At 63.3% G+C, this 51,072-nt stretch carries 48 protein-coding genes, 2 tRNA genes and 3 pseudogenes; 31 read left to right on the top strand and 22 right to left on the bottom strand.

Annotation, left to right across the window (positions count from 1 at the left end):
• The 5 genes from QB898_RS09560 to QB898_RS09580 all read left to right on the top strand — a co-directional run.
• A partial coding sequence (locus QB898_RS09560; protein ID WP_279524768.1) for a hypothetical protein occupies positions 1 to 648 on the top strand: 648 nt, incomplete at its 5' end.
• On the top strand, positions 649 to 1,107 hold the full coding sequence (locus QB898_RS09565) for a hypothetical protein (protein WP_279524769.1): 459 nt from the start codon (positions 649 to 651) through the stop codon (positions 1,105 to 1,107).
• Positions 1,108 to 1,465: 358 nt separating this feature from the next.
• Positions 1,466 to 1,891, top strand: coding sequence for a hypothetical protein (locus tag QB898_RS09570; RefSeq protein WP_279524770.1), 426 nt, complete (start codon positions 1,466 to 1,468; stop codon positions 1,889 to 1,891).
• 12 nt (positions 1,892 to 1,903) lie between these two features.
• A complete protein-coding gene (locus QB898_RS09575) occupies positions 1,904 to 2,293 on the top strand; it encodes a hypothetical protein (protein WP_279524771.1) in 390 nt (129 codons plus the stop codon).
• Positions 2,294 to 2,810: 517 nt separating this feature from the next.
• The gene (locus QB898_RS09580; RefSeq protein WP_279524772.1) at positions 2,811 to 4,064 is read left to right on the top strand and encodes an MFS transporter; all 1,254 of its coding nucleotides are present in this window, start codon (positions 2,811 to 2,813) and stop codon (positions 4,062 to 4,064) included.
• Positions 4,065 to 4,289: 225 nt separating this feature from the next.
• On the opposite strand, the gene hpnD is transcribed toward QB898_RS09580, so the two are convergent.
• On the bottom strand, positions 4,290 to 5,168 hold the full coding sequence (hpnD, locus tag QB898_RS09585; RefSeq protein WP_279524773.1) for a presqualene diphosphate synthase HpnD: 879 nt from the start codon (positions 5,166 to 5,168) through the stop codon (positions 4,290 to 4,292).
• Between the two features lie 135 nt (positions 5,169 to 5,303).
• On the opposite strand from hpnD, the gene pssA reads away from it, so the two are divergent.
• Together pssA and QB898_RS09595 are read left to right on the top strand one after the other, a co-directional pair.
• Complete coding sequence (pssA, locus tag QB898_RS09590) at positions 5,304 to 6,230, top strand: CDP-diacylglycerol--serine O-phosphatidyltransferase (protein WP_279524774.1); 927 nt, start codon at positions 5,304 to 5,306, stop codon at positions 6,228 to 6,230.
• 58 nt (positions 6,231 to 6,288) lie between these two features.
• Positions 6,289 to 6,765: a VOC family protein gene (locus tag QB898_RS09595; RefSeq protein ID WP_050714422.1), complete on the top strand. Its 477-nt coding sequence runs from the start codon at positions 6,289 to 6,291 to the stop codon at positions 6,763 to 6,765.
• Between the two features lie 171 nt (positions 6,766 to 6,936).
• Here the strand turns inward: QB898_RS09595 and QB898_RS09600 are convergent, their stop codons facing one another.
• Complete coding sequence (locus QB898_RS09600) at positions 6,937 to 7,488, bottom strand: hypothetical protein (protein ID WP_050716324.1); 552 nt, start codon at positions 7,486 to 7,488, stop codon at positions 6,937 to 6,939.
• Between the two features lie 304 nt (positions 7,489 to 7,792).
• Here QB898_RS09600 and QB898_RS09605 point away from each other — a divergent pair, with 304 nt between their 5' ends.
• From QB898_RS09605 to QB898_RS09630, 6 genes are all read left to right on the top strand, one after another.
• A complete protein-coding gene (locus tag QB898_RS09605) occupies positions 7,793 to 8,491 on the top strand; it encodes an RnfABCDGE type electron transport complex subunit B (protein WP_279524775.1) in 699 nt (232 codons plus the stop codon).
• Positions 8,492 to 8,526: 35 nt separating this feature from the next.
• On the top strand, positions 8,527 to 8,763 hold the full coding sequence (locus tag QB898_RS09610; protein ID WP_279524776.1) for a DUF3460 family protein: 237 nt from the start codon (positions 8,527 to 8,529) through the stop codon (positions 8,761 to 8,763).
• Between the two features lie 170 nt (positions 8,764 to 8,933).
• Entirely contained in the window at positions 8,934 to 9,752 is an 819-nt protein-coding gene (locus QB898_RS09615; RefSeq protein ID WP_279524804.1) for a segregation and condensation protein A, read from the top strand.
• Positions 9,753 to 9,907: 155 nt separating this feature from the next.
• Positions 9,908 to 10,498 carry an NUDIX hydrolase gene (locus QB898_RS09620; RefSeq protein WP_428982789.1) on the top strand — a complete coding sequence of 197 codons (591 nt, stop codon included), beginning with the start codon at positions 9,908 to 9,910 and terminating at the stop codon, positions 10,496 to 10,498.
• Positions 10,495 to 11,337: a leucyl/phenylalanyl-tRNA--protein transferase gene (aat, locus tag QB898_RS09625; protein WP_279524778.1), complete on the top strand. Its 843-nt coding sequence runs from the start codon at positions 10,495 to 10,497 to the stop codon at positions 11,335 to 11,337. The genes QB898_RS09620 and aat overlap by 4 nt, the downstream gene beginning before the upstream one ends.
• Positions 11,325 to 12,101: an arginyltransferase gene (locus QB898_RS09630; RefSeq protein ID WP_279524779.1), complete on the top strand. Its 777-nt coding sequence runs from the start codon at positions 11,325 to 11,327 to the stop codon at positions 12,099 to 12,101. The genes aat and QB898_RS09630 overlap by 13 nt, the downstream gene beginning before the upstream one ends.
• A 477-nt stretch (positions 12,102 to 12,578) precedes the next feature.
• Here QB898_RS09630 and purH read toward each other — a convergent pair whose 3' ends face one another.
• From purH to QB898_RS09660, 6 genes are all read right to left on the bottom strand, one after another.
• On the bottom strand, positions 12,579 to 14,216 hold the full coding sequence (purH, locus tag QB898_RS09635) for a bifunctional phosphoribosylaminoimidazolecarboxamide formyltransferase/IMP cyclohydrolase (protein WP_279524780.1): 1,638 nt from the start codon (positions 14,214 to 14,216) through the stop codon (positions 12,579 to 12,581).
• A 267-nt stretch (positions 14,217 to 14,483) separates the two neighbouring features.
• Entirely contained in the window at positions 14,484 to 14,717 is a 234-nt protein-coding gene (locus QB898_RS09640) for a helix-turn-helix domain-containing protein (RefSeq protein ID WP_279524781.1), read from the bottom strand.
• Positions 14,718 to 14,791: 74 nt separating this feature from the next.
• Positions 14,792 to 15,817: a tRNA dihydrouridine synthase DusB gene (dusB, locus tag QB898_RS09645; protein ID WP_050714429.1), complete on the bottom strand. Its 1,026-nt coding sequence runs from the start codon at positions 15,815 to 15,817 to the stop codon at positions 14,792 to 14,794.
• A 294-nt stretch (positions 15,818 to 16,111) separates the two neighbouring features.
• Positions 16,112 to 16,405: a hypothetical protein gene (locus tag QB898_RS09650; RefSeq protein WP_279524782.1), complete on the bottom strand. Its 294-nt coding sequence runs from the start codon at positions 16,403 to 16,405 to the stop codon at positions 16,112 to 16,114.
• Position 16,406: 1 nt separating this feature from the next.
• Positions 16,407 to 16,778, bottom strand: coding sequence for a hypothetical protein (locus tag QB898_RS09655; RefSeq protein WP_279524783.1), 372 nt, complete (start codon positions 16,776 to 16,778; stop codon positions 16,407 to 16,409).
• Between the two features lie 232 nt (positions 16,779 to 17,010).
• On the bottom strand, positions 17,011 to 23,025 hold the full coding sequence (locus QB898_RS09660) for an alpha-2-macroglobulin family protein (RefSeq protein ID WP_279524784.1): 6,015 nt from the start codon (positions 23,023 to 23,025) through the stop codon (positions 17,011 to 17,013).
• Positions 23,026 to 23,411: 386 nt separating this feature from the next.
• Between QB898_RS09660 and ptsP the strand changes: the two genes are divergently transcribed.
• From ptsP to QB898_RS09695, 7 genes are all read left to right on the top strand, one after another.
• Positions 23,412 to 25,964: a phosphoenolpyruvate--protein phosphotransferase gene (gene ptsP / locus QB898_RS09665; protein WP_279524785.1), complete on the top strand. Its 2,553-nt coding sequence runs from the start codon at positions 23,412 to 23,414 to the stop codon at positions 25,962 to 25,964.
• Positions 25,965 to 26,021: 57 nt separating this feature from the next.
• Positions 26,022 to 27,452, top strand: a complete 1,431-nt coding sequence (locus QB898_RS09670) for a phospholipid carrier-dependent glycosyltransferase (protein WP_279524786.1) — start codon at positions 26,022 to 26,024, stop codon at positions 27,450 to 27,452.
• Between the two features lie 17 nt (positions 27,453 to 27,469).
• On the top strand, positions 27,470 to 27,601 hold the full coding sequence (locus QB898_RS09675) for a hypothetical protein (RefSeq protein WP_279524787.1): 132 nt from the start codon (positions 27,470 to 27,472) through the stop codon (positions 27,599 to 27,601).
• A gap of 40 nt (positions 27,602 to 27,641) precedes the next feature.
• Positions 27,642 to 28,604: a 1-phosphofructokinase gene (pfkB, locus tag QB898_RS09680; protein WP_428982790.1), complete on the top strand. Its 963-nt coding sequence runs from the start codon at positions 27,642 to 27,644 to the stop codon at positions 28,602 to 28,604.
• A gap of 66 nt (positions 28,605 to 28,670) precedes the next feature.
• Entirely contained in the window at positions 28,671 to 29,138 is a 468-nt protein-coding gene (locus QB898_RS09685) for an SMI1/KNR4 family protein (protein WP_102284139.1), read from the top strand.
• A gap of 23 nt (positions 29,139 to 29,161) precedes the next feature.
• Positions 29,162 to 30,973 carry a fructose-specific PTS transporter subunit EIIC gene (locus QB898_RS09690; RefSeq protein ID WP_279524788.1) on the top strand — a complete coding sequence of 604 codons (1,812 nt, stop codon included), beginning with the start codon at positions 29,162 to 29,164 and terminating at the stop codon, positions 30,971 to 30,973.
• A gap of 192 nt (positions 30,974 to 31,165) precedes the next feature.
• Positions 31,166 to 31,480: a hypothetical protein gene (locus QB898_RS09695; RefSeq protein WP_279524789.1), complete on the top strand. Its 315-nt coding sequence runs from the start codon at positions 31,166 to 31,168 to the stop codon at positions 31,478 to 31,480.
• Positions 31,481 to 31,631: 151 nt separating this feature from the next.
• Here the strand turns inward: QB898_RS09695 and QB898_RS13450 are convergent.
• A pseudogene (locus tag QB898_RS13450) lies at positions 31,632 to 31,906 on the bottom strand (IS5/IS1182 family transposase); the annotation flags it as partial.
• A gap of 360 nt (positions 31,907 to 32,266) precedes the next feature.
• Here QB898_RS13450 and QB898_RS09710 point away from each other — a divergent pair.
• Positions 32,267 to 32,563, top strand: coding sequence for a hypothetical protein (locus tag QB898_RS09710; protein WP_279524791.1), 297 nt, complete (start codon positions 32,267 to 32,269; stop codon positions 32,561 to 32,563).
• Here QB898_RS09710 and orn read toward each other — a convergent pair.
• The gene (gene orn, locus QB898_RS09715) at positions 32,550 to 33,131 is read right to left on the bottom strand and encodes an oligoribonuclease (protein WP_279524792.1); all 582 of its coding nucleotides are present in this window, start codon (positions 33,129 to 33,131) and stop codon (positions 32,550 to 32,552) included. The genes QB898_RS09710 and orn overlap by 14 nt on opposite strands.
• 110 nt (positions 33,132 to 33,241) lie before the next feature.
• On the opposite strand from orn, the gene QB898_RS09720 reads away from it, so the two are divergent.
• From QB898_RS09720 to QB898_RS09740, 4 genes are all read left to right on the top strand, one after another.
• Positions 33,242 to 33,403 carry a hypothetical protein gene (locus QB898_RS09720; protein ID WP_279524793.1) on the top strand — a complete coding sequence of 54 codons (162 nt, stop codon included), beginning with the start codon at positions 33,242 to 33,244 and terminating at the stop codon, positions 33,401 to 33,403.
• An 861-nt stretch (positions 33,404 to 34,264) separates the two neighbouring features.
• Positions 34,265 to 35,755 carry a glycoside hydrolase family protein gene (locus QB898_RS09730; protein WP_279524794.1) on the top strand — a complete coding sequence of 497 codons (1,491 nt, stop codon included), beginning with the start codon at positions 34,265 to 34,267 and terminating at the stop codon, positions 35,753 to 35,755.
• Between the two features lie 187 nt (positions 35,756 to 35,942).
• The gene (locus QB898_RS09735; protein WP_146006981.1) at positions 35,943 to 36,371 is read left to right on the top strand and encodes a hypothetical protein; all 429 of its coding nucleotides are present in this window, start codon (positions 35,943 to 35,945) and stop codon (positions 36,369 to 36,371) included.
• Complete coding sequence (locus QB898_RS09740) at positions 36,368 to 36,877, top strand: hypothetical protein (RefSeq protein ID WP_279524795.1); 510 nt, start codon at positions 36,368 to 36,370, stop codon at positions 36,875 to 36,877. Before QB898_RS09735 ends, QB898_RS09740 begins: the two co-directional genes overlap by 4 nt.
• A gap of 11 nt (positions 36,878 to 36,888) precedes the next feature.
• Here the strand turns inward: QB898_RS09740 and QB898_RS09745 are convergent.
• The 6 genes and pseudogenes from QB898_RS09745 to QB898_RS09770 all read right to left on the bottom strand — a co-directional run.
• Positions 36,889 to 37,248: pseudogene (locus QB898_RS09745) on the bottom strand (transposase); the annotation flags it as partial.
• Between the two features lie 293 nt (positions 37,249 to 37,541).
• On the bottom strand, positions 37,542 to 39,302 hold the full coding sequence (gene recJ / locus QB898_RS09750; protein WP_279524806.1) for a single-stranded-DNA-specific exonuclease RecJ: 1,761 nt from the start codon (positions 39,300 to 39,302) through the stop codon (positions 37,542 to 37,544).
• 20 nt (positions 39,303 to 39,322) lie between these two features.
• Positions 39,323 to 40,591 carry a tetratricopeptide repeat protein gene (locus QB898_RS09755; protein WP_279524796.1) on the bottom strand — a complete coding sequence of 423 codons (1,269 nt, stop codon included), beginning with the start codon at positions 40,589 to 40,591 and terminating at the stop codon, positions 39,323 to 39,325.
• Positions 40,592 to 40,954: 363 nt separating this feature from the next.
• Positions 40,955 to 42,070: an ABC transporter substrate-binding protein gene (locus QB898_RS09760; protein ID WP_279524797.1), complete on the bottom strand. Its 1,116-nt coding sequence runs from the start codon at positions 42,068 to 42,070 to the stop codon at positions 40,955 to 40,957.
• A 269-nt stretch (positions 42,071 to 42,339) separates the two neighbouring features.
• Positions 42,340 to 43,065, bottom strand: coding sequence for an ABC transporter ATP-binding protein (locus QB898_RS09765; protein WP_279524798.1), 726 nt, complete (start codon positions 43,063 to 43,065; stop codon positions 42,340 to 42,342).
• Positions 43,062 to 43,865: an ABC transporter ATP-binding protein gene (locus QB898_RS09770; protein WP_279524799.1), complete on the bottom strand. Its 804-nt coding sequence runs from the start codon at positions 43,863 to 43,865 to the stop codon at positions 43,062 to 43,064. The genes QB898_RS09765 and QB898_RS09770 overlap by 4 nt, the downstream gene beginning before the upstream one ends.
• A 240-nt stretch (positions 43,866 to 44,105) precedes the next feature.
• Here QB898_RS09770 and QB898_RS09775 point away from each other — a divergent pair, with 240 nt between their 5' ends.
• Positions 44,106 to 44,252 (top strand): hypothetical protein, encoded by a 147-nt coding sequence (locus tag QB898_RS09775; RefSeq protein ID WP_279524800.1) that lies wholly within the window; start codon positions 44,106 to 44,108, stop codon positions 44,250 to 44,252.
• Positions 44,253 to 44,558: 306 nt separating this feature from the next.
• Here QB898_RS09775 and QB898_RS09780 read toward each other — a convergent pair whose 3' ends face one another.
• Positions 44,559 to 45,638 carry an alkene reductase gene (locus QB898_RS09780; protein WP_346429807.1) on the bottom strand — a complete coding sequence of 360 codons (1,080 nt, stop codon included), beginning with the start codon at positions 45,636 to 45,638 and terminating at the stop codon, positions 44,559 to 44,561.
• Between the two features lie 268 nt (positions 45,639 to 45,906).
• Between QB898_RS09780 and QB898_RS09785 the strand changes: the two genes are divergently transcribed.
• A complete protein-coding gene (locus QB898_RS09785; RefSeq protein ID WP_279524801.1) occupies positions 45,907 to 46,839 on the top strand; it encodes a LysR family transcriptional regulator in 933 nt (310 codons plus the stop codon).
• Between the two features lie 159 nt (positions 46,840 to 46,998).
• Here the strand turns inward: QB898_RS09785 and QB898_RS09790 are convergent, their stop codons facing one another.
• Positions 46,999 to 47,529 (bottom strand): MaoC/PaaZ C-terminal domain-containing protein, encoded by a 531-nt coding sequence (locus QB898_RS09790; RefSeq protein WP_102284127.1) that lies wholly within the window; start codon positions 47,527 to 47,529, stop codon positions 46,999 to 47,001.
• Positions 47,530 to 47,646: 117 nt separating this feature from the next.
• Here QB898_RS09790 and QB898_RS09795 point away from each other — a divergent pair.
• Positions 47,647 to 47,722: transfer RNA gene (locus tag QB898_RS09795), tRNA-Ala, on the top strand.
• Positions 47,723 to 47,953: 231 nt separating this feature from the next.
• Here the strand turns inward: QB898_RS09795 and QB898_RS09800 are convergent.
• The 4 genes from QB898_RS09800 to trxB form a co-directional block, all read right to left on the bottom strand.
• Positions 47,954 to 48,041 (bottom strand) — tRNA-Ser (locus QB898_RS09800).
• Positions 48,042 to 48,061: 20 nt separating this feature from the next.
• A complete protein-coding gene (gene rpmG, locus QB898_RS09805) occupies positions 48,062 to 48,232 on the bottom strand; it encodes a 50S ribosomal protein L33 (RefSeq protein WP_050714450.1) in 171 nt (56 codons plus the stop codon).
• A gap of 31 nt (positions 48,233 to 48,263) precedes the next feature.
• A complete protein-coding gene (rpmB, locus tag QB898_RS09810; RefSeq protein WP_279524802.1) occupies positions 48,264 to 48,497 on the bottom strand; it encodes a 50S ribosomal protein L28 in 234 nt (77 codons plus the stop codon).
• A gap of 189 nt (positions 48,498 to 48,686) precedes the next feature.
• Entirely contained in the window at positions 48,687 to 49,637 is a 951-nt protein-coding gene (trxB, locus tag QB898_RS09815; RefSeq protein WP_279524803.1) for a thioredoxin-disulfide reductase, read from the bottom strand.
• A 331-nt stretch (positions 49,638 to 49,968) separates the two neighbouring features.
• Between trxB and QB898_RS09820 the strand changes: the two genes are divergently transcribed.
• The 3 genes and pseudogenes from QB898_RS09820 to QB898_RS09825 all read left to right on the top strand — a co-directional run.
• Entirely contained in the window at positions 49,969 to 50,634 is a 666-nt protein-coding gene (locus tag QB898_RS09820; RefSeq protein ID WP_050714452.1) for a Crp/Fnr family transcriptional regulator, read from the top strand.
• A gap of 46 nt (positions 50,635 to 50,680) precedes the next feature.
• Positions 50,681 to 50,743 (top strand): annotated as a pseudogene (locus QB898_RS13455) (hypothetical protein); the annotation flags it as partial.
• A 153-nt stretch (positions 50,744 to 50,896) separates the two neighbouring features.
• The coding region (locus tag QB898_RS09825) for a transposase (protein WP_279524808.1) at positions 50,897 to 51,072 on the top strand (176 nt) is incomplete at its 3' end.

Genomic DNA, 51,072 nt, shown 5'->3' on the forward strand with positions numbered 1-51,072 from the left:
CATGAGAAAAGCATCAACAAGCACGGATGGAAGGGGTTTGGGTATATTGTTATTGATCCGGAGACGGGGGCCGGGGCTTATTTGATTGAGGGGAGCGGAAATGGTGGAGAACAGATAGATGCTGCAATTGCTAAGGCATTGAATATTAATCAGCTTGCTCCAGACAGAATCAAACAATCAATAATGACTTATAATTTAGGCATGCTTAATCGTGTATTAAGTATGGTTGAACATGCCGCCCTCACGGTTAGTGCTTGGCTGAAATGCAATAGCGAGCTGATTATCAATATACTTGTGCTAGCAATTATCTTGGCGCTAATTGTTGCTGTGATACGAAATGCCCCAGCCCTTGCTCCTGCTGCAGTTATAGTAGTTGCACTGACATCAAAGCCAGCCATGGCTGCCAGTTCTAGGACAAGTTGTTTTATAGATTGCACAAAAGCAACGCCTCAAATCCTAAAGATTACCATGCCAGAACCGATATTGGGCAGAGAGCATGAATTCAAGGCTGAATATGGAGCCACTCCTGTTAGCAGATTCGATATATGCAGCTGCAAGGATGGAGGCATCGTGATATGGGAGGTGCAAAAATGTGGCAGCATTCCCGTTGGAGCAATACCAATAATAACAGATTTCAGGTGCAAATAAATGTCGTTTGAATGTGAGATATTGTGTGGCGCCTTTGATTTTGACGAAGGTGCCTTTCTGAAAAGTCAAGCAGTTTCCATGAGAGATTTTTCTATTGAAAAAGGGAGAATTTATAGATGGGCCAATGGCAGAGTTCCGCTCGAGAAGCCCGAATATCATAAAATAAAGTTTAAAAAACTAAGACACAAGACAACTAATGAGTCTACCGAGAAACAAATCGTTTACATGTATCAGAATTTCATATTGTCTCAAACAGCAATCCAAGATTATATTGACAGGCATGCAGCAACAATAGATCTATTTTTCAAATGTTCAAAGGGAGATCTGTTTAGAAAATTCTTGATTGTTCAGGAGGCGGATGAACCAGCAGGTTTCTTTCTTAATGCAGCCATAATAGAGAGATTGGCCAGTTGCGGCTTATCTGTCGACATCGCTCTAAATCCTTCTCCCAATGCATGAATTAATATCCACAGGAAGCGAGTCAGTATTGCAATAATTTTGGAGGCACAACATTTAATACCCTGCCTGGAGAAGTTATTAAAGGAGAAATTGGTGTCGGTGCAACCATTGCACAAGCTGAACAAGGTATGGGAAGATTACTGGCGAGAGCGGCAGTAGCGCCTTGGATTCCAAACAAGTTTTTACCTGGCCTAGCATCAATGAGTGCTCAGACATTGTCCAAGTTGCAACAATTACGTCCTTATGGAGTGAGTAAGATCGGAAATATCGATGCGGTTTCGTCGCAACAAATGTATAAAAAGACATGCTTTCGCATTGATGTCGATAATCTTTATGGAACGAATTTCAAGCAACAATCATGTCTAAACATACTACTCAGATTGAGAAAATAAAAAGGCTGCATGGAAAAAGAAAGGAGCAGGCTATATTTTATCTATGGGAGCATCTGCGGGATGAACCTCTTGATAGCAACGACATTTCATACATAAGAAATAATATTTTATCATTGTATCCGAGCCTAAATTTTGACCAAAAACACGCTGCTCTCCAGGTTTTATTAAGACTTCATTGCGCTGACAGCGTTGTTGAAAGTTTGGTTTTTGATTATTTAGGTCAAGTCTATGAAAAATATACTGGAATAGCTTTTCTTATGTCAAACTATCTTTACGTTATGAATGGTTTTAGACAAGAAAATGGGACTATTGATATTGGCCCCTGGGAACTGGACAAAACTTTTGCGAAAGTGCGTAAAAGGCTGAAAGAAGGCAATTCACCTTATCTTTGAAATATTGCCGCCTTGCCACTCAAAGAAGGTTTGCCTGCTGATGACTTCAATCATGCCACCATGAACAGCAGTGCGAGAAAAAGGCTTCGCCTCATTTCGTTGCGGGAGAATGATCCCGCAATCAAGGCCGGATTCACCAAGACTGTCAATGCTGCATCGCCAGCCTCTTGCAGCATCAAAAGCAAGAGCAAATTCAGCCCTATCAAAAATCTATTTGCCGCAGTAAGTACGGGGACTTCATGCTATCAATCAAGGAGCAAATCAGGCTGCTTCTTTGAACCTTGTTTACCTTGCGCCTGTTACGCGTCCGGCATGCTGGATTCAACAGTGCCTGGTGTAATTCAACATGGTTTAGCCAGTTTGAGTATTGTTAAATTTATTCTGCTATTGGGCGTGCAATGATCTTCCACTTGCAGCTTCCATATGGATTCATGTTATTTCATGATTCCATGGAGATTCCATTCGTCCGTTTTTAAATGGCGGGGGGTGATTGTTGCGGACAATTTGCTTGCTTATTATGAATGCGGGTTGGGTTTCGTGCGGCAGAGAGAAAACTTGTTTTCCTGTGCCGTTCGCCAGTTTTATCTGCTGCATAGCTGCTTCCAGCGGTCGTGAATAAAATCAGGAAGATGCGTAATTCAATGAATGGATCGCATATCAAGACAACTAAGACCCCGGGAAAAGCCCGCCGCGCAGCAGCATGGCTGTGCGCTGCGCTTATGGGCTGTGAGTTGGTTCACCAAGGCATGCGCGAAACCAGGTGAGGGCGCCGGGGCCGTTGGCAAGGCCTGTTTTCAGAAAATGAATGGCCCGTGTGGTCTGGTAGGGTTAGAGGTTGCGGTTATCGTTTTAGGCATGAATGGGAGCGATGCCGCTTGGCCAGGCGCTTTCGTCTGAGACTGTTTTTTCAGGAGATGTCATGAGCAGTATTTCCCTTGTATCTGGTCCTGCGGCGGCGCCCGTGTCGCGCAACCGCCTGTTGCTGACTTCCGGCCTGGGCTGGATGTTTGACGCGCTGGACGTGGGGCTGCTGGCCTTTGTGCTGGCTGCCTTGCAGGCTGCCTGGGGGCTGAGCCGCGCGGAGATGGGCTGGCTGGGCGCGGTCAATTCCATAGGCATGGCCGTGGGCGCGGTGGCGTTCGGGCTGATGGCTGACCGCGTGGGGCGCAAGCGCGTGTTCATCGCCACGCTGCTGCTGTTTGCTGCGGCCAGCGGCTTGTCGGCGCTATGCGTGTCGCTGGCGGCGCTGATGGCGTTGCGCTTTTTCATTGGCATGGGGCTGGGCGGCGAGTTGCCGGTGGCAGCCACTTATGTGGCCGAGCGTGTGCCTGCCCATGAGCGCGGCCGCGTGGTGGTTTTGCTGGAAAGCTTCTGGGCCGCAGGCTGGCTGCTGGCGGCGCTGATCGCCTATTTCGTGATGCCCCTGTTCGCGGCTGACATGGGCTGGCGCGTGGCCTTGCTGCTGGGGGCGCTGCCTGCTTTTTATGCGCTGTACCTGCGCCGCAAGCTGCCAGCGGACGCGCCAGCTGGCGCCGCCCAGCGCTTGCCGTGGCTGCGGCGCTTGGCGGCCTTGTGGTCGGCGCCGCATCGCCGCGCCACGCTCATGCTGTGGGTGCTGTGGTTCACGGTGGTGCTGTCGTACTACGGCATGTTCCTGTGGCTGCCCAGCGTGATGGTGAGCAAGGGTTTTGAGCTCATTCAGAGCTTTGAATACGTGTTGCTGATGACGCTGGCGCAGTTGCCAGGCTATTTCAGCGCGGCCTGGCTGATTGAGCGCATGGGCCGCAAGTTCGTGCTGGTGGGCTACCTGATGGGCACAGCGGGCAGCGCCTGGGCTTTTGGCAACGCTGGCTACGATGCGACGCTGCTGTTTTCAGGCGCGATGCTGTCTTTCTTCAACCTGGGCGCGTGGGGCGCTTTGTATGCCTACACGCCTGAGAACTATCCCGCCGCCATTCGCGCCAGCGGCGCAGGCGCAGCGGCAGCCGTTGGCCGCATGGGCGGCGTGCTGGGGCCGCTGGCCATTCCCGTGCTGGGCGGCTGGGGCTGGAGCACAAGCGCCATCTTCACGTTCTTCGCCCTCACCATTGCCACCGGCGCGCTGGCCGTGGCTTTTCTGGGGCGTGAGACGCAGGGGCTGACGCTGGATGCGCCTGAAGGCCAGCAGCCCTGAGAGCCAGTCCCCAAAATCATCCCGGAAGCCTGACCATGCGCCGAATGCAAGCGATCTTCACGAATGCTTCGGCTGAAGAGGGCCGTGACCTCGTAGCCCTGGCTCAGTCTTCTCGATTGACTCAGCCAAGCAAAGGCTCTCTCCTCAATTCAGCGTTTGAGCAATACCTTGAAGATGTGTTGCTGGCAGCGCTTGATCTCCTGCATGTTCCATCCGAACATGCTCTCAGAACCGCCCCAGCGCCTGCATCTTCCAGGCCAGCCAGAGCTTGCGCAGGGGCGTGAGGCTGATGCGCTGGTGCAGCACCTGGAAGTTTTCGGCCTGCACTTCATCCAGCAAGGTGCGGTAGATGCTGGCCATCATCAGGCCGGGCTTTTGGGCGCGGCGGTCGGCGTCGGGCAGCAGGGCCAGGGCCTCGTCGTAGCAGCGGCGGGCGCGGTCGGCCTGAAATTGCATGAGCGCCACAAAACGCGGCGAGTGCGCGCGGTTGGTGATTTCGTGCGCTTTCACATCGAACTGCTGAAGCTCATTGATGGGCAGGTAGATGCGGCCGCGCATGGCGTCGTCGCCCACGTCGCGGATGATGTTGGTCAGTTGCAGCGCCAGGCCCAGCTTGTGCGCGTAGGCGGTGGTGGCCTCTTGCGTCTGGCCGAAGATGCGGGCGGCCACTTCGCCCACCACCCCCGCCACCAGGTGGCAGTAGCGCTCCAGCGCCGGAAAGTCCAGATAGCGCGTTTGCGTCAAATCCATCTCGCAGCCTTCGATCACGGCCAGCAGGTGGCGGCTTTCGATGCCGTAGGCGGCGGCGTGGGGCATGAGCGCCTGCATGGCCGGGTGCGTGGCCTGGCCCGCGAAGGCGCGCGCCACTTCGCCGCGCCACCAGGCCAGCTTGCTGGCGGCCACGCCCGCGTCGCTGACTTCATCCACCACGTCATCGACTTCGCGGCAGAAGGCGTAGAACGCGGTGATGGCCGCACGCCGGGGCGGCGGCAGAAACAAAAAGGCGTAATAGAAGCTGCTGCCAGAGGCGGCGGCCTTTTGCTGAACGTACTCTTGCGGGGTGCTCATGGGCGGCGGCTCGTGGGAAGGGGCGGATTCTTGCATTCGGCGCCAGTCCTTTTGGCGAAGGCGGTTTTCCGCTCGCTACACTGGCTGGCTTGCCGGGTGGGCAGCCAGCGCGGGCGTTCGCGCTGGCGCAGGCCTGCCTGGCGAGATTCCCAGAGACAAGGCCGCCCCAGCATGCAAGACTCGCAAACGCCTGAAAACCGCCCGCGTTCCCCCGCGCCTTTTCCGGCGTCTCCGCCAGCGCCCAGCCCGGCGCCTGCCGCACCAGCGGGCGTGCGCCGCCTGCGCAAGGGCATCTACATCGTGCCCAACTCCATCACGCTGGCGGCGCTGTTTTGCGGCTTTTACGCCATCGTCATGGCCATCAACGGACGCTTTGACTACGCCACCACCAGCATCTTCGCCGCCATGATTCTGGACGGCATGGATGGGCGCGCCGCCCGCATGATGCACGCGCAAAGCGCCTTTGGCGAGCAAATGGATTCGCTGTGCGACATGGTCAGCTTCGGCGTGGCTCCTGCGCTGGTGGCCTACGAATGGGCGCTGCGCCCGCTGGGGCGCTGGGGCTGGATCGCCGCCTTCGTGTACTGCGCGTGCGCGGCGCTGCGGCTGGCGCGCTTTAACGTCAATACGGCGGTGGTGGACAAGCGCTATTTCCAGGGCCTGCCCTCGCCCGCCGCCGCCGCGCTGGTGGGCGGCTTCATCTGGCTGACCAGCGCCATGCTGCTGGCGCACAAGGATGTGCCCATCTTCCGCAGCCTGTTCACCCTGCTGGGCGGCGCGCCGCTGGAGCGCGGCGATCTCTCCTGGACGCTCTTTGGCATCACCTTGCTGGCAGGGCTGACCATGGTGACCAACATTCCCTACTACAGCTTCAAGGATCTGGGCGGACGCCGCAGCATGCCTTTCGTGATGCTGGTGCTGGTGGCGCTGCTGCTGGCCGTCATCAGCATCGAACCGGCCACCATGCTGTTTTTGCTCTTCGTCGGCTACGCGCTCTCGGGCTATCTGATTTACGCCTGGCGCAAAGCCACAGGGCAGCACGCCAGCATCGTGAGCACCTCGACCGAAGAACCGGACGAACAGGGCCTGCATCGCTGACGCCCCCTTTTTTCCGCGCTGCGGCGCGCCACTCAAGCCACTTCAAGGAGACAAACACATGACCTCGCCACGCCCCTTCAAGGTTCTGGGCATTCAGCAAATCGCCATTGGCGGCCCCAGCAAGCAGCGCCTGCAACAACTGTGGGTGCACATGCTGGGCCTGCAAGTCACAGGCACGTTCAAAAGCGAGCGCGAGAACGTGGATGAAGACATCTGCGCCATGGGCAGCGGCCCCTTCAAGGTGGAAGTTGATCTGATGCAGCCGCTGGACGAGCATAAAAAGCCCGCCGTTCATGCCACCCCGCTCAACCACGTGGGGCTGTGGATTGACGACTTGCCCAAGGCCGTGGAATGGCTCACGGCGCAAGGCGTGCGCTTTGCGCCCGGCGGCATCCGCAAAGGCGCGGCGGGCTACGACATCACCTTTTTGCACCCCAAGGCCAGCGAGGAATTTCCCATTGCCGGCGAAGGCGTGCTGATCGAGCTGGTTCAGGCCCCGCCCGAAGTGGTGGCAGCGTTTGCCAAGCTGGCCTGAACGGCGTTTTCAGGCCAGCGCCGCGCCTGCCCGTTCAACTTAAAAACAGGAGCAAATACAGCAGGGTGAAAAAGCCGTTTCGCGCAGTCTTCACTAGGACATCACGCTCCTGAAACAAGAGCGCCAATCACCCCTGCTGGATCTGTCTTCGGCCCTGTTTGGGGCGTGTTTTCAGAAGCTGTAATTGAGCTGGAACATCAGGGCGGATTTGCCCAGCACATTCACCTGGGCGCCAATGTGCGGGGTGAAGTTGTAGCCCACCGCCGGAATGATGGTGACAGCCCAGCCGCTGGAAGTGTTCAGCGGAATCTTGCGGTGAAAGGGCTTTTTGTAGCCGTGCAGCACGCCGCCCGTGAGCTTGAAAAACACGCCGGGCGCGGCGCGCAGGGGCGTGAAGCGCCAGCCGTAGTACAGATATTGGCTGGGCTGGCCAAATGAATTGCTGAACAGGGCCAGCCCTGCCACGCTGCGGCCCGCCAGCCGTTTTTCAGCCTGCACCAGCCAGACGTAGGAGTGTTTGACGTCTGGCTCGAATTCGTGCTTTTTCTTCGCTTCCGAAAAATGGTAGGTGTAAGGGGCGTAGCCGAAAGTCCAGCCCGAAAAAATGGAATCGGAATGGGAGTCGGGGGCGGCTTCAGGAGCGGCGGAGGCGGCCAGCGCCAGGGCGGGCGCGGCCAGCCACAGCCCCAAGGCCGCCTGCGCGAATTTCGATTTGAGGTTCATTGCCAGTTTCATCGGCCAGCTTTTCGTGTTTGAAGGCTCTTTCAGGCCAGCCGCAATCGTGAAAAGCGGGGGATTATCCACGGCGCTTCGCTGCGCGCGCGGCATGAAAAAGCGCCAAATTGCATCCATGAATGGCCATTCGTGAATAGGCGCATTCGTGCATGCCATGCGCAATACCCGCAATCATTTCATGCAGCCCGCGCGAAAACCCTGCAAGACCGGCGCCTGTGTGGCCGCAGGCAAAATCCGCCATCCGGAAACCGCCACGGAAACTTCCGCGCCCCTTCCCACGAACGCTCGCCTGATGCCTACGCCCGCCGAACTTGCCGCTGCCGTGCTCGACGCCCTGCCGCAAACGCAGTGCCGCCGCTGCGGCTATGACGATTGCGCGGCCTACGCCCGCGCCATTGCCCATGAGGGCGCGCCCATCAACCAGTGTCCGCCGGGCGGGCAGGAAGGCATCGTGCGGCTGGCGGCGCTCACGGGGCGGCCCGCCGTGCCGCTCAACCCTGAAAACGGCAGCGAAGCGCCGCGCCAGGTGGCGGTGATTGATGAAGACTGGTGCATCGGCTGCACGCTGTGCGTGAAAGCCTGCCCGGTGGACTGCATCGTGGGCGGCAGCAAACGCATGCACACCGTGATCGAGGCCGACTGCACCGGCTGCGGCCTGTGCGTGAGCGCCTGCCCGGTGGACTGCATTGCCATGCAGGATGTAACGGCCCCGCTCACGGGCTGGCAGGCCTGGTCGCCCGCGCAGGCGGCGAAGGCGCGCGCCGAATACGCCGCCACGCAGGCGCGCCGCCAGCGCGGCGCACAGGCGCAGGCCAGCCGGCTCCAGGCCCAGTCGCCTGAAGGGTTGGCTGTTTCGCCGCCAGCATCGCCCGCGTCCGCATCGCCCTTGTCTCCATCGCCTTCAACCGCATCGCCCGATGCCCGCCGCGCCATCATTGAAGCGGCCATGGCGCGCGCCCGGGCTGCTGCGGCCGCTACGGCCCTGAAATAATCCTTTCTTTTCCCACGTTCCGAAACGCCTGAAACATGCCGATCGCCAACTTCTTCCGCCGCCCGCACTACACGTCAGACGCCACGCAGTTCCTGAACGAACTCAAGGCCCAGCGCCCCTGGCTGGATGCCGCCCAGCAACAGGGCCGCGCCTTGTTGTGGGACAAGGAGATTGACCGCCAGCAGCAGGCCGATATGCGCGCGGGCCGCGTGGCCCAGCCCAGCTACGTGTACTACCCGATGGGCGATTTCGGCAAAAGCAGGCAAGGCTGAAATAGCGGGCGATTTGCGCGTCCTGGGCTGTTCTCAAGCCGGAGGCCCTGACGCCATGCCAGCTCGCGCCGCTCCTTTCATATTGAAAAAGCCCGCTGGCCCCCGTGAAATGGGCGCGAGCCGCTATCAAAACCGCAGCAACCACCGCCGCCGTGCAGCCTGCCGACACCTTGCCTGAAACGCACGCGCGGCCCGCCCCGCCGGAGGCAGACGCCAGCCTGGCCGTGGCGCGCCTTTATGGCGAGCCGCTGCTCGCGCTGCCGCAAGACCTGTACATCCCGCCAGACGCGCTGGAAGTCTTTCTCGAAGCCTTTGAAGGCCCGCTTGACCTGCTGCTCTACCTCATACGGCGGCAGAACTTCAACATTCTTGACATCCCGATGGCCGCCGTCACGCGGCAATACCTGGGCTACGTGGAAGAAATCCGCAACCGCAATCTGGAGCTGGCCGCCGAATACCTGCTCATGGCCGCCACGCTCATCGAAATCAAGTCGCGCATGCTGCTGCCGCCCGTGAAAACGGCAGATGACCAAGAGCCTGAAGACCCGCGCGCCGCGCTGGTGCGCCGCCTGCTTGAATACGAGCGCATCAAGCTCGCCGCCGCGCGGCTGGGCGAGGTGGCGCAGCGCGACTTCATCACCGCCCAAATCCACGTGGAGCAGGCGCTGGCTCCGGACTTCGCGCAGGTGGACCTGGCTGACTTGCAGCAGGCCTGGCGCGCCATCCTGCGCCGCGCGCGCCTGGTGCAAAGCCACCGCATCACCCGCGAAGAACTCAGCGTGCGCGAGCACATGAGCCTGGTGCTCAAAAAGCTGCAAGGCCGGCGCTTTGCCCCGTTTGAAGAACTGTTTGACCTCACGCGCGGCGCTCCCGTGCTTGTGGTCACCTTCATCGCCTTGCTGGAACTGGCCAAAGAGGCGCTGGTGGAAATCACGCAAGCCGAAGCCTACGCGCCCATTTACGTGCGCCTGGCATTCACGCCCGCCTGAAAACCTGCTCACGAAGTCCATTCGTGATTGTGAAAAGAGCGGATCCGGGCGACCTGCTGCGTTGCAAATCTTCGCTGAGCCACACCAGGCAGACTCTGAACAGCCTCTCAGCCCTGGTTCCAGAGCAGCATGTCAGACCGGGGCGCAAAGGCACAATGCGGCTCATGCCCGCTTCTGCCATTCATTACTGCCGCCGCTGTGGCGCGCCGACCGCCAGGCGCCTGCCGGATGATGGCGACACGCGCCAGCGCGATGTGTGCACGGCCTGCGGTCTGGTGCATTACCAGAACCCGCTGCTGGTGGTGGGCACGCTGCCTTTCGCGCCAGATGGGCGCGTGCTGCTGTGCCAGCGCGATATAGAGCCGCGCAAAGGGCTGTGGACGCTGCCGGCAGGGTTCATGGAGCTGGGCGAGACGCTGCGCGGCGGCGCGCTGCGAGAAACCAGCGAGGAAGCCGCGCTGGAGGCAGGGCGGCATGTGCGCCCGGGGGCGCTGTTTTCCGTGATCAGCGTGCCGCAAGTGGGGCAGGTGCATGTGTTTTACCTGGCCCCGCTGCTGGAGGAATGCCTGCGGCAGGGCCTGCCCGGCGGCTTCGGGCATGAAACGCGGCAAACGCGCCTGTTTGCCGAAAGCCAGGCGCCCTGGCCGCAGCTGGCCTTTGAGACGGTGCGGCTGACGTTGCAGCATTTTTTTGACGACTGGCGCGCGGGCTGCTTGGGCGTGCATGAGCAGGAGCTGCCGTCATGAGCGGGCCGGGCGCTGAAAGCGCGCGCAGCCTGCCGCCGCTGGCGGCGCTCAAGCCGGGCGATGCGTTTCCGCCGCTGGAAGCGGCCTGGCCCGCCGACTCGCCCTCGCCGGGGCTGCTGGCGGTGGGCGGCGCGCTGGATGCGGCGACACTGCGGCGCGCTTACGCGGCGGCCATCTTTCCGTGGTTCGCGCCGGGCGAGCCGCTGCTGTGGTGGAGTCCGCAGCCGCGCATGGCGCTGGCCGTGGAGCGCTTCCGGCTGCACCGCTCGCTGAAGCAGGCCCTCAAGCGATTTCTGGCCGCGCCAGCCTGCGAAGTGCGGTTTGACAGCGCCTTCGGCCGGGTCATCCGCGCCTGTGCGGCCGTGCCGCGCCCGGGGCAGTCGGGCACATGGATCACGCCGCAAATGGTGGCTGCCTACGAAGAGCTGCACGCGCAGCAGCTGGCGCACAGCGTGGAGGTGTGGGCCGAAGGCCGCCTGCTGGCGGGGCTGTATCTGGTGGCGCTGGGGCGGGCGGTGTTTGGCGAATCCATGTTCACCCGGGTCACGGACGGCTCCAAGATCGCGCTGGCGGCGCTGGTGGCCTTTTGCCGCACCCACGCGCTGCCGCTGATTGACTGCCAGCAAAACACGCGGCATCTGGCCTCGCTGGGCGCTGCGCCCATGCCGCGCGCGGACTTCGCGGCGCAAGTGGCGCTTTTGGCGGCGCAGCCCGGCCCCGCCTGGCGCTTTTCGCCCTCATGCTGGAGCGCGCTGGGTCTGAACAGTGCAAACAGCGGCACAAACAGCGGCACAAACAGCGGCAAAGACGATGGCAGGAAGACGCCGTGGCGCACCTGAAAGAGCTGCCGTTTCAGGCCATCCGCTTTTACGTCACTGCGCCGTATCCGTGCGGCTACCTGCCCGATCAAATGGCGCGCTCGCAAGTGGCCACGCCCAGCCATCTGGTGCAGGGCGAGGCTTATTCGGAGCTGGTGCAGCTGGGCTTTCGCCGCAGCGGCCTGTTCGCCTACCGCCCGCACTGCGACCAGTGCCAGGCCTGCAAGCCCTTGCGCGTGCGCGTGGCTGATTTTTCGCCCAGCCGCAGCCAGCGCCGCGCCCAGCAGCGGCACGCCAGCTTGCGCGCGCGGGTGCTGCAGCCGGGCTTCGTGCCGGAGCACTACGCGCTGTACCGGCGCTACCAGGCCAGCCGCCACACGGGCGGCGGCATGGATGTGGATGACGCGCAGCAATACACGCAATTTCTGCTGCACAGCCACGTGAACACGCGGCTGGTGGAGTTTCGCGAGGGCGGCGGGCCAGGCGAGGGCGAGCCGGATGGGCCGCAGACTGGAGCGCTGCGCATGGTGTCGGTGGTGGATGTGCTCAAGGACGGGCTTTCAGCCGTCTATACCTTCTACGAGCCTGACACGCCCCACGCCAGCTATGGCACCTATGGCGTGCTCTGGCAAATCGCCCAGGCCCACACGCTGGGCCTGCCCTACGTGTATCTGGGCTACTGGATCGCCCAGAACCGCAAGATGGCCTACAAAACGCAGTTTCGCCCTTGCGAAATCCTGACGCAGGGGCGCTGGCAGGAAGCGCCTGCGGTGGCAGCGGGCTAGCGCTGCGCCAGGGAATGCGGGCCTTCCGCTTTGCTTTGGCACCTGATAACGCCGCCGTGGCAGAGGGCCGGCCGCCCCGTTTCCCATCCTGGCCCGCTCCTGCCTTCAATCTGCCGCAGTCCGCTCATGAGTGGCAAAAGGCCAGAGCATGCAGGGCGGCAGACGGTGTTTTTGCTCTCATGTCAATAGCACGACGTCCTAGTGGAATGGGCGCGAGTGCCGTTTTCATACCCCCTGAATCCGCTCCTGTTTTTAGTAACAACCTCGGCGCTGGCGAACGGCAGAAGGCGCATCTGGCCGTGCGCCTGGTCTTGAGAGGCCCCTCACGGCCAGACTTTGAACAGGCTCTGAGGGGCTGCCGCGCATCGGCCGGGCCGTTGCCCGTTCGACTGCCCGGCAGAGAGTCGCCACGCTCGCAACGCCGCAGGCCGCCCGAGTCCGCGCTTTTCGCCCCACGGGCGGATTTGAAACCCGCTTTCAATGCCTGAAGTGGCGCACGCCGGTGAAGACCATGGCGATGCCGCGTTCGTTGGCGGCGGCGATGACTTCGGCGTCGCGGATGGAGCCGCCGGGCTGGATGACGCAGGCCGCGCCGGCGTCGGCCAGCACGTCCAGGCCGTCGCGGAACGGGAAGAAGGCGTCGCTGGCGGCTGCCGCGCCGGTCAGGCTCAGGCCGGCGTTTTGCGCCTTGATGCTGGCGATGCGGGCCGAGTCCAGGCGGCTCATCTGGCCTGCGCCGACGCCGACGGTCATGCCATCTTTGCAGAAGACGATGGCGTTGCTTTTGACGTATTGGGCCACTTGCCAGGCAAAGAGCAGGTCTTGCATTTGCTGCGGCGTGGGGCGTTTTTCGGTGACGACTTGAAGGTCGGTTTCTTGCAGCCGGTGCTGGTCGGCCGTCTGGATGAGCAGGCCGGAGCCGACGCGCTTGTATTCCAGCGCGCGGGCGGCAGGGGCTGCATGGGCCGTATCGGCGGGCAGTTCGATTTGCAGCAGGCGCACGTTGGGTTTGGCGGCGAAGACGGCCAGGGCTTCGGGCGTGAAGGCGGGGGCCATGAGCACTTCGACGAATTGCCGGGCTGCGTGTTCGGCGGCGGGGCCGTCCAGCGGGCGGTTGAAGGCGATGATGCCGCCGAAGGCGCTGGTGGGGTCGGTTTGCAGGGCTTTGGCGTACGCCTGGCCCGCGCTCGGAGCCACGGCCACGCCGCAGGGGTTGGCGTGTTTGACGATGACGCAGGCCGCTTGCGTGAACTGGCGCACGCATTCCCAGGCGGCGTCGGCGTCGGCGATGTTGTTGTAGGACAGCTCTTTGCCCTGAAGCTGGCGCGCGGTGGCGAGCGTGCCGGGGGCGGGGTGCAGGTCGCGGTAGAAGGCGGCCTGCTGGTGCGGGTTTTCGCCGTAGCGCAGGTCTTGCAGTTTGATGAAGACGGGGTTGGCCTGCGCGGGGAAGGGGGCGCGGACGGGGGCGCTTTGGGCAAATGGGGCAGAGCCGCTTTCGCCTTGGCCTTGGCTGGCGTCAAAGTCCACGCTGGAGAGCCATTCGCTGATGGCCGCGTCGTACTGGGCCACGCGGTTGAAGGCGGCCACGGAGAGGGCAAAGCGCGTTTTGGCGCTGAGCTGGCCGCCGCTGGCGCGCAGCTCTTGCAGCACGGCGGCGTATTGGCTGGCGTGGGTGAGCACGGCCACGTCTTGCCAGTTCTTGGCGGCGCTGCGCACCATGGCGGGGCCGCCGATGTCGATGTTTTCAATGGCCTCGGCCAGCGTGCAGCCGGGGCGGGCCACGGTGGCCTCGAAGGGGTAGAGGTTGATGACGGCCAGGTCAATTGCGCCGATGCCGTGCGCTTGCAGCGCGGCCATGTGCGCGGGCGTGTCGCGCCGGGCCAGCAGGCCGCCGTGTATGGCGGGGTGCAGGGTTTTCACGCGGCCATCGAGCATTTCGGGAAAGCGCGTGACTTCGGCCACTTCGGTCACGGGCAGGCCCGCGTCTTTGAGCAGCTTGGCGGTGCCGCCGGTGGACAGCAGACGAAAGCCCAGCGCGGCCAGCGCTGCGGCGAATTCGGCGATGCCGGTTTTGTCGGATACGGAAATCAGGGCGTTTCGGGCAGTGGTGTTCATGGCAGTGGGGTGGGATGAAAACGAAGGGCGGCCAGGTATTGGACGGGTTCAGAAAAGAGAGCAAATAAAAGGGGCAGAAAAAGGCGTTCGCGCAGATTCCAGTAGGACCTCATGCTATGAATCAAGGAGCGAAAAAAGCCTTTCCAGACCGCCTGATGAATCGCCTGATGAATCGCCTGATGAATGCGCCAGCGAATGCGCGGACGAGCGCGCGAACCAACTCGCGCGGGCAGGCCCGGCCCCGGCAGGCAGCGCGGGCGGGCCGCCTCAAAGCAGCTTGTGCTCCAGCAGCTTTTTGCGCAGCGTGTTGCGGTTCAGCCCCAGCCACTGGGCGGCGCGGCTTTGGTTGTTGTTGGCGCGGCGCATGACCACTTCCAGCAGGGGCGATTCCACGCTTTTGATCAGCATGTCATACATGTTGTGCGGCTCCACGCCATGCAAGTCCTGGAAATAGGCTTCCAGGCTCTCGCGCACGCAGGCATCAAGATGGGTTTGGCTCATGGGTGTGATGGAAATGACAGAAAAAATGAAAAAAGCGCCGCAGCGGCCAGCCAGCCCGCTGCGGCCTGCCGCCCTCAGGCCACCTGGCTCCTGATGGGCGCTTCGCCTGGCAGGCGCTCGTGGCGCTCGGCCAGCAGCATCAGAAAGTCGGCCACCGCCTGCCACTGCCGCAAGGCGCTGGCCTCGGGCATGAGCGACTGCACAAAGGCATCGCCCCCCGGCAGGCCGCCCAGCATGCGCTGCAAATGCTTGCGCGCCGAACGCGCGCCCGCCGCCTCGCCATACAGCGCGTAGTGCGCGTGCAGGTGATCCAGCAGCGCGCTGCGCACTTCCAGCGTGAGCGGCGCGGCCAGCTGGCGGCCCGTGGCCAGGTAGTGCGCCACCTGCCGCAGCAGCCAGGGCGCGCGCCAGGCGGCGCGCCCCAGCATCACCGCGTCGGCCCGCGTGGCAGCGAGCACGGCGGCGGCCTTTTCGGGCGAATCAATGTCGCCATTGGCCACCACCGGCACGCGCACGGCGGCCTTGACGGCGGCAATGGTTTCGTACTCCGCCTCGCCCGCGTAGCCCTGCTCGCGCGTGCGGCCATGCACCGTGATCATCTGCACGCCTGCGCCCTCGGCGGCGCGCGCCAGCGAAACGGCGTTGCGCTGCGCCGCGCTCCAGCCCGTGCGCATCTTCAGCGTGACCGGCACGCCCTGCGGCGCGCAAGCGGCCACCACGGCCTCGATGATGCGCAGCGCCAGCGCCTCGTTCTGCATCAGTGCGCTGCCCGACCACTGGCTGCACACCTTGCGCGCCGGGCAGCCCATGTTGATGTCAATCACCTGCGCGCCGCGCGCCACGTTCCAGGCCGCGCTCTCGGCCATGGCCGCCGCATCAGCCCCCACGATTTGCACCGCAAAGGGGCCAGGCTCGCCCTCATGGCGGCCGCGCAGGCGGCTCTTGGCCGTGCCGCGCAAATCAGGCCGCGCCGCCACCATCTCCGCCACCGCGTAGCCCGCCCCGAAGCGGCGGCAAAGCTGGCGGAAAGGCCGGTCGGTCACCCCCGCCATCGGCGCCACGAACACGGCATTGGGCAGCGCGTGCGGCCCAATGCGCATGGCCGTCGGCAATGGCGAAAAGTGTGAAAAAGTTGTCATGGCAACAAAGAGCAAGCGCGGGATTCTAGCTGCCGCAAAAAAAGGCATCCGGTGAGAACCTGTTTACGCCCGCTCTTGAACAACCCCTGCCAGCAGGCGCGCAGCCAGGAACGCCAAGAAAGGCTGCGGGCCGCCCTGCTCCTGCCTGGCCGCATCAAAAACAGAAGCGAATATGAAGGGCCTGAAATGCCGCCCTGCGCTTATTCCACTAGGACCTATTGCTATGAATAGATGAGCTTGATGACACTGCTTCCGTCATGTATGCCCCCGCTCACGCCTGGCCCGCTCCAGCACGAAAAACAGCCAAACGGCGGGCAGCCCCGCCGCAGCGCCCAATGCCAGCCAGAGCCAGCGATGGCGCCCGGCATACCGCCACAGCCAGAAGCCGCAAACGGCCTGATAGGCGTGATCGATGGCAAAAGCCGCTTGCGGCCCCCAATGCGCCGTTTCTGAGTGAAAAAAGACCCTGCGCAAAACCACGGCAAGCACAAAAGCCGCCGCCAGCCAGAGCACAGGGCGCTCGCCGTGCTGGTTCAGCCACTGGCGCATGTCACTTCTCGCAATCGGGGTGAAAGGCTGGCGATGACGGCTTGGGCCGATGGGGCTGCCGCGCCTCATTGAACAAAACAAAAAGCGCCACGCCCATCAAATCGGCAAACAGCCCGAATGCGGCCCAAAGCCAGTGATACCCCAGCGATGCCCCCGGCGATGCCCGCCCCGCGCTTTTCAAAAGCCAGGCCGCACAGGCCAGGCCGCGCAAATACGCAAGCAGAGAGACGTATGGAAAGGCCGCCGCTTTTTCGCCGCCTTCAAATGCAGGCGCAAAAGTAAATGCCAGCATCGCGCCATGCTCCACCACGCTGGCCGCCACATACGCTGCGGCAAGCCAGACAAAATCATATTCACCGTATTCTTTTGACATGGTTCATTATCTTTCAAGCCATTTCGTCAAATCATTTTGTCTTCAGGCTCGAATATCGACTGGCGCGCCTTCATGGCGTTTCAAAGAAATCATTTTCTCCTGCCTGAATCAAACTTGTTTCGAGCCATTTTAAAAACAGCCATGCAGGCATACAAAGTGAAAAAAAGCGGGTTGCAGACCCGTCCGCAACCCGCTTTTCGCCATTTTTCCATTCAGGCAGCGCTGATGCCCGCTACTGCCGCACCTGCACCGGCGCGTTGGGCGCTTCACCGAACATTTCGGGGGCGTAGAGGGCTTCGACGCGGGTGGGGGGCAGGTTGAAGACGCCGGGGTTGTTCAGGCGCACGGTGTATTCCATCTTCAGCTTGCCTTTGGGCAGGTATTCGTAGTAGGCGCGGAAGGACTCGAAGCTGCGCTCTTCGTAGGCGAGCCAGCCCCAGCCTTCGGATTTTTCGCCGCTGGAGGCAATGGCCGAGTCGCGCCCCAGGCCGCTGCCGAGGATGGTGGCGCCGCCGGGCACGGGGTCGGTGATGGCGACCCAGGTCATGTCGGCGCTGGCATTGACTTCCAGCGTGACGCGCAGGATGTCGCCGCGCGAGTAGTGGCCCGCCGGCAGGCTCTTGTCGGCCTGCTCAAGGGGGGTGACGCTGCGCTTGATCTGGTAGCCCGCCGCGAAGGGGGCTTTCAGGGGCACGGCGGCCAGCGATTGCAGGGTGAGCCAGGGGCTGCCGCTGCCTTCGTGGGTGACGGCCAGCTCGCTCTTGCCTGCTGGCTGGCCCGCCTGCTGACCCTTCTTTTGCGGCCAGGGCAGCTGCATGGTGTTGTTCACGTAGAGGCCGGGGCTGGCGGGCGCGCCGGAGTAGCTCAGGCGCGAGTTGGCATGGTCCACGCCTTCTTCCTTGGGCGCGGGGCGCACTTCGCTCCAGTCCACCTGGGCTTTTTCGCCGCCCAGGCTGGCACGGGTGATGCCGCTGACGGGGGCGGATTCGCGCGCGCGGGCAAATTGCTCGATGGCGAAGCTGCCCCAGAGGTTGGCGGTGGTGGTGTGCCAGGCGCCGCTTTGCTGGCGCTGGATGAAGCCGTTGATGAGGCGGCCCATGTCGTCATGCCATTCGGGGTCGTCCAGCACGGTGAGCAGCAGGCGGGCGGTGTTCACGTCGCCGCCGGCCATGAACCACCACCAGTCGTCGTCTTTTTCGGCGCTGAAGATCAGGCGCGAGCCTTGCCATGACAGGCGCGAGCGCAGGATTTGCATGGCTTCTTCCAGCTTTTGCGGCTGGGCCGGAATGCCCTTGACGCGGCGCAGCACGTTCACCCAGTCAATGACGGCGCTGGTAGGCCACTGGTTGGGAGCGATGGTGATGCTCTCCAGCATGGCGGCCCGTGCGGCGCCGTAGCGCGAGAGGGCTTCGATGGCGGCGAGCTTGAGCACGTCCAGGTCTTTGCGGGGCGACCAGTAGCGGCGCGTGATGCGGCCTTCGACGAAGGCGGCCAGGCCGTCCAGCATGGGCTGGCGCACGTCTTCGGGCAGGGCGTATTGCGGCTCGATGCGGCTGGCTTCATGGGTGGCGGCCAGCATCCACGCGGTGAGGATAGGGCTGCCTTTGTCTTCCTGGCCGCTGCGCGGCGGGAAGTAGTAGAGCAGGCCGTCGCCGTCCATGTAGGAGGGCATTTGCGCTGCCACGCTGCGCCACTGCGCTTCATCGCGCATGCCGATGGCCTTGCTGGTCTGCTGCTCCAGGCAGGAGTAGGGGTAGGCGGCGAACCAGTCGTTGATGGCGGGCAGGCCATCGGCCAGCTTCGGTTGCAGGGCCAGGCGCAGCCCGCCACGGCCCGGCAGGGCGTCGGCGGGCGGGGCCACGGGCAAGGTGTAGGGTTTTTCAAGCTGCACGAGGGTGGCCTGCTGCACCGTCACGGGCACGGCGGGCACGACGCGCTGGCTGACTTTCAGGGCGTCGCTGGCGCTGCCGTTTTCATCCTTGGCGCTGATTTTCCAGGTGATTTCCTGCGCGCCGGGCACGCCCATGTGCGGCGGGGCGGTGACTTGCCAGCGGGCTTCGCTCGCCTGGCCAGCGGGTATTTCCAGCGTTTGCGCTTCGGTTTGCAGCGGGGCGGCTTCGGCCCGCACCTGCACTTTCATGGGCTTGTCCGTGGTGTTGCGCAGGGTGAAGGCGGCTTCGTACGCATCGCCGCCGCGCACCAGGGGCGGCAGGCCGCTGATGATTTGCAAATCTTGCGTGACGCGCACGCTGGTTTTGCCGGTGCCAAAGCGGTTGGCGCCGCTGTCAGCCACGGCCACGATCTGGAAGGTGGTGAGCGCGTCATTGAGCGGCACGTCCACGATGGCCTGGCCGTTGGCGTCCAGCTCCACGTCAGGCTTCCACAAAAGCAGGGTGTCGAGCAGCTCGCGCACGGGCGCGCCGCCCGCGCCGTCGCCGCCAGGGGGCGCGGCCTTGCGGCCGTAGTGGCGGCGGCCCACGATTTCCATTTGCGCGGTGGCCGTTTCCACGTCCCAGGAGCGGCGCCGGAGCATGGCTTCCAGCAGGTTCCAGCTGGTGTTGGGCATGAGTTCAAGCAGCGCCTTGTCCACGGCGGCCACGGCCACCCGGGCCTGGGCGGCGGGCTGGCCGCCGGGCAGCTTGGCCTCAATGCGCACGCGGGCCGTGCCGCGCGGGGCGTAGCTGGCCTTGTCGGCTTCCACGCCCACGTGCATGCGGTAGTTTTGCTCGCCCAAGCGGATTTCGGCCATGCCGAAGCGGTAGGTGGGCTTGCTCAGGTCCACCAGCGCGGTGGGCGGGGCGAAGTCGCTGTCTTTGTTGCGGAAGGCTCTCCACCACTGGATGGGGCTTTTGAAGCCCCAGGTGAAGAAGCTGTACCAGGGCACTTCATACAGCCGCCCGCGCAGCGCCAGCACGCTCACGTAAACGTTAGGCCCCCAGTTTTCACCGACTTTCAGGCTGATGGTGGGGTCGTCGCCGCTGAGCTGCACCACTTGCGTCTGCACGATGCCTTCGCGCTCCACGGCCACCAGCGCGGTGGCCTTGCGGAAGGGCATGCGCACCTGAAAGCGCGCGGTGTCACCCGCGTTGTAGCGTTTTTGCTCGGGCAGCACGTCCATGCGGTCGTTGTTTTCGCCGTCAAACCACAGTTCGCCCTGGCGTGTGACCCACACGCTTTGCGCGGCCTCGGCCTTGCGGCCCGCTTCGTCAGCCGCGCTGGCCACCAGTTCGATGCGGCCGGGCTGCGCCAGCTTCACATCGCAGTGCAGCAGGCCGCGCGCGTCGGTCTTGCCGCTGCACAGTGCGCCCAGGTCATGCGTTTCGTGGTGGTGGTCGTAGGCATAGAAGCCGCCTACCAGCCGCTTGCGCGTGGTGGTGGTGGTGTGCGCCACGGCGCGCACGGTCATGGCCGCGCCCGCCTTGGGCTTGCCTTGCAGATCCAGCGCCAGTGCCTGCAATTTCAGGTTTTTGTCCACGGAAACCCAGCTGTCGGCGCGCAGGCCGGCCACCACGGCGGCGGGCCACAGGGTTTGCGTCTGGCTCAGGGTCTGGATTTCGCCATTGGGATCGGCATAGGTGGCTTCCAGCAGCAGCTCGCGCGGGCGGCTGGAGGCGGGCAGCTTGGCGAGCACCAGGCGCCCCGCGCCTTGCGCGTCCAGCGTGAGCGGCTGCTTGTCGGCCACGAGCTTCTGGCTGGCGGAGCTGGGCGCATCGCTGTCATCGCCGTCATCGTCCACGCGGGTTTCGCTGCTGCGGCGCCCGTCGGGCGGGGTGAAGCTGAAGCTGTCGTAGTCGCCAAAGTGCGGCGCGATGTCCTTGACAGCCGCCGACACCTGCACGGGCAGGTGCGCCGCCGCGCCGCCAGCCACGTAGCTCACTTGCACCTGCACGGGCACGTCTGCGGTGGCGATCAGGGCGTTTTCATCGGCCACGGCCACGCTGCCGCGATACACGGGCAGGCGGAACTCTTCCACGCGGAAGGAGCCGGCGGAATGGCCGCCACTGTCGTCATCATCGCCGCCGCCTGCGCCAAACGTGATGCGGTACACGCCCAGCTTGGCGTTTTTGGGCACGGCGAACTGGCTGGCGGCGCTGCGGCCGCCCGTGGGGGTGTCGCGCCAGTTCAGCTCCTGCGTGTATTCCTGCCCGCTGCCCACGTGGGTGATGGTCAGCGTGCGCGGCATGCTGCCTGCGGGCGGCAGCGCCAGCGTGCCTTTTTCGGGGCTGACGGACTGGCGCAGGTAGTGCTTCATCGACACCGTTTCGCCCGCGCGCACGAGCGTGCGGTCCAGCACGGTGTGCGCCACTTCGGCGGACGCGCCGCCGTCGCGGCCCGTGGGCGCGTTGAAGCGCCAGGGTTCAATGCCCCGGTTCCAGTTGCTCCAGACAAAAGCCATGTCCTGCCCGCTGCCTTCGCCGCTGCGCGCGCTGATGAAGTAGCCGCGCGTGCTTTCGGGCACGCGCCATTCAAGCGCGCAGGGGCTGGATTGAGTGACTTCCGGCAGGCGCGCCAGGCCCTGCGCGTCGGTCACGGCCCGCGCCACGGGCTTGCCGTAGCAGTCCGACACGTTCACCTGCGCGCCCGCCACGGGCTGGCCGTGATCGAGCGTGGTCACCCAGGCCAGCGAGCCTTCCGGACTCCACTTGAAATGCACGGCCAGGTTGGTCACCAGCGCAGAGGTGCGCACATACATGGTGCGCTGCGGCCCGTAGCCTTCGTTCAGCAGGGCCTGACCCAGCTGGCGCGAGGCGATTTCCAGCACATGAAAGCCGGGGGTCAGCGGAATGCCCACCACCTCGAAGGGCCGCGTGTCGCCCTCTTGCGTGCCGGGCAGCGGCTGCGTTTGCGCGTCCGCGCGGCCTTCCAGCAGCGAGACGGCCCGTGTTTCCACATAGTTCTCCGAATACGGCGAATCCTTCAGCGGCGGCGGCAGCGCGCCCCGCACCACTTGCGCGGCCTTTTCGCGCTCGATGGAGGCGTCGTCAAACTCCTCTACCCGGCGCATCCATTCAATGATGTCCGCGTCGCTCTCAAAGCGCGCGCGGCTGATTTGCATGGACTGCACGCCCAGCTGCGGCTCCACGCGCCGCAGCGTCACCGGCAGCAGGGGCGTGCCGTTCGGCCCTTCGGCAAATCGCTCGACGATGCCGAACGTGCCCGCCGCGAACTTGGCCAGCGGCGGCATGGGCGAAGTGCGCACCGTCAGCGGAAAGCTCGCCGCGTTGGCCAGCGGGCGGCCGCTGTCGTCTTTCAAATCGGCAGGCAGCGTGAGCGTGTAGGTGGCGCTTTCGGCCAGCGGGGCAGGAAATTTCAGGCTGTCCAGCAAATCATCCGGATCGCCTTTTTCGTTGAACTCGGGCGCAATTTCGCCTTTGTCCGAAGTCAGCCGCGCCTGCTGGAGCAGGCGGCGCGGCGCGCTGGCCGAAAAATCCAGCGTCACCGGCCGCAGGGGCATGCACGCGGCCTGCGCGTTCTCGCGCTCGCAGCTCATGCTGGCCTGAAACAGCGGGCGCACCTCGTATTCAAAGCGGCGCTCCACCGTGTTGGGTATGCCGCTGGGCGTGGCCACGCCCTTGCCGTACACCAGCTCCACCTTCGTTTCCGGCGTGAGCCGCCGCTGGCACTGCATCACAAAAACCGTGCCCGGCTTCTTTTCATCACGCTGGCTCCAGTCCAGCTCCTTGAGCAGCGCCGCACGGTCCGCGCCCGTGATGAGCTTCACCGGCACGCGCTCGCCCACGCCTTCAGCGCTGCACCACACGTGGGCCTGCACGCTCTCCGGCGTGGCCGCGCCGTTGAGCGCCAGCACGAAATGCTGGTCTTCATCCACCTTGCGCCAGGTGCCCGGGAGCACGTCCTGAACGATCGGGCCGCCCGTGTGAAAGGCGTAGCTGCTCTTGCCCTCCAGCGCCGAGCCGTCGGCTGCCTTGAAGCCCGCCGCCGCCTTGAGCGTGCAGCGCGTGCCCGGCGGCAGATCGTCTTCAAAGTCGTACACCCACTCGCGCGCGCCCGTCCAGCGCCCTTCGCCCTTTTGCGCCTGGGCGTCATTGCAGGCCAGCGTGAACGGCGCGGCCAGCTTGGCATCGCCAAACGCCACCGCATTCGTCTTGAACCTGACCACCACCTGCCGCACCCGCGACACCTCGCCCTGCGGCGAAACGCTGGCCACGGCCAGCGCATGGGCCTGCCCCGCCAGCGCCAGAGCAGAACAAAGAAGGGAAAGACGGAACCAGACAGAACGTTTCATGGCGGCGAAAAGTGTGAAAAAAGACCCCTGAAAGCGACAAATCCGCATTGTGCCCAACGCCTCGCGCCCACTTGGGTTCTGCCCATGCCTACAGCGTGGTTCATCCGCCTTCAGCGCCCGCTGCCAGCGCTGGCCGCGCAGGCAAAAAAGCGGGGCCAGGCCTGCGCAAGGGCAAAAAGCGGAGCGCGCCATTCCGCCCTCTGTTTCGCTCCTCTATCCATAGCATGACGTCCTAGTGGAAACTGCGCAGGAAGGCATTTAGATATACCTGAATCCGCTCCTTTTTTTGATATCTCCAGCGCCCTGCCCTGCGGCTAGACTGCGCGGCCATCACACGCGCCGCTCAGAAGAACTTCAGATTCAGAAGCACATTCAGGAAAAACGCCATGCCAGAAGCCCTCATCCGCCCCGAACTGGTTCAACTGGGCGCCGCGCCCGCCGACAAGACCGCCGCCATCCGGCAGGCGGGGCAGTTGCTGGTGGCTGCCGGCTGCATCGCCCCGGCCTATGTGCAAAGCCTGCTGGCGCGCGAGCAGACGGCCAATACCTATCTGGGCAGCGGCGTGGCCATTCCGCACGGGCAGATTGCCGACCGGCACCTGATCGAGCGCACCGGCATCGCCGTGCTGCAAGTGCCCGGCGGCGTGGAGTGGAACGCGGGGCAGCGCGCCACGCTCATCTTCGCCATTGCCGCGCAGTCTGACGAGCACCTGGCGCTGCTGCGGCGCCTGACGCGCCTGCTGCAAGACGAGGCCACGCTGCAAAAGCTGGCCTGCACGGCGGATGCGGGCGACATCCTGCGCGCGCTGGAGCTGCCTGCTGCACCTGCCGCCGCCGCTGACGCCGCTGCACAAGCCCCGGCCGCCGACTACGCGCAAGGCTTTGACTGGCGCATGCCCTATCCCAACGGCCTGCACGCGCGCCCCGCCCAGCAGTGGGTGGAAACGGCCCGGCGCTTTGCCGCCAGCGTGCGCGTGCGAAACGGGCAGGAGGCGGGCGATGCCAAAAACCTCATGGCCCTGCTGCAACTGGGCATCGCCCACGGGCAGACCCTTCACGTTTCCGCGCAAGGCGACGATGCCGCCGCCGCCCTGGCAGCGCTGCAAGGCGTGATGAACCGGCTGACCGCCGCCGAAGAGGCCGAGGCCGAAAAAGCCCGCCAGGCCAAGGCGCAAGCGGCCAGCCGCAGCGCCTGGCAGCCTGCGGGCCAGCCGCCGTCGCTGCAAGGCATCAGCGCCAGCCCGGGCCTGGCCATTGGCACGCTGCGCGTGCGCCGCGCCGCCAACATCGCCGTGCCCGACCGCCCGGCCCCGCTGGCCGAAGGCGCTGACGCGCTGGACGAAGCCCTGGCCGCCACCCGCGCCGAGCTGCTGCAACTGGCGCAAGACACCGCCGCGCGCATTGGCAAGGCCGAAGGCGGCATCTTCCGCGCGCAAGCCGAGCTGCTGGGCGACACCGGCCTGATCGCCCAGGCCTGCCAGCGCATGGCGCAAGGCCACGGCGCAGCCTGGAGCTGGCATGAAGCCGTGCAAGCCGCCGCCGGCCAGCTGGCCAGCGTGGGCAGCCCGCTGCTGGCCGCGCGCGCGGCCGATTTGCGCGATGCGGGCCTGCGCGTGCTGCGCAAGCTCGCGCCAGAGCTGGATGTGCCCGGCGGGCAGGAGCAGGGCGGCGAAAACCTCGTCATCGCCGCTGCCGACCTCACCCCGTCAGACACCGCCGCGCTCGATTTGCGCCAGGTGGCGGGCCTGTGCACCGCGCAGGGCGGCCCTTCCTCGCACACCGCCATCATCGCCCGCACGCTGGGCCTGCCCGCCGTGGTGGCCGCTGGCGGCGCCCTGCTCGATGTGCCCGACGGCCAAACCGTGGTGCTGGACGGCGACGGCGCGCGCCTGTATTGGGGGCTGGATGAGGCCGATTTGCAAAGCGCCCGCCAGTGGCGCGACGCGCAGCAGGCGCGCGCCCGCGAAATCGCCCGGCTGGCCCTGCAACCGGCCGCCACGCAAGACGGCGTGCGCGTGGAAGTGGCCGCCAACGTCAATCGCCCCGAACAAGTGCCCGCCGCGCTGGCCGCCGGCGCCGAAGGCGTGGGCCTGATGCGCACCGAATTTCTCTATCTGGAGCGCGACAGCGCCCCCGGCGAAGACGAGCAGTGCGAAACCTACTGCGGCATGGTGCGCGAGCTGGCGGGCCGCCCCCTCATCATCCGCACGCTCGATATCGGCGGCGACAAGCAAGTGCCCTACCTCAACCTGCCGCACGAAGAAAACCCCTTCCTGGGCATACGCGGCAGCCGCCTCATGCTCCGCCGCCCGGATTTGCTGGAGCCGCAGTTGCGCGCCATCTACCGCGCCGCCAAAACCGGGCCGCTTTCCATCATGTTTCCCATGATCACCAGCCTGGCCGAGCTGCGCGAGCTGCGCGCCGAATGCGAACGCATCCGCCAGCAGCTGAACGCGCCCGCCGTGCCCATCGGCATCATGGTGGAAGTGCCCGCAGCGGCCGTCATGGCCGGGCAACTGGCGCTGCATGCCGACTTCTTTTCCATCGGCACCAACGACCTCACGCAATACGTGCTCGCCATCGACCGCCAGCACCCCGAACTGGCGCGCGAAGCCGACACCCTGCACCCTGCCGTGCTGCGCATGATTCAGCGCACCGTGCAAGGCGCGCAAGCCGCCACGCAAGCCGGGCGCCCCTGCTGGGTGGGCGTGTGCGGCGGCCTGGCGGGCGACCCGCTCGGCGCGGCCATCCTCACCGGCCTGGGCGTGCGCGAACTCTCCATGAGCCAGCGCGACATCGCCCCCGTCAAGGCCGCCTTGCGCGCCTGCGACAGCGCCCTGCTGGCCGAGCTGGCCCAGCTGGCCCTTGATAGCGCCGACGCCGACAGCGTCCGCGCCCTGGCCGCCAGGCTGCAAGCGCCCAGGCAGGTCAAGCGCTAAGGCACGCAAAAAAACACACGTTTCATATTCGCCCAGCGGCCGCGCCAGATTTTAAAAATGCCATTCAGTCTGAAAACAGAAATAGGGCAGCCCATCCGCCAGCATTGGCGGCAAGGCTGGCCCTGGCTGCTTTTGCTGGCCGTTTCCGCCCTGCTGCATTTATGGCGGCTGGCCGAGCCTGCCGAAGTGGCTTTTGACGAAAGCCTGGTGGGGCGCTTTGCTTCGTATTATTTCAGCGGGGAATATTATTTTGATATTCATCCGCCGCACATGAAGCTCATTTACGCGGCGCTGGGCGCGCTGGCGGGCGTGCCGCAAGGGTTTTCGTTTCATCCGCACGGCCTGCATTATCCGGGCGGGTTTTATTTATGGATGCGCTTGTTTCCGGCGCTGTGCGGCACGGTATTGCCGCTTCTGGTGGCGCGGCTGGCGCTGGATTTTGGCGCGGCGCGGCGCTGGGCCTTGTGCGCGGGCTGGCTGGCGGCGTTTGACACCGTGCTGATGGTGGAATCGCGCTTCATCCTCAACGATATTCCGTTATTGACTTTCGGCCTGGCGGGCTGGTGCGGCATGGCGGCCTGGCGGCGGCAGGGCAAAAAGCGCCATTTGCTGCTGGGCGCGCTGGCGCTGGGGCTGGCCTGCGGCGTGAAGTGGACGGGGCTGGGCTTTGTCGCGCCGGTTTTCGCCGCGCTGGCGCTGGAAGGTTTTCCGGCCATTGGGCCAATCTGGCAAAACATACGGCGGCAATGGCGCGCAAAAACAGGCGCATTTTTGGCAATTGTGGCCGTGATATTGCTGGTGCAAGGCGTCGGATATGCGCTGCATTTCGCGCTGCTGCCCAAGGCGGGGCCGGGCGATGCGTATATGTCTGCCCCCATGCAGCAGCGGCTGAAAGAGCGGCGTGAAAATCCGGCAGGCAGCGACTGGCTTTTCACCCCTTATGCCACGCTGGAGCTGCACCGCGCCATGGCTTCGTATTCCAGCCAGGTTTCAGGGCACCCCTATGCCAGCCCCTGGTACACCTGGCCGTGGGGCTGGCGCGGCATTTTCGTGTGGAGCAGCCAGAGCCAGCCGCCGGAGCGCATTTACATGGCGGCCAATATCGCCATTTGGTGGCCGCTGGCTTTGGGAGCGCTGTATTTTCTGGCCGCCCTGCTGCCCTCGCCCTGGCGCGGCGCGAATATGGGCAAACCGGCGGCCCCGCCCGCGCAAAGCGATTATTTGCTGGCGCTGGCGTATCTGGTGAATTTCGCGCCTTTTTTCTTCATTCACCGGCCCATGTTCATTTACCACTATTTTCCGGCGCTGGCCGTCAGTTATGTCATGAGCGCCCGGCTGGCCACCTGCGCGGGCCTTTCGCGGCGCTGGGCATGGTTTTTTGCAGCAGCGGGCCTGCTGGGTTTTTTGTGGCTTGCGCCCGTGGTATATGGCCTGCCCATACAGGCATCCACATTCAATGCGCTGATGCTGTTTGATTCATGGAAATGAAACAGCCCTGCCCCGCCATGCCTGCCATCCGCCGGAAGCTGGCGGAATCGCCCCAAAAAAAGGAGCGGATTCAGGCACTGCAAAAAGCCATATGTCGCACATTCCACGGGGAGATCCTGCTATTGAAGCAGGAGCGAATCCATCCTTGAATGCACGCGCTTCAAAAATGAATGACTTGCCGGAAACGCCATGAAAAACGCCATGCCCCTGCCCATCCTCACCATCACGCCCCACCCTGCCATTGACGAAACCGTGAGCCTGCCCAGCCTGCGCCCCGGCGCGGTGAACGTGGCCACGCAAGCGCGCCGCAACGCGGGCGGCAAGGGCATCAACGTGGCCAGCTGCCTGGCCGACTGGGGCGCGCCCGTCGTGGCGCTCGGGCTGCTGGGGCAAGACAACGCGGCGGCGTTCGAGGCGCTGTTTGCCCGCAAAGGCATCGCAGACGCCTGCCAGCGCGTGCCCGGCAGCACGCGCACCAATATCAAGATCGTGGCGGCCGACACGGGCGACACCACCGACATCAACCTGCCCGGCCCCGCCGTGCCCGCCGCCGCTTGGCAGGCCCTGCTGCAAGACGTGCGCCAGCGCGCACAACCCGGCCAGTGGGCGCTGGCCGCTGGCAGCCTGCCGCCCGGCCTGCAAACCGAAGGCTACGCGCCGCTGCTGAAACTTTTGCACGAGCGCGGCGCGCGCATTGCGCTGGACACCAGCGGCGCGGCGCTGAAGCAAGCCCTGGCCTGCGGCGTGCCGCTGGCCCTCATCAAACCCAACCGCCACGAGCTGGAAACCCTGCTGGGCCGCCCGCTGCCCACTTGCACCGATTTACGCGAAGCCGCGCGCGGCCTGCACGCCCAGGGCGTAGAAACCGTCGTCGTCTCCCTGGGCGCGCAAGGCGCTTTCATGAGCAGCCCCGAAGGCGCCTGGCTGGCCGCACCCTTGCCCGTCAAGCCCGTGAGCACCGTGGGCGCAGGCGATGCGCAAGTGGCCGGCCTGCTCGCCGCGCGGCATGCAGGGCTGGATTGGCGCGAGGCTTTGCGGCATGGCGTGGCCTTTGCCACGGCCAAATTGAAACGATTGGGGCCGGATTTGCCGCCTGCCAGTGAAATCAATGCCTTGTTGCAGGCCATTACCTTGTCGGCCATTCCATCATGATTCATCTTCCTGAATCCATGCGTGAAAACATGGCTGCAAACAAAATGAATTAATCATTCAAAGAAAATGACCTTCACCGACCTTCAAGCCCGCTATCCCGATTTTTGCGGCGATTTTTCCCCCGATTTCGGCCTGCCCACGCAGGCGGATTTTGATCGGCTGGAAAAAGCATTCGGCGTGGTTTTCCCGAAAAGCTATGTCGAATTTCAAACCCGATACGCGGCCCGCATGCGCGCGGTGGGCGATGGCTTTCGGTGGGCCAATGCCGGTTTGGAGCCGCATTTGAGTCTGGAAAGCCTGCTGGGCGAGGCGCAGGGCAGCGGCTATCTGGCGCTGGGGCTGCTGCCGTTCTGGAAAGACGGCGGCGACGGGCTGGCCTTTCAGCTCGATGGCGCGCCCAACCCGGCGGAGCCGCCGGTGGTGTGGTTCATGCGCGATGGCAGCACCTTCCCGCTGGCCGATGGCTTTGTGCCCTGGCTGGCTGCGTGCTATGAAGATTTGCGCCGCGATTTGATGTCTCATTTCAACCTGTAATCACCTTGCCGGAGCTGCAAGCCATGCCTTCCTCCCTGCTGGTCATCATCAACACGCCCGCCCGCGCCACGCATTCGCTGCTGGCGCGCGAGGCGCTGCGCGAAGCCGCCCGCGCCATGCAGCTGCCCTTGCGCATCGAAACCCTGCTGGAAAGCGGCGCGCAAGACCCTCTTGCGCCCGAAGAACTGGCCGCCGCGCCGCTGGTGCTGTGCGTGGGCGAAGCGCCCGCGCAGCGACTGGCGGGCAAGGCCGCACACGTGGCCACGCTGGCCGCCGTACTGGCCGATGCGGCGGGCGTGCTGCGCCAGTGTTTGCAGCAAGAAGGCGCCGATTCACCCGCAGATTCGCCCGCCGGCGCTCCCGGTTTGATAGCGGCCCGCGCTGATGCCACGGGGGCCACGGGGGCAAGCGGCCCCAAAGAGGCTGAACGGCCAGGCGCTGAAAACTGGCAGGCGCTCAAAGTCGTTGCCGTCACCTCCTGCCCCACGGGCATTGCCCACACCTTCATGGCCGAAGAAGGGCTGAAGGCCGCCGCCGCCGCGCTGGGCTGCCAGATGAAGGTGGAAACGCAAGGCTCGGTCGGCGCGCAAAACACCCTTTCGCCTGACGACATTGCGGCGGCTGATCTGGTCATCATCGCCGCCGACACGCAAGTGGACGCCAGCCGCTTTGCGGGCAAGCGCCTTTTTGCCAGCGGCACCAAGGCGGCCATCAAAAACGGCCAGGGCCTGATCCGCCAGGCGCTGGCCGAAGCGCAGCCGCACGGCGCGGCCCCATCCGCCCCAAAAGAAGCCGCCCCCGCCGCCAAAAAAGAGCGCACCGGGGCCTACAAGCACCTGATGACGGGCGTGTCCTTCATGCTGCCCTTTGTGGTTACCGGCGGGCTGCTCATTGCGCTGGGCTTCGCGCTGGGCGGTATTTACGTGTATGACGACGCGCACCGGGGCACGCTGGGCTGGACGCTGTTTTCCATTGGCAAAAGCGCCACCTTCGCGCTCATGATTCCCGTGCTCTCGGGCTACATCGCCTACTCCGTGGCCGACCGCCCCGGCATCACGCCCGGCATGGCTGGCGGGATGATTGCAAACAGCATCGGCGCGGGCTTTCTGGGCGGCCTGGCCTCCGGCTTCATCGCGGGCTACGCCGTCAAGTGGCTGAACGAAAAAATCCGGCTGGGCCGCAACCTGGACGGCCTCAAGCCCGTGCTCATCCTCCCGCTGCTGGGCACGCTCATCACCGGCTTGCTCATGTATTACGTGATCGGCCAGCCCGTGGCCGCGCTGCTGGCCGCGCTCACCCAGTGGCTCAAGGGCCTGCAAGGCAGCAGCGCCTTGCTGCTGGGCCTGCTGCTGGGCGGCATGATGGCCATCGACATGGGCGGCCCCATCAACAAGGCCGCCTACACCTTCGGCACCGGCCTGATCGCCAGCGAGGTCTATTCGCCCATGGCCGCCGTCATGGCCGCCGGCATGACGCCGCCGCTGGCCATCGCCCTGGCCGCCTGGCTGTTCAAAAGCCGCTTCAGCGCCGAAGAGCGCGACGGCGCCAAAGCCGCCGCCGTCATGGGCCTGGCCTTCATCACCGAAGGCGCCATTCCCTTCGCCGCCAAAGACCCGCTGCGCGTCATTCCCGCCCTGGCCGCAGGCTCGGCCCTCACCGGCGCGGTTTCCATGCTCGCAGGGTGCGAATTGCGCGTGCCCCACGGCGGCGCCTTCGTGCTGCCCATCCCCAATGCCGTCACCCATCTGGGCCTGTATCTGGCAGCGATTGCCGCCGGAACAGTCTTGAGCGCCGTGCTGCTGGGCGCGCTCAAGAAACCCGCGCAAACAGCCTGAAAGCGCCCTGCCCTGCCCCGCCAGCGATTTTTTCGCTCCTGCATTCATGGCAAGGTTTCCTGACTGCACCAGGACATCACGGCATTACGCCGGCTGAAATCCGCTCCTTTTTTTGATGTTGAACAGCCTTTGCCTTGTCCTTTGCCGCCGCCCGCGCCGCCATCGCTGATTCAAAAACCATGCCCAATAATCATGAAAAAGATTTGCGAACAGGTGAAAGTTTTTGATTTGGAACCGTTCGAAGCGGGCGACGGGGAAACTTTTCGATTTCGTTTGGAAATCCTGCAAGAAAGGGGCGAAAAAATCTTTTTCGGCAAGGTTTACAGGCTGGAGACCTACCGGCTCCAGCCAACGTTTCCCCAGAGCCAAGGCAATCCGCCTGACTGGATCAATGATGCGCTTATTTTCGTAATGGACGAAATGTTTGATCCAGACAAATTGAAAGGCCAGTCCTGGAATGAAGTCCTTGAAAAGTTTCTCATTGCGGTGGATAAGATATTTTCCTGAAGCGCCCGCAGGGAAAACAAGCGGTTCAAAATCAGGTTTCAGATACCTGGCGAGTTTTCCAAACGGCTTGATGCCACTGCCACGCCAAACGCATTGAAAGCCGCAAGGCCCGTCCGCCGCTTATTCCCAGAACCTGTTCAAAATCTTTTGCTCAAGAGAGCCAGGATGCCAAATAAACGAACGGCAAGCTGGCGCGAAGCAGCCGCTCACCGCTCTTCCACAGCCTCCGGCTTTTCTCCAGCCAGACAAGGCTGTGCTCAACCACCCAGCGTTTGGGCATTACCTTGAGAGCGTGAAGTTCGCTTCTCTTTGCGAACCATCACGCGCCTGCCCGAGATGTCTTTGACGCCTTGCAACAAATGGCTGGCCCGCGTAAGCAACACCGCACAGCAGGCTTTGCTCCCGACTCAAGCTACTCTTGCAGCGCCCCCAGCGCACGCCCATGAAGCCGAGTGCGGCAGCCAGCAGGCCCCAGCCGCCCAGCGCAGGCACGGACTGAACGGGCAGGCCGACGGTGAGGTTGCTGTGCGCAAGCGCGTCAATTCGGTCATGGCGCAGTTCAAAAAAAATGACGATCAACATGATGCGGGCTGGCACGCGCAACGTGACAGAAATACAAGGCAGCAAGTTGCTGACGGATGCTGATTTCAAATAGGCAACCAGAATAAAGGCCGTCCGAGACCTGCTTGGACGGCCTTTTTTGTGGCTTGAAACAAGCGCGCTCTGCACATCATGTATTGCGGTCATCAGCTTGGGAAAACCTGGCTGCATTTGACTCCACCTTCCATGTGGAAAAAAGGGCTGATTCCGCTCCTTAAAAAGGAGCATGATGTCCTAGTGAAACGTGCGCAGGAACCGTTTTTAGCCCTGTTCAATTTGCTCCTTCTTTTGATGCTTCCTGGCGGAACCATGCTTTGGGCCAGGCCGCGAAGGCTGCGGAGCGGAATGCCCCGGCAAAGAAGAAAGGCCGCAAGAGAACAAAAGCCCAAATCCGCGCTGAAATACGCCGCCGGAATCCGCTTTCAAACAAAAAAGCGCTTTTCCGGAAAAAGCGCCTGTGAACGGGTTTTCAAATGCGAATGAAATGTTCGCGGTAATGCAGCAGCTCGTCGATGGATTCGTGCACGTCGGCCAGCGCGGTGTGGGCCTGGCGTTTTTGGAAGGCGTCCGCAACCTCGGGCTTCCAGCGGCGGGCCAGTTCCTTGAGGGTGCTCACGTCAATATTGCGGTAGTGGAAAAACGATTCCAGCCGGGGCATGTATTTGACGAGAAAGCGCCTGTCTTGCCCGATGGTGTTGCCGCACATGGGCGCCACGCCCTTGGAGACGTAGCGCGAGATGAAGGCGATGAGCTGCTGCTCGGCTTCGCCTTCGGTGAGGGTGGAGGCGCGGACTTTTTCTGTCAGCCCGCTGCGGCCATGCGTGCCCCGGTTCCAGGCGTCCATGCCGGCCAGCAGCTCGTCGCTTTGGTGGATGACCAGCACGGGGCCTTCCACGCGAGTTTGCAGCTGCGGGTCGGTGATGACGATGGCGATTTCCAGCAGGCGCTCGCGTTCGGGGTCCAGACCGCTCATTTCGCAGTCCAGCCAGACGAGGTTCTGGTCTGAAAAAGCCAGGGCGGGCGTTGGGTTGGCAGTGTGGTTTTCAGTCATGGGCGCGGATTTTCTTCTTTTGGCAAGGCGCGGCGGCCTGCGCACCCGAAATCTGCTTCATTCCTGCCCCGCTTCCCGCACGATCGCTTCCTTCCGCCACATTGGCACACATGAACAATCCCAACCATCCACGTCAGGACTTCCTGAATGGACATCCACAAAGCGTGTGTTTCCGTGAGCTTCAGCCCGGCGCTTTCCGTGAGACGGCCAGGAACGCCTGTCAGCACCTGCTGGCAGCGCTGCACTACGGCAAGCCTGGAGGCATGCGTTGAGCCGGTGATGAGCTGGCAATGGCACAGCTTGCCAGTCACGGCGCTTTACCAGGCTGCTGCAGCGCCTGATGATCACAAGCGCTTTCGCACCAAGCCCTACACGCCCAGAACCCATGGCAATGGCCGAGCGGTTCATCCAGACTTTGTTCAGACAGTGGGCCTATGCGTATCGCTATTGCGCTTCAGACCACTGCATTGATGAGCTGGCGCCGTGGGATGCAGCGCGACAACTTCCATCGCCCTTACTCTGCTGACAAACACAACCTCCCGCTTGTTGCCTCAAGCTTGAAGGGAGCATCGCATTGAGAAGCCACGACTAACCACCTGCGCTTCGCATTCCGACCTGACCCGTTTTCCGCACCTGAGGCTGGGCCGTGAACGGATTCAGGCATGAGCCGAAACAGCTTTTCATGGAACACCTTTAATGCAGGCCGTCAAGAAAAATTGCAAATCAATATTGCACGATGCGGATAATATGAAAAATATTTTTACCATCAGAACACTTTTACATTCACGTAAATTATATTTTACATTCATATTGCTATTTGTGTGACTTCTCCCAATGAAAGGGGATTCGTTCTACGCAAGCGTCCTGGCTCGTGTTTCTATATGCATTTTTCCGAAATAGAAATTATCAAAACAAGAATGTTGGCCGTCATTGAAGGCACATGTAAACAAACAGAGAAAATAAATATTCGGAAGGATTGCCGCGTTACCTGGCGACACGTTTTCTAAATGCTTTTCCCAGGGTAATCACCCCAGCTATCTTTTTCAAATACAGATGCCGACAATGAATGCGTCTGCCAGCCTTTTGGGATATGTGGCACAGGTAGCAACCTTGGTCAAAGGAAAGGACTCAACATGACCGCTGTCAATTTTTCTTCCCATGCCAACGCTGCGCGCACGGGCGCTGCCAGAGGCTCCGTTTCAGTCCAGCAGGGCGATACGCTTTCGGCCATTGCCGCGCGCAATGGCGTTTCGCTTCAGGCGCTTTTGGCAGCCAATCCGCAGATCAGCAATCCTGATTTGATTTTTGCTGGCGACACCATTAATTTGCCGGGCGGTGCAGGCGCTGCTGGCGGCGGCGCGGCAAACCAGACCGCAGGCGTGCAGCAGACGGCGGCGGCTTCTGGTGCGGGCGGCTCGCAGCCTTCTGGCATGAGCATGAGCCAGGCGGGGCTGGATATGGTCAAGAAATACGAGGGCCTGCGCACTACGGCTTATCGCGACCCGGTGGGCATTTTGACCATCGGCTACGGCCATACAGGCAGTGATGTGCGTGAAGGCCAGACCATTAGCGAAGCACAGGCGACCGAGCTGCTGCGCAAAGACCTGGGCACGGCCGAGAACGCCGTGCGCAAGGCCGTGAAGGTGCCGCTGACACAAGGCCAGTTCGACGCGCTGGTGAGCTTTACCTTCAACTGCGGCGCGGGCACGCTCCAGAAATCGACCATTCTGGAAAAGCTCAACGCAGGCGATTACGCCGGAGCGCAAGCCGAATTTGGCAAGTACAACCACGGTGGCGGGCGCGTGCTGCCCGGCCTGACGCGCCGGCGCAATGAGGAAGCGCAGATGTTTGGCAATCAAAAGCCAACAGGCGCTGGCGGCGCGCAAAGCCAGCAGCCTTCTCCTGCAGCGCCCAGCACGGGCGGCGGCCAGCCCGCCAAGGCCGCAGGCGGCTCCTATACCGTGAAGAAGGGCGATACCTTGTGGGATATCGCGCGCGCGCATGGCGTTTCGCTCAAGAGCCTGATTGCGGCCAATCCGCAAATCGCCAACCCTGACCTGATTTATCCCAATCAAAAGATCAACCTGCCTTCCGGCGCGCAAGGCGCAGGCAGAACGGGGGGAGCCGGCGGGACTGGCAGTGCGCAAGGCACGCAAGGCACTTCCACGCCCACGCCAGCAGGCAACGGGAAAGGCGCCAACACGGCAGCCATCGCCAAGAGCTTTGAAGGCCGCAACGCCTCCGAACTCAAGCGCAGCGGCGCGCTGCCGATGAATCCCAATGTGCCCAACAACGTCTGCTGCGCCAATTTCGTCTCGGCGGTATTGCAGAAAAACGGCCTGCTGTCGGCAGGCGAGCACACCGACGCCGTGCGCCAGCTGGATGTCACGCTGCGCCGCAAGGGCTGGCAGCCGGTGTCGCTGGCCAACGCCAAGCCGGGCGACGTGGTCATCATGGAACGCAATGGCGTTTCGCACACGGAAATCGTGGCGTCGAATGAAAACGGCAAGGTCACGCTGATTGGTTCCAACAACCGCAATGCGGATGGCAGTCAGCGCATTACTTACGACACCAGCAACTGGTGGCATAACCACCTCTCCGCCATCCTGACGCCGCCGAATTGATCGGCAGCAAAGCAGAGCGGCGTCGCGCCGCTTTCTGGCGTGGCCCGCAACGGCCCCTGCCCATGGTTCAGTGGGCAGGGGTTTTTCGTAGGGCGGCGGCGCGCCTCAAGGCGCATTCAACGTTCTGTTGCAGCGCCATTTGTTGGCAATGCTGAAATGCCCCGTTTCAAACAACCGGAGTGAAAACATGAAATTTCCCGTGAAGTGGCTGGCCTTGCCGCTGGTCTTGTCCATCATGCCTGCCGCAGGAGCGGGCGCTCCCAGCGTGCACAAAGCGGATGACGATGCCATCACCGCCATCGCCATTCAGGCGGCCGCACAATCACTCAAGCTGGATGCGGAGCAGCTGAAGCTGGCGCCAGAAAACATTCGCTACGACGGCGACTGGGCCTTCATGCAGGCCCGCCTGCGCGATGCCGCAGACAAGCGCTTTGACTATGCGGGCACCGCCCTGCATAAAGCGGCTCAAGCGGGCGCCATGTCCGATTTATGCGTGGCGCTGCTGCGCCGCGACGGCCAGGCTTGGAAGCTGATTGACATTGCCGTTGGCCCCAGCGATGTGGCCTGGGAAGACTGGGCTGGGCGGCACCACGCACCCGAAGGGCTTTTCAAATGAAAGCGCGCCGCCTGCTGTGGCCTGCCGTCATGGGCTTGCTGGCGGCAGCGCTGGCGCAGGGAACCTGGGCGGCGGCAGATGCGGACGCCAGCCCGCCCCAAGCCGCGCCTGTGCAAACTGCGCCTGCAGCCGCCGAAAGCCTGCCTGCCGCCCTTCAAGGCGAGTGGGAGCCGGTGAGCCGCGCGCTGGAGTCAGCAGGCAATCTGACCTTACAGACGCAAAGCCTGATCTGGTCACCCTGTGGCGCGGCGGCCCATGCCATGCAAGTGCAAGCCGATGGCGCAGGCCATCTGCTGAAACTGGTGGGCCAGTCAGCCTGCCAGCTTGACGGCACGCCTGTCAGCCATTTGCGCGTGCAGCGCAGCGCCAAGCAGGCGTGTGATCTGGAAGTGGCTGTGTTTGCCAACGACAAGCAGCTGGCCAAGGGCGAGCGCCTCGCCTGGGGTGTGTACACGCAGGCATCTTGCCCAGAAGGCGGCGCGCCCGGTACGGCGGGCGGGCACTGACACTTGGTTCTTCAAAAAAGCGGATGGGTGCGCATGCGGAATGCATTTGCACCCATCCGCTTTGTTTTGCTTCTGACTGCGGAGACGCCTGGTTTCGCAAGGGTTCCCGCCCCGGTGGGCGCGGAATTTGGCTTGATCTCCTGCATGTTCCAGCCAAACAAGCTCAGCGCCCAATTGATCAGACGGCCCGAGTAGCCGCCATCCACAAAGACAGTCTTGAGGCACTCAAAGCGCAAGAACAGCCTCACCAGCAAAGCCCTGACACCCACGCGGCCCTGAATGCCTGCCGAATGCACCACCACGGCCAGCAGCAGCCCCATTGTGTCTACGGCTATGTGGCGCTTGTGCCCCTTGACTCTTTTGCCTGCGTCGTATCCGCGCTGCCCTCATTTGAGACAGTCTTGACCGATTGGGAGTCGATGATGGCCGCGCTGGGCCTGGCGCCTGCTGGCGCAGTCGCACCAGCGGGCAGAGGTGTTGTAGACCTGTTTCCAGAGCGGGTAGCCCTTGGGCAGTGCGCGCTATCGACGGTCTGTTCACCGGTCATGTCATTTGGATACATGACGATCGTTTGCCGCAAATTCTCTCTTTGAGAACAGTCTCTGGGACCTCATGCTCCGAATAAGGGCGCGAAACGAGGCCGTCTGCTCCGCGCGGGGCGCGGCTACTCCAGGCTTTCGCCTTCGGCGGCTTCCACGATGAAGCGCACGCGGCGCTGGCCCTGCCATTCGTCCACATCCAGCCGGTAGGCCAGGCGCGGGCGCTCGGGCAGGGGGCCGGTGTGGTTGAACCAGATGGCGTCCACCGCCTCGCCCGCGTGGCGCAGTTTGAGCGACAGGTGCTTTTCGCCGCCGACCAGGCGCTGGCTGATGACTTGCACTTCGTCGCAGAAAAGCGGCGCGGGAAAGCCCTGGCCCCAGACTTCGGCTTGAAGGGCTTCGGCCACGTCCGGGCAGCGGTATTGGGCAGGCAGGGAGCCGTCGGTTTCCATGCAGCAGCTCAGGGCGTCGGCGTCCAGCTCTTCGGCGGCCACTTGCTCGAAGGCGCGGCGAAAGGCGTCGAACTGGCCGCGCGCGATGGTGCAGCCCGCCGCCATGGCGTGGCCGCCAAATTTGAGCAGCGTGCCGGGGCTGCGCTTGGCCACCAGATCGAGCGCGTCGCGCAGGTGAAAGCCGGGGATGGAGCGGCCCGATCCCTTGAGTTCGCCTTCTTTGCCGGGCGCGCCGCTGGCGGCAAAGACGAAGGCGGGGCGGCGCCATTTGTCTTTCAGGCGCGAGGCGACGATGCCGACCACGCCTTCGTGAAAGCTGTCGTCATGCACGCTCAGGGCCACCGGCAGGGCGGCCTCGCCGTCAAACAGGTTTTCCACGTGCAGCAGGGCCTGCTCGCGCATGCCGTTTTCGATTTCGCGGCGCTGGCGGTTGATGGCGTCCAGCCGCGCGGCCAGCTCTCGGGCGCGGGCTGCGTCGTCGGTGAGCAGCAGCTCGATGCCAATCGTCATGTCGGCCAGGCGGCCGGCGGCGTTGATGCGCGGCCCCAGGGCAAAGCCGAAATCGGCGGCGCTGGCTTTGGCCCACGGGCGGCCCGATGCCTCAAACAGCGCGGCCAGGCCCGGCTGCATGTGCCCGGCGCGAATGCGGCGCAGGCCCTGGGCGACAAGGCGGCGGTTGTTTTCGTCCAGCCGCACCACATCGGCCACGGTGCCCAGGGCGATGAGGGGCAGCAGCGCATCCAGCCGGGGCTGGCTGGCGGCGGTGAAGGCGCCGCGCGCGCGCAGCTCGGCGCGCAAGGCCAGCAGCACGTAAAACATGACGCCCACGCCCGCCATGCTTTTGCTGGCAAAGCCGCAGCCGGGCTGGTTGGGATTGACGATGACATGGGCCGCCGGCAGCGCAGGGCCGGGCAGGTGGTGGTCGGTGACGAGCACTTGCAGGCCCAGCTCCCGCGCGGCCTGCACGCCTTCCACGCTGGCAATGCCGTTGTCCACGGTGAGCAGCACGTCGGCCCCGCGTTCGGCCACGCGGCGCGCGATGGGAGGCGTGAGGCCGTAGCCGTCGCACACGCGGTCGGGCACCAGGTAGTCCACGTGCGCCGCGCCCAGCATGCGCAGGCCGCGCACGCCCACGGCACAGGCGGTGGCGCCGTCGCAGTCGTAATCGGCCACAAAGCAAATGCGCTTGCGCGCGGCCATGGCGTCGGCCAGCAGGCGGGCGGCTTCGGGCGCGCCTTTGAGGCCGCCGCCGCTTTCAGGACTGCCGCCGCTTTCAGGGCCGACAGGCGGCAGCAGGCGCGAGAGGGCCGGGTCCAGCTCGGCCGCCCGGCGCACGCCGCGCGCGGCCAGCAGGCGCGCCAGCAGCGGGTGCACGCCCGCCTGCTCCAGCGCCCAGGCGGCGCGGGGGGGCACGTCGCGCGCGCGCAGCTGCACGCCAGCCTGGACGGCGGCGCTCATGCGGCGGCTCCGGCGGCAGGTGCAGGCGGCAAGGCTGGCTCCACTTCAGCGCGGATGATTTCCAGCCGGCGCGCATCCACGCACTGCGGCGCCAGGCGCCGCACGGTGGCCAGCGCCCGGCGCGCGGCCTGCGGCTGGCCATTGCGCGCCAGCGCCAGCGACAGCTCGCAGGCAAAAGAAATGGCAGACCACCAGAACACGGGGTTGCGCTGCGTCCACTCCAGCGCGGTGCGGCAGGCGGCGGTCAGCAGCGCCACGGCCTGGCCGAAGTCGGCATGCCGCGCATCATCGAGCGCCAGCAGGCCGCGTATGCCCTGCTCGTACATGGCGATGAAAGGGGGCAGCTCTCGCGTATTCACCCGCGCCAGCAGCCGCCGGGCTTCATCAAACTGCCCCAGCCGCTCGCGCGTGATGGCCAGGTCCATCAGCCATTCGGGCCGGTCCGGCGCGGCAGCCAGCATGCCCTCCAGCACGGCGGCGGCCGTGGCGAAATCGCCCGCGCGCGCGGGCAGCAGGTATTCAAAAATGCCCAGCGGCTGACGGCTGGCCGCATCGGCCCCGCCGGCCTCAGCCTCCGGGCGGCAAGGGTGCGCCAGCAGCTCGGCGCGCGCAGCGGCCACGCCCTGATAGCGCGCGGTCATGCAAGCGCTGTAAAAAGCCAGTTCCCAGGCCATTTCACGCAGGCCGGGCGCCCACGGCCGGCTCAGCGCCGCATCCGTGAGCGCCTGAAGGCTCTCCTGCAAGCCCATCGCGTCGCCCGCCAGCGCGGCGCACAGCCCCTGCCGGTGCTGCAAGACATGACGCCACGCCAGCGCGCAGGAGGCAAACGGCGCCGCCATGCCCAGCGCCGCCAGCAGCGCCACCCACCAGGGCCACTGGCGGTACAGCGCCAGCGCCAGCGCCACGCTCAGCCCCAGCAGCAGGGGGCGATGCCGCGCCGCCGTCTGGCGCAAGCCCTGGGCGAGGCTCAAACTTTGCTGCTCCATCTCCGCCACCAGGCTGGCCGCCAGGTCTGCCCATTGCTGCGGCGTGACTTCATCGGGCGGCACGCCAAAGCGCTGCCGCGCCGCTTCTTCCAGCGGCAGCAAGTCGCTGGCCATGTTCAGGATGCGCACGTTGCCCAGCTGCGGAAATTCGCGCCCGATCACTTCCAGCGCCTGCCGCGCGTCGCTGGCCTGCACCACGCCCTGCGCGCGCCGCCCGCCGGGAGCCGTGGCGGTGTAGAGCCAGTGTTTGCGGAAAGTGCGGGTTTCTTGCTGTGCCATGCGGCGATTGTGGCAAGGCGGGCAAAGCCGCCGCTCTGGCCAGCCTGCCCGCGAGCGCTGGCGGGGAGCGATGGCGGGGAAATGGACAGAAAAACAGTCCATGCGCAGGGCCAGGCTCACGCGAGGCCTGGCCTGATTTCGCTCCTCTATCCATAGCATGAGGTCCTAGAAGAAACTGCGCAGCAAGGCATTCAGGACCCCTTGAATTTGCTCCTGTTTTGGGTGTTCTCTGATGGATATTGCCAAGGCGCAGGCTCTTTTCCGCTCAGGCTCTCTGAACAGGTTTTCAGCGCTTCAGCGGCCTGCTTGCCGCGTTTTCCAGCGCGGGCAGAGCTTGAGCGGGCGCGAATCCGCCCGCTGGCGTCAATGCTTGAATTTGCCTTCCGGCGTCAGCACGGCCAGATCGGTGTGGCTGGCGCCCTGGCGCTCGCCCTTGTAGTTCAGACCGTAGCCGGTGCCCAGGTCAATGTTGGCGGCAGCATCCAGCCAGCGCGAGAGGTCGGTCTTGTTTTTCACCTGCCCGTTTTTCACGGCTTCAATCAGCAGGCGGGCGTTCAGGTAGCTTTCAAAGCTGAGGTAAGAGGGCTTGAGGCCCGCCGCCTTGGCGATGCGCTGGTAGTCCTGCTGGGCGGGCAGGCGGCTGCCCCACGGGCTGGGGGTGACGGTGACGAAAGCGGCCATGCCCATGTGGCCTTTTACGCGGTCGGCGTACTGGGCGTCGGCCTGCGCGGCCAGGTTCAGCACCAGCGGCAGGGCGGCCTTGGCGCGCCAGGCGTCCAGCAAGGCGGCCGATTGCTGGCTGTCGGCCAGCAGCAGCAGCGCGTCGGGGCGGGAGGCCATCAGCTCCTCGGCGGCGCGGCGGTAGTCCGGCAAGCTGGCGTTGAAGCGGCGGGGCACGAAGCGCAGGTCCGGAAAGCGGTCGCGCAGCTTGTCCAGCTCGCTGGCGTAGTCGATGCCAAAACCGTCTTCCTGAATGAACACGCCCACGCTTTTGAGACCGGTGGCGTTGATGAAGCCCAGCAGCCGCAACAGCTCGCTGCTGGCCGGGGCGCGCACGGCGTAGGTGTACCAGGCCTGTTTGCCGCGCAGGGCGGACGAACCGGCCACGGGGCCAAGCAGGGGCACTTTGGCCTTGGCGCAGATTTGCTGCTGCGCCAGGCAGCTGGGGGAGCCAAAGCACGACAAAAAAGCTTGCGCGCTGGACACTGCGGACGAGGCGGCTTGCGTGGCCTTGACGGCGCTGTAGCCGTCATCCAGCGATTTCAGCTCGATGCGCACGCCGCCCTTGGCGTTCCGGTTGTAGTCGTCCAGCGTGGCGCGGGTCATGGCGTTGATTTCGCGGCCTGCCTGCGCCAGGGGGCCGCTGAGCGGCACGATCTGGACCACCTCCAGCGCCTCTTGCGCGCAGGCGGCCAGCGGAACAGCGCCCCACGCCACGGCGCAGGCCGTGGCCATCACGAATTTCAGCAGCGCAGCCATGCGGTGTTTCCCCAGAGTGAGTTGGTGCCAATGCGTTGATACGAACATGACGTATCGTTAAGTATCGCCTAGTTACATTGGCCCATGCCATAGCCGCGCCAAGCTGATGCTTGCGGAATGCGAAACAAACAGCCGTATGAAGCAGGCGTTCGCGTGCGGCAGGCGCGTTTCGCCTTGCGCTTTTGCAAGCGCAGGCAGCCCGGTGAAAGCTGAAAAACGCGCCATCGAATCAAGCAAGCGCCCAAGCAGCTGCCCGAGCGCGCCGCCCGTCATATCTGAAGCCACTCGCGCCAGGTTTTTTCATCGGCGCGCAGCGCCTGCGGCGTGCCTTCAAAGACGATGCGGCCCTGCCCCATCACCAGCGCACGGGTGGCAATGCGCAGCGCGATGGAGAGCTTTTGCTCGATGAGCAAGATGCCCAGGCCCCGCGCTTGCAGCATTTGCAGGCAGCGGCCCACCTGCTGGGCCATCAGGGGCGACAGCCCTTCCGTGGGTTCATCCACCAGCAGCAAATCGGGGTTGCCCATGAGCGTGCGGCAGAGCGTGAGCATTTGCTGCTCGCCGCCGGAGAGCACGCCCGCTTCGGTGCGCTCGCGCGCCTTGAGCGGCGCAAACAGCTCGAACATGTCTTGCATGCGCCAGGGCGCGCGCCCGGCCGCCCCCTGATTCGCGCCCTGTTTCGCGCCCTGTTTTTCGCCCAGCAGCAGGTTCTGGCGCACGGTCAGGCGCGGAAAGACATCGCGGCTTTCGGGCACATAACCCAGCCCCAGGCGGGCGATTTCATGCGCGGGCCGCCCCAGCAGCGGCTGGCCGCGCCAGCTCACGCTTCCGCTGGCGGGCAGCAGCCCCATGATGGCCTTGGCGCAAGTGGAGCGCCCCGCGCCATTGCGCCCCAGCAGCGCCACGATTTCGCCCGGCGCCACTTCCAGCCGCACGCCGTGCAGCACTTCGCTTTTGCCGTAGCAGGCGCGCAAGTCGCGCACAAGCAGCGTCATGCCCGCCCTCCCGCATGGGCGGCCTGAAGCGAATCCGGTGCATCCGGCCCATCCGCTTCGCTGCCCAGGTAAACCGCTTTCACGCGCGCATCGGCGCGCACGGTCTCGGGCGTGTCAAACGCCAGCAAGCGCCCTTGCGCCAGCACGGCGATGCGGTCTGCCAGGCTGAAAACCACGCCCATGTCGTGCTCCACCATCAGCAGCGTGCGCCCGGCCGTCAGCTCGCGGATGAGGCCGATGAAATGCGCCGTCTCATCCGCGTTCATGCCTGCTGTCGGCTCGTCCAGCAACACCACGCGCGCGCCGCCAGCCAGCGTGATGCCGATTTCCAGCGCCCGCTGCTCCGCATACGCCAGGTGCGCCGCCATCGCGTGGCGGCGGTGCGCCAGGCGCGTGCGCTCCAGCAGCTCATCGGTGCGCTGGTTCACATCGCGCAAGCGGCCCAGCCAGCGCAGCAGGCTGTAGCGGTAGCCCAGCGCCCACAGCGCGGCGCAACGCAGGTTGTCCTGCACGCTCAGGCCGCCAAACACGCGCGAGACCTGAAAACTGCGCGACAGGCCCATGCGGTTGATCTCAAAAGGCCGTTTGCCATCCACGCGCGCCCCGTGCAGCCAGATTTGCCCGCCATCAGGGCGCGTGCGCCCGCTGATCAGATCAAACAGCGTGGACTTGCCCGCGCCATTAGGCCCAATCACCGCCACGCGCTCGCCCGGCTGCACCGCCAGGCTCACGCCGCCGATGATTTCGCTGGCGCCAAAGCGCTTGCGCACGTCTTGCAGGGCCAGGGCGGGCAATGTCATGGATAAATTCCGGTTTTCAGCGTCAAAATCTCGCGCGCTGGCATCGTTATTTCATTATCAACGTGAATGGCAGATAAAGGCTATGCGCGCAGCGCCGTCAAATCATGGCTTCAAATCACAAAGGCGGCTTGCAAATGCTATTTTCGCCTTGGGCGAAACGGCCTGCGCACTCATTCCAATCCGGCTTTCCACCCATCCATGCCGCATCAAATTTCCTGGCCGTGCCCGCCGTTTTCGCACATGAACTCTTCCGCCACCTATTCATTTTCCAATAGCGAATATACCGCCTCCGGCGCGCCCTTTTCCCAGAACCTGAAGAACGCGCAGGGCGAATCGGGATGGCGCAAAACGCAGCCAGTGGCGAAGCAGGCTGAAGCCCCTATTTAGCTCCTCTATTCATAGCATGAGGTCCTAGTGGAACGTGCGCAGTCGCCCGTTTTCACGGCCTTGAATTTGCTCCTTTTTTATTATGCCAACCCCACCCCGGGGTCTTCCTGCAAGCGCCTGGGCCTGCGCGCTCGCCGGAATGCCTGCGTTTCCGCCCGCCATCAAACACATTGCGCTGGCATAGCCTTTTCCGGGCGATAAATTCAGTGCAGGCGTCGCATTTTCAAAAACCCGTTCCTGAAAATCTGAAGCGCATGAAAAACCGCCTGCGTATCACTGGCGGTTTTGTTTTTGACGCCCGGCGGATCAGGCGGGAAGAAATGGATAGTCAATATAGCCATACTCGCCGCCGCCAAACAGAGTGGGGCGGTCCGGGGCATTGAGCGCGCCGTTTTGCTCAAAACGGCGCGGCAGATCGGGATTGGCCAAGAAAAGCGAACCATAGGCGATCAAACTGGCAATGCCTTTTTGCAGCTCGGCTTCGCCGCTTTCGCGGGTATAAGCCGTGCCTGCCACAAGTGTATGTGAAACGAGTTTTCCGAATATCTCAATCTCATCGCCTTGCGGATAATGCGGCAGCAGCGGGAACATGGGGCTGCGTTTCATCAATTCCACAAAAGCAAAATCAAGCTGGTTCAGCTCGTTGATCAAATAAGTGTAAGTTGCCAAGGGATCATCGAACGCAATGCCCGCGTAAGGGTGCAACGGACTGATTTTGATGCCGACTTTGCCGCCGCCCACGGCGGCAATCAGCGTGCGCATGACTTCCAGCGTGAAACGCGCTGGCGATGCTGCCGCCATATTCTCATCCGCGCGGTGGTTGGCGGAATCAGACAAGAACTGCTGCGGCAAATAGCCATTGGCGGCATGCAGCTCCACGCCGTCAAATCCGGCGGCCACGGCATTTTGGGCCGCCTGGGCGTAGTTGGCAATGATCTGGCGAATTTCCGGCAGCGCCAGTTCGCGCGGCGTTTCATATTCCTTCATGTTTTGCGAGGTGAAATGCTGCGCGCCTTCGATTTTGACGGCCGAAGGCGCCACGGGCAATTGGCCGCCGCGATCCACGGAATGGCCCACGCGGCCAGTGCGCCAGAGCTGGGCGAAAATGATTCCGCCTTTTTCATGCACGGCCTGCGTGACTTTGCGCCAGGCGGCGACCTGTTTTTCTTCAAACAGGCCAGGCGTGAGCGGGCTGCCCAATGCGTCGGCGGAAATATTGATGGCTTCCGACAAAATCAGGCCCGCGCTGGCGCGCTGGGCATAATACTCCGCCGTCATGGTGCCGACCACGCCGTGAATATCAGCGCGGCTGCGCGTCATGGCGGCCATGACCATGCGGTTTTTCAGCATCAATGACCCCATCCGGAATGATTCAAGCAGTTTCATGCGTTTTCTCCTGAAAATGGTTTGGAGAATTCAACTCCGCAATTAGCTGATTGACATCAGCGCATTTTCCTCATTTCGCCAAATGGAGCCTGTCCAGCTCATGGCGCCGGCCCGGTAACCAATCAGCAGCAAAACGGCATTCCGGGCGCCGAATGCGTTCATTCCAGAACCCTTTATGCGAATATATGAAGGGACTGACAGCATATTTCCCTTTCGCAGAAATAATGCGCAATAAAATGGAAAACACTGTTCATTCAACGGAACAATCATGCTGATATTGGATGACATGGCGCTTTTTGTGGCCGTGGCGCGGGCTGGCAGCTTCACGCAGGCGGCGCAGTCGCTGGAGATGCCCAAGTCCACGCTGTCGGCGCGCGTCAGCCGGCTGGAGCAGCGCATGGGCTTGCCGCTGCTCGAACGCAGCACTCGCAAAGTGGAGCTGAGGGAGGCGGGCCGCCTGTATTTCAACCGGGCCGACGCACTTGTGAGCGAAGCTGGGCTGTTGCATGAGCAGCTGGGCCATCTGCTGCGCGAGCCGCAAGGGCTGCTGCGCCTTTCCGTGCCTGTGGACTTCACGCATGAATTCATTGCGCCGTATCTTGGGGAGTTCTGCGAACGGTTTCCGCTCATTCAGCTCTCTTTTGATGTGACGCCGCGCAAGGTCAATCTGATCAGCGAGAGGTTTGACGTGGCCATTCGCGCAGGCAAGCAGCCGGATTCAGGGCTGGTGCAGCGCCTGCTGGCCATGTTTTCAGGCGGGCTGTATGCCGCGCCTGCCTATGTGGCGCGGCACGGCGAGCCGCTGGAGCCTGCCGATCTGGCCCGGCACCAGTGCCTTCGCTTTCCACCAGGTTTTGATGATGTGTGGGAGTTGCGCCACGCACATGAAATGGCCGCCCAGGCAGACGGCGATTCGGCCAATGACACAACGATTGACGGCAACACGCCCAGCCCGCAATCACGCAGCATCCGCGTAAATGGCCGCATTGCTTCCAACAGCCTGGGATTGAACCTGCGCCTGGCGCTGCACGGTTTTGGCATCGCAGCGCTGCCTGACGCGCTGGCCGCTCCGCTCCATATGCGGCGCAAGGCCGTCTGCAAGCGCTGCTACCAGGCCGGCAGACACGCGCCGTACCGGTTTATGCATTCACCGCCAACAAACTGCTGCCCGCCAGGGCGCAGGCGTTCATCGACTTTCTGAAAGAAAAGCTGGCCGGATTAGCTGTTTAAAAAAGCCGCCTGATTTTGTATAAGCTTCAAAAAACAAAACAGCCGCCCTTCCTTCCATAAAGCATGGCATTGAATGCCATTCAGCTCACGGAAGGAAAGGCGGCTGTAATTCTGCTTAGTGATCTATCTTTCAGGCCACAGTGAACGCGGCAGGCGGTTCTATATGCGGCAAAACCAGCGAGGGGCGCGGCTGGCGAACTTTGGCGACAGGAGCCATGACATACGCTTTGCCACTGATCACGCGCTCACCTTTCTGATTGGTTACCTCGCAATCAAGAGTGACGCGCTTTTTGGCTGCCTCCAAAGAAGCCACCGTGACGCTGGCCGTCAGCTCGTCACCGATGTGAACCGGGCGCATGAATTGCAAGCTTTGCTCCAGGTAAATCGTTCCAGGCCCAGGCAATTGGGTGCCCAGCACAGCCGAAATAAGCGCCCCGCCCAGCATGCCATGCGCAATCACGCCATGGAAAAGGGTGTCACGGGCATACGCGACATCCAAATGCGCCGGATTCACGTCGCCCGATACGGCGGCGAAAGCCAAAATATCCTGCCCTGACACTTGCCGCGTCATCTGGGCCGATTGGCCGACGCGCAGTTCGTCAAAGGTCACGTTTTCAATCCACTCGTGGGCGGATGCATTGCTTTGTGTTTCAGGTTTCATGGTGTCAACAACAGCCTCCTGAGCTGTATTTTGCACGCCAATGCTCTCCCTGCATAGCTCGGCTTCCCTTATTGCACGAACGCATCAATGCGCATATAATCGCGCCCTGCAATGCATGGGGGGGTAGCTCAGCTGGGAGAGCGCCGCGTTCGCAATGCGGAGGTCGGGAGTTCGATCCTCCTCCTCTCCACCACATATCAAAAAGCCAACCATTTCTGGTTGGCTTTTTTCTTGGGCCGTCCAATGAAAAACCCGAAAGCTTGCCGTCCAGCCCCGGTGCGGGTGGCGGGCTGGGCTGGTTTATGGCGGGCAACTCAATTGGACAAGCGCCGCTTGCCATTTGCCTGCCCGCCTGAATTTCAAAGGCGCCAGGCAAAAGCAGCCCAATAAAAAAGCAGCCGTGAAGGCTGCTTTTTTATTGGGCTGGCGGAGGCGGTGAGATTCGAACTCACGAACGGTTGCCCGTTGCCGGTTTTCAAGACCGGTGCAATCGACCACTCTGCCACACCTCCTTCCCGGTGAAGAAACACGCTTATTTAAGCTTCACTTCCTTGTATTCCACATGCTTGCGGGCCTTGGGGTCGAACTTGGTGATCGACATTTTCTCCGGCATGGTTTTCTTGTTCTTGCTGGTGGTGTAGAAGTGGCCGGTGCCAGCCGTGGATTCCAGCTTGATTTTTTCGCGTCCGCCTTTGGAAGCCATGATATTTCCTTTGTTTGTTCAGAAAACGGGATCAGGCCTGGCCGCGAGCGCGCATGTCAGCGAGCACGGCGTCAATGCCTTTTTTGTCAATCAGGCGCAGCGCAGCGCTGGTGACGCGAAGGCGCACCCAGCGGGTTTCGCTTTCAACCCAGAAACGGCGGTATTGCAGGTTCGGCAGGAACCGGCGCTTGGTTTTGTTGTTGGCATGGGAAACGTTGTTGCCAACCATGGGCTTCTTGCCCGTGACTTCGCACTTGCGTGCCATATTGGATTGCTCCGTTTTAATAACAGCCGGGGCTGGACGCCGCGCAACTCCCAGCCGCTGGCTGGCTGCAACTCGCCCCGTGCTTGACCTCGCCAGGAAAGGGTGGCGGTATCCCTTCTTTTTTGCCTTGGGTTGATTCGGCAAAGCGGCGGATTATAGCGGCGCATCCACGCCATTCGCCAGCAGCTCTCAGCCCTGCTGCTCCAGAAAGCGCTGGGCGTCCAGCGCCGCCATGCAGCCCGTGCCAGCGCTGGTAATGGCCTGGCGATAGATGAAATCCTGCACATCGCCTGCGGCGAAGACGCCGGGCACGCTGGTTTGCGTGGCAAAGCCATGGCGTCCGCCCTGGGTGACGATGTAGCCGTTTTCCAGCTCGAGCTGCCCCTGGAAGATGCCGGTGTTGGGCGCGTGGCCAATGGCGATGAAGCAGCCATGCACGGCCAGCTCCTGCGTCTGGCCGCTGGCCGTGTCTTTCAGGCGCACGCCCGTCACGCCCATCGCGTCGCCCAGCACTTCGTCCAGGGCGGCGTTGAGCTTCAGCTCGATTTTTCCTTCGCGCACTTTTTCATGAAGGTGATCCACCATGATGGGTTCGGCGCGAAAGCTGTCTCTGCGGTGCACCAGATAGACCTTGCTGGCGATGTTGCTGAGATACAGCGCTTCTTCCACTGCGGTGTTGCCGCCGCCAATCACGCAGACGGGTTTGCCGCGATAGAAAAAGCCGTCGCAAGTGGCGCAGGCGCTCACGCCGCGCCCCATGTAGGCCTCTTCAGAAGGCAGGCCCAGGTATTTGGCCGTGGCGCCGGTGGCAATGATGAGGGCGTCGCACGTGTAAACCGCGTTGTCGCCCGTCAGGGTGAAAGGCCGGGCAGACAAATCGGCCGTGTGGATGTGGTCCATCACCAGTTCGGTGCGAAAGCGCTCGGCATGCGCTTGCAGGCGCTGCATCAAATCAGGCCCCTGTACGCCGGCCACATCAGCGGGCCAGTTGTCCACTTCAGTGGTGTTCATGAGCTGCCCGCCCTGGGCCATGCCGGTAATGAGCACGGGCTGAAGATTGGCGCGGGCGGCATAGATGGCGGCGGTATAGCCGGCAGGGCCGGAGCCAAGAATGAGAAGGCGGATGTGTCGGGTTTTCATGGAGATGGCGGCAGGTGGTTTCACGCACCGGAGTGCAAAAAGGATGTGCAAAAATAGTAGCAAAAACCCGTCAATCGAAACATTTGCGGGAATAGGCGGATTTTAAGAACCCGTTCGAAATCCGGTCGCAAGAGGCAAGTGCGGTTCGGAATGGGCTGCAAGGCGCAGGCGGGCGTGACATCCCGGCGAGGATTTGCGAAGCCCAAGAGCGCCCGAGGCCCCGCGCTTTTCGCGCCCACGGACAGACTTTGAACAGGTTCCAAAAGGTTGCCTGGCCGCCATTCGCCAGCCCGCCAGAGGGGTTCATCAAAAAAATCAAGGAATTGAAGTCATGTCCATGCTCTCCAATCTGGATTTGGTTCGCCGGGTCCCTTTGTTTTCGACATTGTCAGACGAGCAGGCCGCGCAAGTGGCAGAGGCGGTGGTCAAGCGCCGTTTCAAACGCGGGCAAACCATCGTCGAACAGGGGCAAAGAACGGACACGCTGTTCATTTTGCTGAATGGCCGCGCCCGCGTGATCATGACCCGTGGCAATCGCGAGGTCATTCTGGCCTCCCTGCATCCGGGCGACCACATTGGCGAAATGAGCATGATCGACAACGCCCCGCACTCGGCCACCGTGCGGGCTGACATACAGACCGACACGCTCACGCTCAGCCGCGACGCATTCATGCAGTGCCTGCCCGATGGCTCATCTATCGCCTACGCCATCATGTACGGGCTGGTGCAGCGGCTGCGGCAGGCAGACCGCCAGATCGGATCGCTGGCGCTGATGGACGTATATGGCCGCGTGGCCCATGCCTTGCTGGACTTCGCCGTGGACCAGGGGCACGGCGAGCTGGTCGTGCAGGAAAAGATATCGCGCCAGGACCTGGCCCGCATGGTGGGCGCCTCGCGCGAGATGGTCAGCCGCGTGATCCGGGGCCTGGAAGAAAGCAACTTCATCCGGCAGCAAAAAGACGGCACCATCCTCATCGTCTCGCGCGACAGGCTCTGAAAGGCCGTCTCAAAAGGGGCAGCTCGGATATGGCGCAGACAAAAGAATCAAAGGGCACAAGCGCCACATAGCTGTAAACATGATGGGGCTGCTGCTGGCCATGATGGTGCACTCGGCTGGCATTCAGGACCGTGCAGGTGCCAAGGCGTCACTGGTGAGGCTGCTCTTGCGCTTTGCGTGTCTCAAGACCCCCCTTTTGTGGATGGCAGCTACACGGGCACTAGGGCCTGTTGAGAATCCCCTCTTATGCAGCAATCCCGCCATGGAAAGAAGAGTATTGAGCGACAAGCAGTGGGCACTGATGGCCCCGCACTGCCTGGGCAAGCCTGGCGATGCGGGGCGGAGAGGCACGGACAAGCGTTTGTTTGTAGAGGCCGTGCTGTGGATCGTGCGCACAGGCAGCCCCTGGCGCGATTTGCCTGAAGAATTCGGCAAATG

Source organism: Ottowia cancrivicina, assembly GCF_029813755.1.
In the GTDB taxonomy this organism is placed as follows: Bacteria; Pseudomonadota; Gammaproteobacteria; order Burkholderiales; family Burkholderiaceae_C; genus Ottowia; species Ottowia massiliensis.

Bases quoted from the DNA above. Each gene is read 5' to 3' on its own strand.
- QB898_RS09565 (WP_279524769.1), top strand. From the start codon at position 649: ATGTCGTTTGAATGTGAGATATTGTGTGGCGCCTTTGATTTTGACGAA.
- QB898_RS09570 (WP_279524770.1), top strand. From the start codon at position 1,466: ATGTCTAAACATACTACTCAGATTGAGAAAATAAAAAGGCTGCATGGA.
- QB898_RS09580 (WP_279524772.1), top strand. From the start codon at position 2,811: ATGAGCAGTATTTCCCTTGTATCTGGTCCTGCGGCGGCGCCCGTGTCG.
- hpnD (WP_279524773.1), bottom strand. From the start codon at position 5,168: ATGCAAGAATCCGCCCCTTCCCACGAGCCGCCGCCCATGAGCACCCCG.
- pssA (WP_279524774.1), top strand. From the start codon at position 5,304: ATGCAAGACTCGCAAACGCCTGAAAACCGCCCGCGTTCCCCCGCGCCT.
- QB898_RS09595 (WP_050714422.1), top strand. From the start codon at position 6,289: ATGACCTCGCCACGCCCCTTCAAGGTTCTGGGCATTCAGCAAATCGCC.
- QB898_RS09600 (WP_050716324.1), bottom strand. From the start codon at position 7,488: ATGAACCTCAAATCGAAATTCGCGCAGGCGGCCTTGGGGCTGTGGCTG.
- QB898_RS09605 (WP_279524775.1), top strand. From the start codon at position 7,793: ATGCCTACGCCCGCCGAACTTGCCGCTGCCGTGCTCGACGCCCTGCCG.
- QB898_RS09610 (WP_279524776.1), top strand. From the start codon at position 8,527: ATGCCGATCGCCAACTTCTTCCGCCGCCCGCACTACACGTCAGACGCC.
- QB898_RS09620 (WP_428982789.1), top strand. From the start codon at position 9,908: ATGCGGCTCATGCCCGCTTCTGCCATTCATTACTGCCGCCGCTGTGGC.
- aat (WP_279524778.1), top strand. From the start codon at position 10,495: ATGAGCGGGCCGGGCGCTGAAAGCGCGCGCAGCCTGCCGCCGCTGGCG.
- purH (WP_279524780.1), bottom strand. From the start codon at position 14,216: ATGAACACCACTGCCCGAAACGCCCTGATTTCCGTATCCGACAAAACC.
- QB898_RS09640 (WP_279524781.1), bottom strand. From the start codon at position 14,717: ATGAGCCAAACCCATCTTGATGCCTGCGTGCGCGAGAGCCTGGAAGCC.
- dusB (WP_050714429.1), bottom strand. From the start codon at position 15,817: ATGCGCATTGGGCCGCACGCGCTGCCCAATGCCGTGTTCGTGGCGCCG.
- QB898_RS09650 (WP_279524782.1), bottom strand. From the start codon at position 16,405: ATGCGCCAGTGGCTGAACCAGCACGGCGAGCGCCCTGTGCTCTGGCTG.
- QB898_RS09655 (WP_279524783.1), bottom strand. From the start codon at position 16,778: ATGTCAAAAGAATACGGTGAATATGATTTTGTCTGGCTTGCCGCAGCG.
- QB898_RS09660 (WP_279524784.1), bottom strand. From the start codon at position 23,025: ATGAAACGTTCTGTCTGGTTCCGTCTTTCCCTTCTTTGTTCTGCTCTG.
- ptsP (WP_279524785.1), top strand. From the start codon at position 23,412: ATGCCAGAAGCCCTCATCCGCCCCGAACTGGTTCAACTGGGCGCCGCG.
- QB898_RS09670 (WP_279524786.1), top strand. From the start codon at position 26,022: ATGCCATTCAGTCTGAAAACAGAAATAGGGCAGCCCATCCGCCAGCAT.
- QB898_RS09675 (WP_279524787.1), top strand. From the start codon at position 27,470: ATGCCTGCCATCCGCCGGAAGCTGGCGGAATCGCCCCAAAAAAAGGAG.
- pfkB (WP_428982790.1), top strand. From the start codon at position 27,642: ATGAAAAACGCCATGCCCCTGCCCATCCTCACCATCACGCCCCACCCT.
- QB898_RS09685 (WP_102284139.1), top strand. From the start codon at position 28,671: ATGACCTTCACCGACCTTCAAGCCCGCTATCCCGATTTTTGCGGCGAT.
- QB898_RS09690 (WP_279524788.1), top strand. From the start codon at position 29,162: ATGCCTTCCTCCCTGCTGGTCATCATCAACACGCCCGCCCGCGCCACG.
- QB898_RS09695 (WP_279524789.1), top strand. From the start codon at position 31,166: ATGAAAAAGATTTGCGAACAGGTGAAAGTTTTTGATTTGGAACCGTTC.
- QB898_RS09710 (WP_279524791.1), top strand. From the start codon at position 32,267: ATGTGGAAAAAAGGGCTGATTCCGCTCCTTAAAAAGGAGCATGATGTC.
- orn (WP_279524792.1), bottom strand. From the start codon at position 33,131: ATGACTGAAAACCACACTGCCAACCCAACGCCCGCCCTGGCTTTTTCA.
- QB898_RS09720 (WP_279524793.1), top strand. From the start codon at position 33,242: ATGAACAATCCCAACCATCCACGTCAGGACTTCCTGAATGGACATCCA.
- QB898_RS09730 (WP_279524794.1), top strand. From the start codon at position 34,265: ATGACCGCTGTCAATTTTTCTTCCCATGCCAACGCTGCGCGCACGGGC.
- QB898_RS09735 (WP_146006981.1), top strand. From the start codon at position 35,943: ATGAAATTTCCCGTGAAGTGGCTGGCCTTGCCGCTGGTCTTGTCCATC.
- QB898_RS09740 (WP_279524795.1), top strand. From the start codon at position 36,368: ATGAAAGCGCGCCGCCTGCTGTGGCCTGCCGTCATGGGCTTGCTGGCG.
- QB898_RS09755 (WP_279524796.1), bottom strand. From the start codon at position 40,591: ATGGCACAGCAAGAAACCCGCACTTTCCGCAAACACTGGCTCTACACC.
- QB898_RS09760 (WP_279524797.1), bottom strand. From the start codon at position 42,070: ATGGCTGCGCTGCTGAAATTCGTGATGGCCACGGCCTGCGCCGTGGCG.
- QB898_RS09765 (WP_279524798.1), bottom strand. From the start codon at position 43,065: ATGACGCTGCTTGTGCGCGACTTGCGCGCCTGCTACGGCAAAAGCGAA.
- QB898_RS09770 (WP_279524799.1), bottom strand. From the start codon at position 43,865: ATGACATTGCCCGCCCTGGCCCTGCAAGACGTGCGCAAGCGCTTTGGC.
- QB898_RS09775 (WP_279524800.1), top strand. From the start codon at position 44,106: ATGAACTCTTCCGCCACCTATTCATTTTCCAATAGCGAATATACCGCC.
- QB898_RS09780 (WP_346429807.1), bottom strand. From the start codon at position 45,638: ATGAAACTGCTTGAATCATTCCGGATGGGGTCATTGATGCTGAAAAAC.
- QB898_RS09785 (WP_279524801.1), top strand. From the start codon at position 45,907: ATGCTGATATTGGATGACATGGCGCTTTTTGTGGCCGTGGCGCGGGCT.
- QB898_RS09790 (WP_102284127.1), bottom strand. From the start codon at position 47,529: ATGAAACCTGAAACACAAAGCAATGCATCCGCCCACGAGTGGATTGAA.
- rpmG (WP_050714450.1), bottom strand. From the start codon at position 48,232: ATGGCTTCCAAAGGCGGACGCGAAAAAATCAAGCTGGAATCCACGGCT.
- rpmB (WP_279524802.1), bottom strand. From the start codon at position 48,497: ATGGCACGCAAGTGCGAAGTCACGGGCAAGAAGCCCATGGTTGGCAAC.
- trxB (WP_279524803.1), bottom strand. From the start codon at position 49,637: ATGAAAACCCGACACATCCGCCTTCTCATTCTTGGCTCCGGCCCTGCC.
- QB898_RS09820 (WP_050714452.1), top strand. From the start codon at position 49,969: ATGTCCATGCTCTCCAATCTGGATTTGGTTCGCCGGGTCCCTTTGTTT.